48 protein-coding genes, 1 tRNA gene and 1 pseudogene are annotated in these 57,503 nt (G+C 68.6%); 37 read left to right on the top strand and 13 right to left on the bottom strand.

The window, feature by feature from the left end:
- A partial coding sequence (locus E7Z54_RS03830; protein ID WP_206055988.1) for a hypothetical protein occupies positions 1–399 on the bottom strand: 399 nt, incomplete at its 3' end.
- A gap of 157 nt (positions 400–556) precedes the next feature.
- Positions 557–715, bottom strand: coding sequence for a DUF5679 domain-containing protein (locus tag E7Z54_RS22905; protein WP_240769510.1), 159 nt, complete (start codon positions 713–715; stop codon positions 557–559).
- Between the two features lie 137 nt (positions 716–852).
- Between E7Z54_RS22905 and E7Z54_RS03835 the strand changes: the two genes are divergently transcribed.
- The 3 genes from E7Z54_RS03835 to E7Z54_RS03845 all read left to right on the top strand — a co-directional run bounded on the left by E7Z54_RS03835 (position 853) and on the right by E7Z54_RS03845 (position 3,702).
- Positions 853–1,683, top strand: coding sequence for an enoyl-CoA hydratase/isomerase family protein (locus E7Z54_RS03835; protein ID WP_136431682.1), 831 nt, complete (start codon positions 853–855; stop codon positions 1,681–1,683).
- Positions 1,684–2,050: 367 nt separating this feature from the next.
- Positions 2,051–3,088 carry a PHP domain-containing protein gene (locus tag E7Z54_RS03840; RefSeq protein WP_136431683.1) on the top strand — a complete coding sequence of 346 codons (1,038 nt, stop codon included), beginning with the start codon at positions 2,051–2,053 and terminating at the stop codon, positions 3,086–3,088.
- Between the two features lie 47 nt (positions 3,089–3,135).
- The gene (locus E7Z54_RS03845) at positions 3,136–3,702 is read left to right on the top strand and encodes a M48 metallopeptidase family protein (protein ID WP_136431684.1); all 567 of its coding nucleotides are present in this window, start codon (positions 3,136–3,138) and stop codon (positions 3,700–3,702) included.
- Between the two features lie 60 nt (positions 3,703–3,762).
- Here E7Z54_RS03845 and E7Z54_RS03850 read toward each other — a convergent pair whose 3' ends face one another.
- Positions 3,763–4,305, bottom strand: a complete 543-nt coding sequence (locus E7Z54_RS03850; RefSeq protein ID WP_136431685.1) for an NUDIX hydrolase — start codon at positions 4,303–4,305, stop codon at positions 3,763–3,765.
- On the bottom strand, positions 4,302–5,618 hold the full coding sequence (locus E7Z54_RS03855) for a zinc-dependent metalloprotease (RefSeq protein ID WP_136431686.1): 1,317 nt from the start codon (positions 5,616–5,618) through the stop codon (positions 4,302–4,304). Before E7Z54_RS03855 ends, E7Z54_RS03850 begins: the two co-directional genes overlap by 4 nt.
- 86 nt (positions 5,619–5,704) lie before the next feature.
- Here E7Z54_RS03855 and E7Z54_RS03860 point away from each other — a divergent pair, with 86 nt between their 5' ends.
- The 14 genes and pseudogenes from E7Z54_RS03860 to E7Z54_RS24320 all read left to right on the top strand — a co-directional run.
- Positions 5,705–6,133 carry a molybdenum cofactor biosynthesis protein MoaE gene (locus E7Z54_RS03860; protein ID WP_136431687.1) on the top strand — a complete coding sequence of 143 codons (429 nt, stop codon included), beginning with the start codon at positions 5,705–5,707 and terminating at the stop codon, positions 6,131–6,133.
- Between the two features lie 45 nt (positions 6,134–6,178).
- Complete coding sequence (locus E7Z54_RS03865; protein WP_136431689.1) at positions 6,179–6,493, top strand: hypothetical protein; 315 nt, start codon at positions 6,179–6,181, stop codon at positions 6,491–6,493.
- A 31-nt stretch (positions 6,494–6,524) separates the two neighbouring features.
- The gene (locus E7Z54_RS03870; RefSeq protein WP_136431691.1) at positions 6,525–7,562 is read left to right on the top strand and encodes a YlbL family protein; all 1,038 of its coding nucleotides are present in this window, start codon (positions 6,525–6,527) and stop codon (positions 7,560–7,562) included.
- 32 nt (positions 7,563–7,594) lie between these two features.
- A complete protein-coding gene (locus E7Z54_RS03875) occupies positions 7,595–8,152 on the top strand; it encodes a PPA1309 family protein (RefSeq protein ID WP_136431693.1) in 558 nt (185 codons plus the stop codon).
- The gene (locus tag E7Z54_RS03880; RefSeq protein WP_136431694.1) at positions 8,149–11,106 is read left to right on the top strand and encodes a UPF0182 family membrane protein; all 2,958 of its coding nucleotides are present in this window, start codon (positions 8,149–8,151) and stop codon (positions 11,104–11,106) included. The genes E7Z54_RS03875 and E7Z54_RS03880 overlap by 4 nt, the downstream gene beginning before the upstream one ends.
- 4 nt (positions 11,107–11,110) lie before the next feature.
- Entirely contained in the window at positions 11,111–11,527 is a 417-nt protein-coding gene (locus tag E7Z54_RS03885) for a limonene-1,2-epoxide hydrolase family protein (protein ID WP_136431696.1), read from the top strand.
- 9 nt (positions 11,528–11,536) lie between these two features.
- Complete coding sequence (locus E7Z54_RS03890; protein WP_136431698.1) at positions 11,537–12,157, top strand: trimeric intracellular cation channel family protein; 621 nt, start codon at positions 11,537–11,539, stop codon at positions 12,155–12,157.
- Between the two features lie 49 nt (positions 12,158–12,206).
- A tRNA-Met gene (locus tag E7Z54_RS03895) sits at positions 12,207–12,280 on the top strand.
- Positions 12,281–13,880: 1,600 nt separating this feature from the next.
- Positions 13,881–14,183 carry a DUF4235 domain-containing protein gene (locus E7Z54_RS03900; RefSeq protein WP_136431699.1) on the top strand — a complete coding sequence of 101 codons (303 nt, stop codon included), beginning with the start codon at positions 13,881–13,883 and terminating at the stop codon, positions 14,181–14,183.
- A 74-nt stretch (positions 14,184–14,257) separates the two neighbouring features.
- Positions 14,258–15,880 (top strand): helix-turn-helix transcriptional regulator, encoded by a 1,623-nt coding sequence (locus E7Z54_RS03905; RefSeq protein WP_136431700.1) that lies wholly within the window; start codon positions 14,258–14,260, stop codon positions 15,878–15,880.
- 124 nt (positions 15,881–16,004) lie between these two features.
- A complete protein-coding gene (locus E7Z54_RS03910; protein WP_206055989.1) occupies positions 16,005–17,402 on the top strand; it encodes an FAD-binding oxidoreductase in 1,398 nt (465 codons plus the stop codon).
- Between the two features lie 230 nt (positions 17,403–17,632).
- The gene (locus tag E7Z54_RS03915; protein ID WP_136431701.1) at positions 17,633–18,106 is read left to right on the top strand and encodes a nucleotidyltransferase domain-containing protein; all 474 of its coding nucleotides are present in this window, start codon (positions 17,633–17,635) and stop codon (positions 18,104–18,106) included.
- Positions 18,106–18,465: a HepT-like ribonuclease domain-containing protein gene (locus tag E7Z54_RS03920; RefSeq protein ID WP_136431702.1), complete on the top strand. Its 360-nt coding sequence runs from the start codon at positions 18,106–18,108 to the stop codon at positions 18,463–18,465. Before E7Z54_RS03915 ends, E7Z54_RS03920 begins: the two co-directional genes overlap by 1 nt.
- A gap of 411 nt (positions 18,466–18,876) precedes the next feature.
- A pseudogene (locus E7Z54_RS24320) lies at positions 18,877–19,263 on the top strand (hypothetical protein); the annotation flags it as partial.
- Between the two features lie 197 nt (positions 19,264–19,460).
- Here the strand turns inward: E7Z54_RS24320 and E7Z54_RS03930 are convergent.
- Positions 19,461–19,901 (bottom strand): RidA family protein, encoded by a 441-nt coding sequence (locus E7Z54_RS03930; protein ID WP_136431703.1) that lies wholly within the window; start codon positions 19,899–19,901, stop codon positions 19,461–19,463.
- A gap of 57 nt (positions 19,902–19,958) precedes the next feature.
- Here E7Z54_RS03930 and E7Z54_RS03935 point away from each other — a divergent pair, with 57 nt between their 5' ends.
- The 6 genes from E7Z54_RS03935 to E7Z54_RS03960 are packed head-to-tail and all read left to right on the top strand — an operon-like array spanning position 19,959 to position 25,814.
- Positions 19,959–20,759: a fumarylacetoacetate hydrolase family protein gene (locus E7Z54_RS03935; protein WP_136431704.1), complete on the top strand. Its 801-nt coding sequence runs from the start codon at positions 19,959–19,961 to the stop codon at positions 20,757–20,759.
- A 23-nt stretch (positions 20,760–20,782) separates the two neighbouring features.
- A complete protein-coding gene (locus E7Z54_RS03940; protein WP_136431706.1) occupies positions 20,783–21,268 on the top strand; it encodes a cupin domain-containing protein in 486 nt (161 codons plus the stop codon).
- Entirely contained in the window at positions 21,265–22,173 is a 909-nt protein-coding gene (locus tag E7Z54_RS03945) for an acyl-CoA thioesterase (RefSeq protein WP_136431708.1), read from the top strand. Before E7Z54_RS03940 ends, E7Z54_RS03945 begins: the two co-directional genes overlap by 4 nt.
- Positions 22,170–24,548, top strand: a complete 2,379-nt coding sequence (locus E7Z54_RS03950) for a bifunctional salicylyl-CoA 5-hydroxylase/oxidoreductase (protein ID WP_136431709.1) — start codon at positions 22,170–22,172, stop codon at positions 24,546–24,548. Before E7Z54_RS03945 ends, E7Z54_RS03950 begins: the two co-directional genes overlap by 4 nt.
- Positions 24,549–24,561: 13 nt before the next feature.
- Positions 24,562–25,005, top strand: coding sequence for an acyl-CoA thioesterase (locus E7Z54_RS03955; RefSeq protein WP_206055990.1), 444 nt, complete (start codon positions 24,562–24,564; stop codon positions 25,003–25,005).
- Entirely contained in the window at positions 25,002–25,814 is an 813-nt protein-coding gene (locus tag E7Z54_RS03960; RefSeq protein WP_240769505.1) for a PaaX family transcriptional regulator, read from the top strand. Before E7Z54_RS03955 ends, E7Z54_RS03960 begins: the two co-directional genes overlap by 4 nt.
- A 27-nt stretch (positions 25,815–25,841) precedes the next feature.
- Here the strand turns inward: E7Z54_RS03960 and E7Z54_RS03965 are convergent, their stop codons facing one another.
- Positions 25,842–26,942 (bottom strand): LLM class flavin-dependent oxidoreductase, encoded by a 1,101-nt coding sequence (locus E7Z54_RS03965; RefSeq protein WP_136431712.1) that lies wholly within the window; start codon positions 26,940–26,942, stop codon positions 25,842–25,844.
- Between the two features lie 26 nt (positions 26,943–26,968).
- Positions 26,969–27,445, bottom strand: coding sequence for a flavin reductase family protein (locus tag E7Z54_RS03970; protein WP_136431713.1), 477 nt, complete (start codon positions 27,443–27,445; stop codon positions 26,969–26,971).
- 171 nt (positions 27,446–27,616) lie between these two features.
- Here E7Z54_RS03970 and E7Z54_RS03975 point away from each other — a divergent pair, with 171 nt between their 5' ends.
- The 4 genes from E7Z54_RS03975 (at position 27,617) to E7Z54_RS03990 (ending at position 33,366) form a co-directional block, all read left to right on the top strand.
- Complete coding sequence (locus E7Z54_RS03975) at positions 27,617–28,585, top strand: AraC family transcriptional regulator (protein ID WP_136431714.1); 969 nt, start codon at positions 27,617–27,619, stop codon at positions 28,583–28,585.
- 155 nt (positions 28,586–28,740) lie between these two features.
- Entirely contained in the window at positions 28,741–29,511 is a 771-nt protein-coding gene (locus E7Z54_RS03980) for a cyclase family protein (RefSeq protein WP_136431715.1), read from the top strand.
- A gap of 25 nt (positions 29,512–29,536) precedes the next feature.
- Entirely contained in the window at positions 29,537–31,711 is a 2,175-nt protein-coding gene (locus E7Z54_RS03985; RefSeq protein ID WP_136431717.1) for an indolepyruvate ferredoxin oxidoreductase subunit alpha, read from the top strand.
- On the top strand, positions 31,711–33,366 hold the full coding sequence (locus tag E7Z54_RS03990) for an indolepyruvate oxidoreductase subunit beta family protein (protein WP_136431718.1): 1,656 nt from the start codon (positions 31,711–31,713) through the stop codon (positions 33,364–33,366). The genes E7Z54_RS03985 and E7Z54_RS03990 overlap by 1 nt, the downstream gene beginning before the upstream one ends.
- A 15-nt stretch (positions 33,367–33,381) precedes the next feature.
- Here the strand turns inward: E7Z54_RS03990 and E7Z54_RS03995 are convergent, their stop codons facing one another.
- Positions 33,382–34,344: an AraC family transcriptional regulator gene (locus E7Z54_RS03995; protein ID WP_136431719.1), complete on the bottom strand. Its 963-nt coding sequence runs from the start codon at positions 34,342–34,344 to the stop codon at positions 33,382–33,384.
- A 212-nt stretch (positions 34,345–34,556) separates the two neighbouring features.
- On the opposite strand from E7Z54_RS03995, the gene E7Z54_RS04000 reads away from it, so the two are divergent.
- From E7Z54_RS04000 to E7Z54_RS04010, 3 genes are read left to right on the top strand one after another with little or no spacing between them, the layout of a single operon-like run.
- Positions 34,557–35,342, top strand: a complete 786-nt coding sequence (locus tag E7Z54_RS04000) for an SDR family oxidoreductase (protein ID WP_136431720.1) — start codon at positions 34,557–34,559, stop codon at positions 35,340–35,342.
- Between the two features lie 37 nt (positions 35,343–35,379).
- Positions 35,380–36,849, top strand: a complete 1,470-nt coding sequence (locus tag E7Z54_RS04005) for a flavin-containing monooxygenase (protein WP_136431721.1) — start codon at positions 35,380–35,382, stop codon at positions 36,847–36,849.
- Positions 36,849–38,465: a phytoene desaturase family protein gene (locus E7Z54_RS04010; protein WP_136431722.1), complete on the top strand. Its 1,617-nt coding sequence runs from the start codon at positions 36,849–36,851 to the stop codon at positions 38,463–38,465. The genes E7Z54_RS04005 and E7Z54_RS04010 overlap by 1 nt, the downstream gene beginning before the upstream one ends.
- Before the next feature lie 395 nt (positions 38,466–38,860).
- Here E7Z54_RS04010 and E7Z54_RS04015 read toward each other — a convergent pair whose 3' ends face one another.
- On the bottom strand, positions 38,861–39,469 hold the full coding sequence (locus tag E7Z54_RS04015) for a DUF4041 domain-containing protein (RefSeq protein ID WP_168798151.1): 609 nt from the start codon (positions 39,467–39,469) through the stop codon (positions 38,861–38,863).
- A 16-nt stretch (positions 39,470–39,485) separates the two neighbouring features.
- Between E7Z54_RS04015 and E7Z54_RS22910 the strand changes: the two genes are divergently transcribed.
- The gene (locus E7Z54_RS22910) at positions 39,486–39,674 is read left to right on the top strand and encodes a hypothetical protein (RefSeq protein ID WP_168798152.1); all 189 of its coding nucleotides are present in this window, start codon (positions 39,486–39,488) and stop codon (positions 39,672–39,674) included.
- 641 nt (positions 39,675–40,315) lie between these two features.
- On the opposite strand, the gene E7Z54_RS04020 is transcribed toward E7Z54_RS22910, so the two are convergent.
- Complete coding sequence (locus E7Z54_RS04020; protein ID WP_240769506.1) at positions 40,316–41,290, bottom strand: MCE family protein; 975 nt, start codon at positions 41,288–41,290, stop codon at positions 40,316–40,318.
- Between the two features lie 145 nt (positions 41,291–41,435).
- On the opposite strand from E7Z54_RS04020, the gene E7Z54_RS04025 reads away from it, so the two are divergent.
- The 6 genes from E7Z54_RS04025 (at position 41,436) to E7Z54_RS04050 (ending at position 49,279) form a co-directional block, all read left to right on the top strand.
- Positions 41,436–42,566, top strand: coding sequence for a VOC family protein (locus E7Z54_RS04025; protein ID WP_136431724.1), 1,131 nt, complete (start codon positions 41,436–41,438; stop codon positions 42,564–42,566).
- Positions 42,563–43,504, top strand: coding sequence for a fumarylacetoacetate hydrolase family protein (locus E7Z54_RS04030; protein WP_136431725.1), 942 nt, complete (start codon positions 42,563–42,565; stop codon positions 43,502–43,504). Before E7Z54_RS04025 ends, E7Z54_RS04030 begins: the two co-directional genes overlap by 4 nt.
- Positions 43,501–45,393, top strand: a complete 1,893-nt coding sequence (locus E7Z54_RS04035; protein ID WP_136431726.1) for an acyl-CoA synthetase — start codon at positions 43,501–43,503, stop codon at positions 45,391–45,393. Before E7Z54_RS04030 ends, E7Z54_RS04035 begins: the two co-directional genes overlap by 4 nt.
- Positions 45,390–46,955: a bifunctional 3-(3-hydroxy-phenyl)propionate/3-hydroxycinnamic acid hydroxylase gene (locus E7Z54_RS04040; RefSeq protein ID WP_206055991.1), complete on the top strand. Its 1,566-nt coding sequence runs from the start codon at positions 45,390–45,392 to the stop codon at positions 46,953–46,955. Before E7Z54_RS04035 ends, E7Z54_RS04040 begins: the two co-directional genes overlap by 4 nt.
- Before the next feature lie 40 nt (positions 46,956–46,995).
- On the top strand, positions 46,996–47,655 hold the full coding sequence (locus E7Z54_RS04045; protein ID WP_136431727.1) for a TetR/AcrR family transcriptional regulator: 660 nt from the start codon (positions 46,996–46,998) through the stop codon (positions 47,653–47,655).
- Between the two features lie 538 nt (positions 47,656–48,193).
- Positions 48,194–49,279, top strand: a complete 1,086-nt coding sequence (locus E7Z54_RS04050; protein WP_136431728.1) for an MBL fold metallo-hydrolase — start codon at positions 48,194–48,196, stop codon at positions 49,277–49,279.
- A 240-nt stretch (positions 49,280–49,519) separates the two neighbouring features.
- Here the strand turns inward: E7Z54_RS04050 and E7Z54_RS04055 are convergent, their stop codons facing one another.
- Genes E7Z54_RS04055 through E7Z54_RS04065 form a run of 3 tightly spaced genes read right to left on the bottom strand, consistent with a single transcriptional unit; the run spans position 49,520 to position 57,397 of the window.
- Positions 49,520–51,073: a hypothetical protein gene (locus tag E7Z54_RS04055; protein WP_136431729.1), complete on the bottom strand. Its 1,554-nt coding sequence runs from the start codon at positions 51,071–51,073 to the stop codon at positions 49,520–49,522.
- Positions 51,070–55,332, bottom strand: a complete 4,263-nt coding sequence (locus E7Z54_RS04060) for a peptidoglycan-binding protein (protein ID WP_136431730.1) — start codon at positions 55,330–55,332, stop codon at positions 51,070–51,072. Before E7Z54_RS04060 ends, E7Z54_RS04055 begins: the two co-directional genes overlap by 4 nt.
- A 40-nt stretch (positions 55,333–55,372) precedes the next feature.
- Positions 55,373–57,397 carry a hypothetical protein gene (locus tag E7Z54_RS04065; protein ID WP_136431731.1) on the bottom strand — a complete coding sequence of 675 codons (2,025 nt, stop codon included), beginning with the start codon at positions 57,395–57,397 and terminating at the stop codon, positions 55,373–55,375.
- Between the last annotated feature and the right edge of the window lie 106 nt (positions 57,398–57,503).

Genomic DNA, 57,503 nt, shown 5'->3' on the forward strand with positions numbered 1-57,503 from the left:
CGCCAGGAGCGGATCGAGGATCGACCGGGTCGCCGGGTCCGCCCGGACGGCGATCGCTGTCGCGTCGCGGGCTGCCCGGCGTCGTACGGCATCGGGGCCGAACTGGGCGCGGAGGGCGACCATCGAGGGATCGGCCCCATGCTCGGTCGACGGGACGGGGACGACCAGCCCGGCGTCGTACAGCGTGGTGAGGGCGGCCGCAGCCGGTGGAGGGAGCTGGTCGGGCTCGGCGGGTACGCCGCCAGGGCGACCGAGTGCTCGCAGCAGTCGCGTGACGGACGGGTCGTCGGGTACGCGAGCCGTTGGCTCGTCGAGGCCGACCTGGAGGATCCCGGGAGAGCGGGCCATGACGGGAGCGCCGGGGCGCAGGGTCAGGTGGTGGCTCCCGAGGGACGACATGTCCAGCAGGGTGGCACCTTCGGGGCCCGGCCGCCGAGGTCATCCACAGGGTCTCCAGCCTCGCTGGCCTCCCGCCCGGTCGACTGGCGCAACGCAGCAGCGGGCGGCACCACCCGGAGGTGGTGCCGCCCGCGACGTCGGACAGAGGGCCTGTGGATCAGGCCTTGCCGAGGATCCGGTTGAGGTTCGTGCTGCACACGGGGCAGACGGCCTTCGCCATCCGGGTCCCCTTCTCGTTGACCTTGACTTCGCCTTCGGCCTCACGCTTGGCCTTGCACTTGACGCAGTAGAACTCGCCGCTCCAGGTCTCCGCCATGACGGCCTCCTTGCTCATGTTGTTCGTTCGGTCGTCGCGACGGGGACACAGGTGGAAACCCGCCGGGGCCCGGAGCGAACTCCGGACCTCCCTGACCCTACGGCACGCGGGGCCCGAGGCGCAGTACCGTGCCCCGCATGTCTGAGTCGGACCGGAATTCGTCCTCGCGCTCCCACAAGCTCGTGTTGACCCACCTGCGGCTGGAGCGGCCGTCCCCGGGGGTCGCCCTGCTGGTGCTGCACCAGCCCGAGACGCGCAACGCGATGAGCGAGGAGATGACCCGGTCCTGGGTCGCCGCGATCGACCACCTCGCTGCCGACCCGAGCGTACGAGTCGTCGTGGTGACGGGGGAGGGCGACGGGTTCAGCTCGGGCGGGAACCTGTCGTGGCTGGTCTCGGAGCCCGATGCCACCGTCGACCAGCTGCGGTCGAGGATGCTGCCGTTCTACCGAGCCTGGCTTTCGATCCGACGTCTGGAAGTGCCGACGATCGCGGCCATCAATGGTCCGGCGATCGGCGCCGGCCTGTGCCTGGCGCTCGCATGCGACATCCGCTACGCCGCGCGAGGGGCGAGGATGGGTGTCCCCTTCACCAAGCTGGGAATCCACCCCGGCATGGCAGGGACCTACCTGCTGCCCGACGTGGTCGGCGCGGCGGCCGCGCGTGACCTCTTCCTCACCGGCCGTCTGCTCGACGCCGACGAGGCGCTGGGCTTGGGCCTGGTGTCACGCGTGATCGAGGCCGACGGCTTCCGCGCGGAGGTGCTGGCGGTGGCGGCGCAGGTCGCCGGGGCGGCGCCGATCGCGACCCGACTCACCAAGACGGCACTGCAGCGCGGTCACGCGAGTGTCGAGGCCTGCCTTGACTGGGAGGCGCTCGCCCAGCCGGTGACGTTGGCGACCGCCGACCTGCTCGAAGGGGTCCGCGCCGCGCAGGAGCGGCGGACGCCGCAGTTCGAGGGACGCTGAGAACGAAGGCAAGACCCCCGGTTGTGCGTGCTCCTCGCTTGCCTTCCCCTTGCGAGCGAGGAGTCGCGGCCCCGGGGGCCTCGTCTGGGTACGACGCTAGGCAGCCGCTGGTTCTACGGTCAATCCGTGCGCGTGTCGGCCTGTGGACAACGCTGTGGAAAAAGCTGTGGAGGATGGGCGGGTCCCGTGGATGGCGGGTGTGGAACGGTGGGCTGGCTGTGGACGAGCCGCCGCGCGCGGCGTGCGGTAGGGCGTCGTACGGTCGGGTGACCAGCGAGAATGGACCCCACAGGCTCTTCCACCGCCTGTGGACAAAACATTTCCCGGAGCGGACCTGCTGTGGAAGTCCGAGGAGGACGGAGCACGCGTGAGCTACGACGGAACACCGGTCGCGGCGCTGCGGCGGATCGCGTTCCTGCTGGAGCGGGGGCGTGCGGACAGCTACAAGGTCAAGGCCTACCGAGGGGCGGCGTCGGCGATCCTGCCGCTGCCGGCCGAGGAGATCGCCGAACGAGCCCGGTGCGGGACCCTCACGGAGATCCCCGGCGTCGGCGCGAGCACCGCGAAGGTGATCGCACAGGCGATCCAGGGACGGATGCCCGACAAGCTGGCCGAGGCCGAGAAGGAGTACGGCGCCGCGCTGACCGCCGACAGCGCCGGCATGGCACTGCGGACCCGACTGCGCGGTGACCTGCACTCGCACTCGGACTGGTCCGACGGCGGCTCGCCGATCGAGGAGATGGCGATGACGGCGATCGAGATCGGGCACGAGTACCTCGTGCTGACCGACCACTCGCCACGCCTGAAGGTGGCGCGCGGCCTCTCCTCCGAGCGGCTGGCCCGGCAGATCGACGTGGTCGCGGCGGTCAACGAGCACCTGGCGGGCGCCGGGTTCCGGCTGCTGCGCGGCATCGAGGTGGACATCCTCGAGGACGGCGGGCTGGACCAGACCGAGGACATGCTGGCGCGGCTGGAGGTGCGAGTCGCGAGCGTGCACTCGAAGCTGAGGATGGACCCCGAGCCGATGACCAGGCGGATGGTCGCGGCCGTCCGGAACCCGTTCACGAACGTGCTCGGCCACTGCACCGGCCGGCTGGTCACCGGCAACCGGGGGGTCAGGCCAGAGTCGCAGTTCGACGCGCGAGCGGTCTTCGAGGCCTGCGCGGAGGAGGGCGTCGCGGTCGAGATCAACTCCCGGCCCGAGCGCCGCGACCCGCCCACGCGGCTGCTCGAGCTGGCCCGCGACATCGGCTGCCTGTTCTCGATCGACAGTGACGCCCACGCGCCCGGCCAGCTGGACTACCCCCTTCTCGGCTGCGAGCGCGCGGAGGCTGCCGGGATCGACGCCGACCGGATCGTCAACACCTGGCCGCTCGAGCGGCTGCTGGACTGGGCCCGACCCTGACCTCGGAGGTCCCGCAGTCCGGACGCCGGGAGTCGTAGGGTCACGTCATGGGCGCGCGGAGCAAGCCGCGGGTGGAGGTACGACGGTCGGAGCGCCGGCGTCGTACGGTCTCCGCCTATCGGGACGGGGACAAGATCGTGGTGCTGGTGCCTGCGAGCCTGACGGTTGCCGAGGAGCGGGCCTGGGTGACCAAGATGGTCGCCCGGATCCAGCGCAAGGAGCAGCGGCAGCTGGCCCCGCGCAAGTGGTCGCCGTCCGACCTGAAGAATCGGGCGCAGTCGCTCAGCGACGCCTACCTCGGTGGGATCGCCGTGCCGGAGTCGGTGCAGTGGGTGGGCAACCAGCGCTCCCGCTGGGGGTCATGCACGCCCAGCGACCGCACCATCCGGCTCTCCGAGCGACTCCAGCGGATGCCCGAGTGGGTGATCGACTACGTGATCGTGCACGAGCTCGCTCATCTGATCGAGCCCCACCACAACGACAAGTTCTGGGCCTGGGTGGCGCACTACCCGGACGCCGAGAAGGCGAAGGGGTACCTCGCCGGTTGGTCCGACGCGGCGCGGCTGCCGCGCCCGCCGTCAGAGGAGGTCGGGACGGGCGAAGAGGTCGACTGAAGTCCCAACTCGACGCTCAGGAGCTTCCAACTCGTGGCCGGCGAGGTCCCATTTCGCAGGTCAGCAGAGCAGGGTGCGCGCCCTGCCGATCAGGTCGACCATGCTCGGCTCCAGATCGGGCAGCGCGTCCACCGGCCACCACCGCACGTCGAGCGACTCCTCGCTGACCAGCTCTCGCGAGCCAGGCTTGGCAAGCGCCGCGTAGCGCACGTCCAGGTGGCTCACGCCGCCGCGCGGGTCGCAGAACGGCACCACGTGCAGGTCGAGCTGCAGCGGCTCCGGATGGAGGTCGAGATCGGCGATGCCGCTCTCCTCGCGCGCCTCGCGCAGCGCCACCCCGGCCAGGGTCGCGTCGTCGTCCTCGGCGTGCCCGCCGAACGCGAACCAGCGGCCGGCCTTGCGATGCAGGTTGAGCAGCACCCGCTCGCCGGTGTGGTGGAGCACGATCGTCCCGGCGGTCAGGTGCTCGGGGTACGACGACCGCCACATCCCGTCGGGAGTCGACTCCAGATGGGTGAGGAACCGGCGGCGCAGGCTCTCCTGCTCGCGGCTCGGTCCGGCCCACGCCCGCAGGGTGGCGAGCGCATCGGCGTGGAGGCTCACTCCTCTGGGGTGTCGCCGGGGGAGTCGTCGCCCGAGAGCAGCTTGCGCAGCTCGGCGTCGAACTCGTCCTCCGACAGGTCCTCGGGAGCCGTCGCGTCGGCCCGGAACGAGAGCGGGTCGTCGAGGTCCGATGCGGTCGGCAGCAGGTCGGGGTGCATCCACACCCCGTCGCGGGCCTCGGCACCGGAGCGGGCGCGAAGACCGCCCCACAGCGTGGAGGCGTCACGGAGCCGTCGCGGCCGGAGCTCCAGGCCGACCAGCGCCGCGAACGTCTGCTCGGCGGGACCGCCGGCGGCCCGCCGCCGTCGTACCGCCTCACGGAGCTTGGCGGCTGCCGGCATCCGCTCCTCGGTGGCCTGGCCGACGACCTCGTCGACCCAGCCCTCGACGAGCGCGAGCGCGATCTCGAGGCGGGAGAGCGCGGCGGTCTGCGCGGCGGTCTGTGGGGGGTCGAACAGGCCGCCCTCGAGCAGGCCCTGCATCGACTCGAGGTTGGTCGGGTCGATGCCCTGCAACTGCTCCTGGACACGGTCCTGGATCTGCTGGGCGTTGATCTCCAGGCCGCGGGCGTAGTCGGTCACCGCGCCGATCAGGTGCTCGCGCAGCCACGGCACGTGGGCGAAGAGCCGCTGGTGGGCGGTCTCGCGCAGCGCGAGGTACAGCACGACGTCGTCCTCGCTGATGTCGAGGCCCTCGGCGAAGGCCCGGACATTGCTCATCACCAGGGCCGCCTTGCCGCGGGCGCCGAGCGGGAGGCCGATGTCGGAGGCGGTCAGCACCTCGCCGGCGAGCGCGCCGAGGCCTTGGCCCACCTGCGTGGCGAGCATCGCTCCGACTGCCTGGCCGATGATCCCGATCAGGGGCCCGGCGGCGGCCTTCATCTCCTCCGGCAGGCCGCTGCCCAGGCTAGTCACCGAGCGGGCCGCGACCGGCTCGATCAGCACCTTCCACACCGGCTGGGTCTCGAGCAGCCACTGCTCGCGGCTCCACGCGGCAGTGGTGGACAGACCGGACGGGAAGCCGGTCGCCGTGTCGAGCCAGTGGTCGGCGAGGCGCGCGGCGTCGGCGACCTGATCCTGGTCGCGCGGCGTGGGGGCGGGGTCCGGCTCCTGGCTGATCGCCTGGCGGGCCAGGTCGTTCGCGACCTTCCAGTTCAACGGGCCGTCGTAGGGCTCCATCAGCGACTGGATCTGCTGGAAGAACGCCATCCCGCCACCGGGACCGGGGAACGCGCCGCCGAGTGCGCCGAAGATCTGCTCGAACGGCGTGCCCTTGAACGGGTTGGGCTGATCGTCGCCCGGTTCGTTGGTCATGCCTCGAATTTACGCCTGTCCGCCAACCGTCGGCGCTGGGGAACACCCTGGCCGGCCGTGACGTACGTGCCTCTAGAGTGCCTTCCATGAGCCACCCCGCCGTGCGCCTCGTCGCGATCTCCGAGGACCCGCTGTCGGTGGCCGCGGTTTTGGACAGCCTGGACGACCCGGCTTCCGGCGGACTGGTGCTGTTCGTCGGGAGGGTTCGCGACCACGACCACGGGCGGGGCGTCACCGGGCTGTCCTACTCTGCGCATCCCCATGCGATCGACCGCCTGCGAGCGGTCTGCGCCCGCGTCGCCGAGGAGTACGACGTCAGCGGCCTCTCCGCCGTCCACCGGGTCGGTGACCTCGCGATCGGGGACCTGGCCGTCGTCGTCGCCACCACGGCCGGGCATCGAGGTTCCTCGTTCGAGGCGAGCCGGGCGCTCATCGACACGCTCAAGGCCGAGGTCCCGATCTGGAAGCACCAGCGGTTCGTCGACGGAACCGAGGAGTGGGTGGGCGCGCCGTAGGCGTGTCTGTCTGATCAGGCCCGCGCCCCGACCTACCCTCATCAGGTGGAGATCCTGTTCTGGCTGGTGCCGGCCGCCGTGGTCACCCTCACCGCCATGGTGTGGGTCGGCTGGTGGGGGCGCGAGGGCCGGGGCGCGGTCGACCGCGAGACCGCGGCGCGAAAGCTGGGGGAGGCGCTGACCCGCGAGCAGCGCCGCCGGCCCGGGTACGCCGCGCCGCGTCGTACTCCCGAACGGTCGACCGGTGTCGCGCTGCGACCCTCGAAGACCCGCCCCGTGGTCATCCCGGGGGAGGCGGGTGCGCCCGCCGAGGACGCAGGGCCGTCCGAGCGGTCCGGACGCGACCGACGCGCTTCCTGACCAGTTGTCCCAGTCTGAGAAGGTAGGCGCCATGAGCCAGCGCCTGATCGCCGTGTGCATCGCGGGGCCGCTGGTGCTGATTCTCGGCGGCATCGTGCTCGCGGTGCCGCTGCCGTACGCCTCCTACAGCCCGGGGCCCACCTTCGACATCCTGGGCAAGGACGCCGACGAGGCCGAGCTCGTCCAGGTCGACGGGCACAAGGCCTACTACGACGAGGGCCAGCTCCGGTTCACGACGGTGGTCGCATCCGCGCACGGCGACAAGCTCTCGCTGGGCGACGCGCTCGCGCGCTGGGTCGACGAGGACCGAGCGGTCGTGCCGTACGACGTCGTGCATCCCCCCGACCAGAGCGCTGAGGACGAGGAGGCTGAGGGCGCGGTCCAGATGACGACGTCGCAGGACGTGGCCAAGGCGGTCGCCCTCGAGGAGCTCGGGTACGACATCCCGTCCGCCGTGCAGGTGGCTCTGGTCGCCCCCGACGGACCGGCCAAGGGCAAGCTGCTCGTGCGCGACATCTTCGAGAAGGTCGACGGGAAGACCGTCAAGACCGCTGACGACGTGGTCAAGGCGGTCCGCGAGCACAAAGACGGCAGTGCTGTCGTCTTCACGATCATGCGCGAGAAGCGCGAGCTGACGGTGCGGATCAAGCCCGAGATCGAGGACGGCACGCCACGGGTCGGCGTCCACCTGGGCCTGGGCTACGAGTTCCCGTTCACCATCAATCTGCGGGTCGACCCGACCGTCGGCGGACCGAGCGCGGGGCTGATGTTCGCGCTCGCCATCTACGACACCCTGACGCCGGGCTCCCTGACCGGTGGCCAGACGGTGGCCGGCACCGGTGAGCTGCTGCCCGACGGCAGCGTCGGGGCGATCGGCGGCATCGAGCAGAAGATCGCGGGCGCGGAGGAGGCCGGAGCAGAGCTGTTCCTCGTGCCCGAGGAGAACTGCGCCGACGTGAGGGACATCGACACGGACCTGCGGCTGGTCAAGGCGAGCACCATGCATGACGCCCGTGTGGCCATCCAGAGGTGGGCACGCGACCACGACGCCAAGCTCCCGACCTGCTGAACCCACCACGAGACGAGCGGACGAAGCCAGCCATGGACTACGACCTGGATGTCGACCCGGCCCTGGCGGCCGCTGTGCTGGAGATCGAGGGCCATCACGCGCGCACGGGCTGGGACCAGCCGGCCCGGCTCTACGCGCTGGTCGACACCGGTGACCTCGTGGAGCAGGAGCCCGAGCTGGCTGCCCAGCTCGGCCTGGACTCACCTGCGGAGCGCGGCTCGCTGACGCCGATCGAGCAGGAGCCTCTGCCGGCAGACCAGCAGTTGGAGCAGGTGCTGCCGGGCATCGTGTGGCCCGAGGTGGTCATCGGCTGCGCGGCCGTTGTGGAGCGGCTGGTGCTGCCGCCGGCCGCCGACGGTCAGGTGCCCGAGGACCCCGCAGAGGCCGAGGAGTTCGCACGCGAGCACCCCGACCGCGAGGAGGTGCGCATCGTCGCCGGGGTGACTCGACACGGCGCGTCATACTGTGCATTGCGCCTGCGCAGCGAGGACGACAACAGCGCGGTGATGGGGGGCGCCGACCTGGTGCCGGCCCTGCTCGAGCTGTTGCGCAGCACGTTGGAGGACGAGCCCATGAATGGGGACAAATGAGTGAGCTGTTCGACGAAGAGCCGGAGCGCCCGGGGCCTGAGAGCCCCGGTCGCCGAGCGCGGGCGCTGGTCATCACCGGTGTCGTGCTCGTCGTCGGCTTCTTCCTGCTGACCGCGTTCGCGTCGATCTACACCGACCGTCTCTGGTACAAGGAGGTCGGTTACAGCCAGGTGTTCAGCACGATGCTGTGGACCAGGATCGGGCTCTTCTTGGTGTTCGGCACGGTGATGGCGGCGACGGTCGCGGTCAACATGCACCTGGCCTACCGGTACCGCCCCCTGTTCCGGCCCGTCGGCGGCGACGGCAGCGTCGACCGCTACCGCGATGCGGTCACGCCGATCCGCGGGTGGCTCCTGGGTGGCGTCGCGCTCGTCGTCGGCATCTTCGCGGGCACGTCCGCCGTGGGCCAGTGGCGCTCCTACATGCTCTGGCGCAACGGCGAGACGTTCGGCGAGCGGGACGCCTATTTCAACAGGGACCTGGGGTTCTACATCTTCGAGCTGCCGTGGTGGCACTTCGTCGTGGACTTCGTGCTGGCTGCGACGATCGTCGCGCTCATCGCGACGGCCGTCGTCCACTACCTGTTCGGCGGCATCCGTCTCCAGGCCACCCACGACCGCCTCTCGGGCGCGGCGCAGGTGCAGCTCTCGGTGCTGCTCGGCGTCTTCGTGATGGCGAAGGCGGTCGACTACTTCCTCGACCGCTTCGACCTCGTCACCGAGGACCACCGGATCTTCACCGGCATGAACTTCACCGCCGAGAACGCCGTGCTGGCGGCCCGCAACATCCTCGTCGGTGTCGCGCTGATCTGCGCCGTGCTGTTCTTCCTCAACGTCTGGCGGCGCACGTGGCAGCTGCCCTCGGTGGGTCTCGCGCTGCTCGTGCTCTCGGCGATCCTGCTCGGCATGATCTGGCCGGCCATCGTGCAGAACTTCCAGGTGAAGCCGTCGGAGGCGGACAAGGAGAACCCCTACATCCAGGCCAACATCGACGCCACGCGCGAGGCGTACGGACTCAGCGACATCCAGAGCGAGACCGCCTACCAGGGGATCCCCTCGGGCAGCACCAGCAAGGCGCAGGGGAACACCGTGCTCCGCCAGCTCACCACCACCCCCGTCGTCGACCCGCTCCAGGTACGGGAGACGTTCCAGCAGAGGCAGCGGATCCGTGCCTACTACTCCGTGCCCGCGGTCCTCGACGTCGACCGTTACACGATCGACGGCCAGGAGGTCCCGCTCGTCCTGGGCGTGCGGGAGCTGGACCAGTCCGGGATCCAGGCCTCGGACCAGAACTGGTCGAACCTGCACACCGAGTACACCCACGGCGAGGGGCTGATCGCGGCCTACGCCAACCGGATCGACATCGACGACCAGGCCAACGGCCGGATCGTGTGGGCCGAGGGGATCCGAGGCGAGGGCACCGAGGGCGGGACCGACCTCACCGACGCGGAGAAGTTCGAGAGCCGGGTCTACTACGGCGAGCAGAGCCCGTCGTACTCGATCGTCGGCAAGGCCAGCGCAGGCGGCAGGGATCTCGAGCTCGGACTCCCGAGCACGGGGGAGGGAACGGACGACGAGCGCGTCACGACCACCTACGACGGCAAGGGCGGCGTACCCGTCGGCAGCACCTTCAACCAGCTGATGTACGCCATCAAGTTCGGTGAGCCGAACTTCCTGCTCTCGGGCCGTGTCAACGGCAACTCGAAGGTGCTCTACAACCGCACGCCCCTCGAGCGGGTCGAGCGGGCCGCGCCGTGGCTGACCGTGGACGGCGACCCGTACCCCGCGGTCGTGAACGGCCGGATCCAGTGGATCATCGACGGCTACACGACGACCGACCGCTACCCGAACTCCCAGCGGGAGTCGTTCGACGCGATGATCGACGACTCGTTGCAGCAGGAGACAGGGCTGCAGACGATCCCGACCGACGAGATCAACTACATGCGTTCGGCGGTCAAGGCGACCGTCGACGCCTACGACGGAACCGTCACCCTCTACCAGTGGGACGAGGACGACCCCATCCTCAAGACCTGGATGAAGGTCTTCCCGGGGGCGGTGAAGCCGAAGGACGACATCTCCGACGAGCTGATGGAGCACCTGCGCTACCCCGAGGACCTGTTCAAGGTGCAGCGCTACCAGCTGGCCCGGTACCACGTCGCCGACGCCGGTGAGTTCTACTCGGGCAACGACCGGTGGGAGGTGCCGGAGGATCCGAATGCCACTCGGGAGGTCTTCCAACCGCCGTACCGACTCTTCTCGACCGGGGTCGAGGACACCGACGACTGGTCGCTGACCTCGGTCTTCAAGCCGCGCGGCGCCCAGAACACGCTGACCTCCTACCTGCAGGTGAACTCGGACGCGAAGTCTGACAGCTTCGGCAAGCTGCGCCTTCTGGAGATGGCCGATGAGAACACCCCCGGACCGGGCCAGGTCGCCAACGAGATGCAGGGCAACGACGCGGTCGCGCAGAAGCTCCAGCAGTACCGGGTCCAGGGCGCCACGCCACCGCGGTTCGGCAACCTGCTCACGCTGCCCGTGGAGGGCGGGCTGATCTACATCCAGCCTGTCTACGCGGCTCGGAGCGCGACGTCGGCGTTCCCGATCCTGCAGTACGTCATCGTCAAGTACGGCGACGGGGTCGGCATCGACCGCAACCTGCCGCGGGCGCTCGCCGATGCTCTCGACGTCGACCTCGATGCCAACGGTGACTCCGAGGAGGATCCGCCCGCCGAGGAGGATCCGCCGGTTGGTGAGGAGCCGCCGGCCGAGGAGGACCCCGACTTGTCGATCGAGGAGCGGATCGCCGCTGCGCTGCGCGACGCCGATGCCGCGTTCCAGGCCGCCGAGGAGGCCCAGACCGACGGCGACACCGTGGAGTGGGCGCGCCAGCTGGAACTCGCCCAGGCCGCGGTGGACCGTGCGGTCCGGTTGGCGAACCAGCGGGCCAGCGAGTAGGCCGATGACCGAGATCGACGTGGTCGAGGCGTTCCTCTCCAGGCTGGAGGCTCTCGACGTCGAGGGCGCCCTGAACCTGTGCTCGGAGGACGTCTACTACCAGAACGTGCCGCTTCCGGGGGCTCGCGGGAAGGAGGCCGTCGGCAAGCAGTTGGGAACGCTGGCGCGGTTCGGCGGCGGACTCCGCGTGGAGACACGCAACATCGCTGCTAACGGGCCGATCGTGTTGACCGAGCGCGTCGACACCTTGACCCGCGGCTCGTTCGCCATGGACTTCTGGGTGTGCGGAACCTTCGAGGTGCGCGACGGCAAGATCGTGCTCTGGCGTGACTACTTCGACTGGGCGAACTTCGTCACTGCCGGCGCGAAAGGCGCCGGGCGCGCGGTGGTAGGGGCGGTCTCGCGACGACTCGGCCGCTGAGCCGACGTCATGCTCCTCCTCACCCTGGACCTGCTGGGCATCTTCGTGTTCGCGGTCTCCGGGGGCCTGCTCGCGGTGCGCAAGCGGCTGGACATCGTCGGTGTGGTGGTGCTTGCGATGGTGACCGGCCTCGGCGGCGGCCTGATCCGCGATGTGCTGATCGGCGCGCTGCCACCGCCGGCGCTCGAGGACTGGCGTTACCTGGTGACGCCGATCCTCGCCGGCCTCGTCACCTTCCTCTGGCACCCCGCAGTGGGCCGCCTCGAAGGCGTGATCAACGTGTTCGACGCCGCTGGGCTCGGGATGTTCGCCGTCGCAGGTGCCCTGAAGGCGCACGAGTACGGCCTCGGGCCGGTGCCCGCCGCGATGCTCGGGATGCTGACCGGCATCGGCGGGGGAGCGATCCGCGACCTGCTGGCCGGGCAGGTCCCAGTCGTCCTGCGCGACGGAGAGTTCTATGCGATCCCGGCTCTGATCGGCTCGGCCGTGGCCGTGACGGGAGTGCACCTCGGCCTGCCGTTGCCGGTGGTGGCAGTGCCGGCCGCGGCGATGACGACCGGCTGGCGGCTGATCGCCCTGCGCCGGGGCTGGACCGCGCCCCTGCCGCGTGACGTGCCGCCTCCGACCTAGACCCCGATTTGGAGCCGTTCCAGCCATGGCCTAGTGTTGGACTCACCGACGCGGGGTGGAGCAGCTCGGTAGCTCGCTGGGCTCATAACCCAGAGGTCGCAGGTTCAAATCCTGCCCCCGCTACAAGAAGGTGGCCCGTGACCTGCGGAAACGCAGGTCACGGGCCACTTGTCATTTTGAGCCATTCCGGCTTGTGTCGCGCTTTGTGACCCAGAAACCCCTCTGGGTGCTTGGCGTGAGGAGCTTCCGCATGCGCAGCGGTGGGCGATCCGGCGCGAGGTCAGCCGCGTGGTTTCATGTGATTTCGGGCGACTTCTAGGCGGCTGGTCGAGGTGCCCAGGCGGGGGAGTGTCGCCACCTGGGAGGCGCCTGGATCGAGGGTCGCGCGCACCTAAGCGGCGAAATGACGCGACTCGCAGCAATCGTCCATGGGAACGTGGCCCCGCGTCGCTTCAGTCAGTCGGTCGGCTGAAGCCACTCAGCCGGCGCGAATTCGCGACCGAAGTCAGGACAGGCCTCGTTCTCGCATCTACCTTGCGTCTCGAACGTGATTCCAGCGTTTCCCGATGCGGCAAGAAGGGCAGCGTTCTGGCGTGACAGATGCCCGCCGTGTCGAAGCGGCTGTCCACACGAAGGACATTGTGGATCAAGGAGATCCAGAGCCTCGCTCATACGATCCACGGTAGACGTTGCAAAGAGGCGTGACCATGCCCTCTGACCCGAGACAGTCAAGTTCAGCCAGGGTCCGCTGGCGGCGGAGTCGTCGCAACTCCCGCCGGCCGCGCGGTTGATACAGACTGGTTCGATGGATTCGACACGCGAGGGTCTCGCAGCCGTCGGTTTCGGGGTTCGGGCCCCGTTCGCCGATGCGCCGGGCGCTCAAGGGGAAGGACCCGTCCGTCGATCGACCTTCCTTACAAGACGCGTGGGTTCGGTGTTCGCGGGTGCTCTATATCGGAAAGGCGTCAGGCGGAGCCTCAGGCCGCCGTGGGTTTGCCAAGCGGCTTGACGAGTTCCGGCGCCATGGAGCCGGAGAGCCAGTCGGTCATTGGGGTGGCCGCTACCCCTGGCAACTCATGGACAGTGACGAGTTGCTGGTCGCTTGGCAGCGGCAGTTGAGGCAGCAGCGACCCCCGGGCGATTCCGGCGAGGCCGCTTCCCTGCCAGGGCGGCCCCTCGTTTCCACCGCGCGATCACCGTGTAGCGGTGAAGCCCGTGGCCGAGTTGTTCTCGACCCGCACCTCGCCGTCGCTGACGAGCGTGACCGCCGAGGGGGTCCACCAGTTAGCCGGTGCGCGCCGCCACACCCGGCGCATGCACCACCGGCACGCCCCACAGCCGCGCGGCGGCGTGCACAGGCCCGGCATGCCGGGACGCGACGTACTCACCGGAGTCCAGGCTGAGGTCTCGATGGCCTCCGAGTCGGCCAGGCCGAAGACGAAAACGGTTGGCCGTTCTCGTTGATTCGCGCGCAGGGGCCATCAGCGCGCTGATGGCCGACATCGGGATGCGGATCGGGTCGATGTTGAACGCTGCACAACGGTGTGGCTGGTATGGCGAAGCCGGTCAGGTGCACACCCCGGTGCCGTCGCCGTTGACGATCTGGTCCTCCAGCGTCTCCGCGACGCCGTAGCGCAGCTCGGCTTCGGCCCTAGTCCGATTGCAGGATCATTGCAAGTGGAGGGAGAGTGGGGCGTGTCGATCCGATGAGGGTGAGGCAGCAATGGCAGGTGCCGGCTCGAAGCTCGACTGGAACGTGTTCGGCAGCCTTGGCGGGGTCACCTTCGCCGTGGCGGCGCCGCAAGGCGTTCGACGCTACCTGGCAGACCGGGAGGAGCCCACCGACCCACCAGGAGAACCGGACACCACGTGGGGCGAGCCGATCGGCTGGGTGGTGCTGTCCGGTTCTGCGGGCGCCGTGGCCCGGCTGCTCGGGACACGCACGGCGACCACCTACTGGCGCAGCCCGGCAGGGGCGTTGCCCCCCGGCATGAAGCAGTTCGTCGCTCCGGGTGCTCTGGAATGACCGGCTTGCGAACGGCGTCGATTGGGACGGGCGCCTGTGCTGGCCCCCGAGCGACGACCCAGGGGATCCCGTAGATGGCCACGGCACTCGAGCGAGCCAGGGATGCCGCGTGGCGGGCCTCGTGGACCGAGGCGTTCGACCTGTTCGGGCGCCTCGATCTTGCAGAGCTCGAGCCGCGCGATCTTGAGGCGATGGCTGATGCCGCCTGGTGGACCTGCCGCCTCGATGAATCGATCGGTATTCGACAACAGGCATACGCTAGGTACCTGGCGGCCGGCGAGCAGCGCGGGGCGGCCTATGCAGCCTGGCTCCTCTCAGTCGACTACGGAATAAGGGATGAGTCATCGGCCGCGTCGGGTTGGCTCAGGCGCGCACAGCGCCACGTGACAGCTCACCCAGAGTGCATAGAGCGCGGATTCGTGGCTTTGACCGAATCCGACCTCGCACGCACGAGGGGCGATTTCGACCTTGCACGCACACGTGCTCAGCTCGCTATGGAGCTGGGAGAACGATTCGGTTCCCTCGATCTGCATGCGATGGGCATCCAGACGTTGGGGCGTGTGTTGATCGCGTGCGGGGAAGCTCGCGAGGGAGTGGCGCTGCTCGACGAAGCCATGACGCTGGTGGTCGGACAACGCTTGAGTCCACTGTTCACCGGCTTCATCTACTGCAACGTCCTCGCCACCTGCGTGGAGCGCGCCGACTTCGGTCGGGCGGGCGAGTGGGCCGAGGCAGCGATGGCGTGGTGCGACTCGGTTTCTTCCCTCACGCCTTATCACGGCATCTGCCGCTTACATCGCGTCGGGATCACAGCTTTGCACGGCGATTGGCAGCAGGCTGAGTCGGAGGCGTTGCGAACCACGGAGGAGATGCAAGGTCTGGAGCAGCACGTCGTCGCTGAGGCCTTGTACGAGATCGGGGAGATTCAGCTGAACCGCGGTGACCTGACTGCGGCCGAGAACTGGTTCGTTCGTGCCCGCAAGCTGGGACGTGATCCTCAGCCGGGGCTCGCAGCTGTTCGGCTGGCTCAGGGCAATCTCGATGCCGCAGCCGCGGGGCTCCGTCTATCGCTGGCCTCGACGGCCGAGCCCGCGGTCCAGCATGCACGCCTGCTTGCGACTCAGGTCGACGTCGCGATCGCCCTGAAGGATCTGCGCGCGGCTCGGGAAACTGTCGAGGCGCTGGAGAGCGTTGCCTTCCGGACAGCCACCGCGATGCTCGAAGCGACCGCGGCGGCGGCGCGAGCATCGCTTCACCTGGCCGAGGGAGAGGTCGAGCAGACCTTGGTGCACGCGCGGCGTGCGTGGTGGCTGTGGGAATCGCTGAAGTCGCCCTACTTTGCGGCCAAGGCGCGGATGCTCATCGGCCTGGCCAGCGAGCGCGGCGGGGACAGGGAACGCGCATATACGGAGTTCGAGGCGGCCCAGGCGTCATTCGAGCGGCTCGGCGCAAGCCTGGATGCGCGCGCGGCTGCTGAGCGTGCCCGTGGCGCGAAGGAACATCCGCAGGGACTCTCCCGGCGCGAGCTCGAGGTCCTTCGCCTGGTTTCGACCGGCAAGACCAACCGCGAGATTGCAGTGGCAATGGGCATCAGCGAGCACACTGTCTCCCGGCACCTCGAGAACATGTTCCGCAAACTCGCGGTCTCTTCACGGGCCGAGGCCACCGCCTTCGCGTTCCAGCACGGTCTCGTCTGAACCAGCGATGGTGCGAACACACCACCGCCTTGTCCGCGAGATGGCAGGTTCACCCGATGTGCGCCTGAGACGCGTAGTCCTAGCGTCCACACAAGGTGAGAACTAGTCCCCGGAGGGCGGCACCATGGCGCACGTAACGATCAGCACCCCTACGGGTGAAATGACCGTCGTCGACGAAGCGGAGGTCCGGGCGTTGAGCTCCCGTCTGGGTGGCGAGCTCCTGCTCCCCGGTCATGACGGCTACGAGGAGGTTCGCCGGGTCTGGAATCGCATGATCGACAAGCGACCGGCGCTGATCGTCCGCTGTGCCGGACCAGGTGATGTTTGCGAAGCCGTCAGGTTCGGCCAGGAGAACGATCTCCTGGTTTCCGTGCGCGGCGGCGGTCACAACATCGCCGGCAAGGCGACGTGCGACGGGGGCCTCATGATCGACCTATCCGGGATGAGGAGGGTTCATGTCGATCCCGTCGAGCGAATGGCCCGCGTCGAGGGTGGGGCGCTACTGGGTGATCTCGACCGTGAGGCGCAGGTGTTCGGTCTTGCCACCACGGCAGGCGTCGTCACGCATACCGGCGTGGGAGGACTAACACTCGGCGGCGGGGTTGGCCGCCTGGCTCGCAAGTACGGCCTCGCCTGCGACAACCTGCTCGCAGTCGAAGTCGTCACGGCATCTGGCGAAGTCGTCAGGGCGAGTGCCAGAGAGAACGAAGACCTGTTCTGGGGGGTACGGGGCGGCGGAGGAAATTTCGGCGTCGCCACCGCCTTCGAGTTTCGGCTCCATCCGGTTGGCCCGGATGTGCTGGGCGGCGTCGTGGTACATCGGCTGAAGGAAGCCAGAGCTGCCCTCGAGTTCTATCACGAGTACTCGCGCACGGCTCCCGACGAGCTGTCAGCCGACGGCATCTTCCTCACATCCCCGGACGGTGAGCCGGCGTTCGTGATCTCGGTCTGTTACGTCGGGCCCATTGATGAGGGGGAACGTGTCCTACAGCCGCTTTCGCGATTCGGTGCGCCACTGTCCCACGAGATCGGGCACCTTGCCTATACAGACGTGCAGGCCGCTGCCGACGCGTTCTTCCCTATCGGCCCATGCTTCTACTGGAAGTCGCACTTCCTGAAAGACATCAGCGACGACGCGCTCGAGTTGACCGTCGACCATTTCGCCAAAGTTCCCTCACCTCGTTCTCTGCTGATCTTCCAGCAGTTCGGCGGCGCCGTCGGCCGCGTGACGCGATCGGATACAGCCTTCTGGCACCGCGACGTCCAGTGGGACAACTTCGCGGTGTCGGTGTGGACCGATCCCGGTGAGTCCGAGGCGCAGAAGGGATGGGTCCGCGAGTGGTGGGACCTGATGACGCCGTTCTCGATGGGCGGGGAGTATGTCAACAACCTAGGGGAGGAAGGCGAGGACCGAGTTGTGGCTTCGTATGGTGGCAACTACGAGCGGCTGGTCACCTTGAAGAACAAGTACGACCCAACCAACTTTTTCCGACTCAACGCGAACATCGCGCCGAGCATGTAACACATCGGGAACGCGAGGGTAGCGACGCGCTAGGTACTCCACCGGTCCTACTGCGTGAGGTGCCCACCGAATTTGAACGCCTTGCCGACCGCCGCGAATCGATGGTGAGGACTTTTCGCCGTCGTCGAGTTCAGAATCTGCGGTGAACGTGCGTCTTAGTGGGCGGTGTGACGCTGTTGGGCCCGGCGATCTGGAAGCGCTCGCTGCAGCTACGGTGATAAGGTTGGCTTATGGAACTGCTGGCCGACTACCTTGGCGCGCGACATGACGAGGATGTTGCGCGGCTTCGGCGCGTGCTCGCGCTTCGGGCCATGGTGGCAACTGGGATGAGCCAGCGGGAGATCGCGACGGCGCTCGGCATTAGTCAGCCTGCGGTGAGTCAGCAGTTGCGGACGGCTTCGGATCTGTCGAGTGTTCATCCGGAGAAGCTGATTGAGGCGGCTGCGCCGGTGCTCCGGCGTCTCGCCGAGGATGCCGGATACGGCAGGCTTGCGGTCTTCGGCTCTGTGGCTCGTCGGCAGGCAGGTCAGGAGTCCGATATCGATCTGCTGGTCGAGGCGCCGGAGGGTACGTCGTCATTCGAGTTCATCCGGTTCAAGCAGCTGCTCGAGCGGGTGCTCGGCCGGCAGATCGACCTGGTCGAGTCCGGCGGCCTGAAGCCGAGGCTGGATGACGACATTCGTCGCGAAGCAGTGCTGCTCTGATGGAACTCAAGGCGGCCAAGGAGCTCCTCCACATCCAGGCCTGGCTGAGCCGCGTCGACGAGATCGGGCAGCGCGGCAAGGCGGCGTACCTCGCCGACGACCTGCTCCAAGAGGCGGGGGACTCGCTCATGATGAAGCTCGGTGAGGCAGCGAACCGGTTGTCCCGGCTCGACGTGTTGGCGCCGGACGGCGTCGAGTGGGCACTCGCCGTCGCGAACCGCAACTTCATCATTCATCAGTACGACGAGATCAATCGCGAGCTGACGTGGTTGACGCTCTCCAGAGATCTGCCGAGTTGGAAGGTGTCGCTACGGGGCCTCTTCGACGACGCAGAGGTCGCGCTCGACGAAGCAGAGTGAGACCGCGGGGGACGAGGGTCGAGATTCGAGTCGTGTCGCGTTTAGGCACCGAAAATGGCAGCAAGGGTCGCCTTGTCAGGTCACACCGCGGCAAGAAGTGCGGGGTTCGCGCCACTGTCGCACCTAGCGTCCTCGCAGGTCAGCGCACGAATGCTCACATGCCAGCAAGATTTGGCGAGGTCGCGTTGGGTCACGTACGCGCACTTCAGCACCCATTCCGTCGCGCAGTGCGTAGAAGACGTACTCCATCTGCAGCCTGGCTGCGGCGACCTCGCCGATGTTGGTGCCGCGGCGGTCCGCGACCCGGTCCCGTAGGGCGCCGATCCCGGGTGCGGCGGTGCCCTGACAGCCATCCTCTGAAGTTCGCGTCGCGGCGACGAGTCGACTGACTAGGTCGGGGCTGGGCTCACACCGAAGCACCACGAGTCCGACACCCACGTGCACCGCGGCCGGATCACGAAGCAGGGCTCCCGGCTTGTCCGCTGGGCCGCGGTTGAGTCGGTCCAACTGGTCGGCCCCCGCAGATCCCACGCCGGGCGGCGGTCCTCACCCGCGGTTCGGCGTCCTGGCGCCGCTCAGGAGGCGATCAACGCGCCTCGGGCCGCCGCTTCGATGTGCGCCACGCCGTCGCGGAGGGCTGCGGCCGCTAGCTGGTGGCCGAGGACGGACGCCGGCACAGGGGTCCAGTACGGCGTTCGGGCACTTTCTGTCGCACCCAACTCCTCCTCGTGTCGGGCGAGGCGGATCAGTTCGCGACAAAGCAGTGTGGCCAGCTCTGAGGGCTGTGAGAAGGACTGACTCTCGGACATCGTGCTCTCCCGTGGATCAAGGGGACGATTCACACGCTCGCACTGAACGCCGTACGCCGCGATCCGCAGAGCGCGGACACTATCCAAATCGCGTGGCGTTCTGACGATTCGTGCGGGGCCGGTGAGCCGTGCGGGCAGGCTGCGAGCGCCCACTCCACGTCGTCTGATACATCATTCGGAGAGACCTCACGCGCCCCCGGCGTCAGGACGAACGAGTCGATCGTCCGGGATCACGGCGACGCCCAGGATCTCGATCATTGCTTCGGGCTGCCACAAGGCAGTCGTGCCGATGCCGGCCATGGCGGGGTAGACCGGGCCGGCCAGCTCGCGCCACGCGGCTCCGATCTCGCGGCTGTGGGCCTGGTAGTCGGGGATGTCGGTGAGGTAGATCGTGATTGACACGAGGTCTTCGGGGACCCCGCCGGCCTCGCGGAGCGTGGTCAGCACGTTGCCGAACGCCTGGCGGAACTGTTCGACGATCCCGCCAGGAACGATCCGCATGTTGGCGTCGAGCGCCGTCTGGCCACCCAGGTAGAGCGTGTTGCCGCTCAGGGTGCCGTGCGAGTAGCCACTGGGTGCGGGGAGCGCAGCCGGGTTGACCGGACGGGGCGTGAGGTCGGTGCTCATGGACCCACCGTAGATCATCGATTGACAAGAGATCAACGTTCGTGCAGAAAATGTCATATGCAACTTGCGACTGTCCGATTCGCCGCCGGCACCGCCGCCGCTGCCCGGATAGATGACAGCTGGCACGAGCTGGGGGCACCTGACCTGTCCGCTCTGCTGGCGTCCGGCGCCGACTGTCGGCCCGGAGCGCCCATCGACGGTGCCGTACCCGTGTTGCCGCTGCCGCGCCCGGAAAAGGTTGTCTGCTGCGGCCTCAACTACGGCGACCACATCTCCGAGACAGGTCGGGCGGAGCCGTCGCATCCGACGCTGTTCGCCAAGTACGCCGACACGCTGATTGGCCCCGGCTCCGACATCACCGTGCCCGCCGGCCTGCAGGTGGACTGGGAGGCAGAGCTCGCCGTCGTCGTCGGCCGCGAACTGCGCAACGCGACGGTCCTGGAGGCCGAGGACGGGATCGCCGGTTACACCGTCGCCAACGACATCTCGATCAGGGACTGGCAGTGCCGGACACCCCAGTGGTTCCAGGGCAAGGCCTGGGACGCGACGACTCCGCTCGGCCCGGTCGTGGTCACGCCCGAGGAGCTCGACCCGGTCGCCGGGATCGAGGTGATCTGTCGGGTCAACGGCCTCGAGCGGCAGCACGGCAACACCAAGACCCTCGTGTTCGACTGCGCCACGCTGCTCTCCTACATCTCCACCTTCACGGTGCTCCGTCCGGGCGACGTCGTGCTGACCGGGACCCCTGGCGGCGTCGGCATGGCGATGGACCCGCCGACGTACCTCGACGACGGCGACGTCGTCGAGACCGAGATCCCGGGCATCGGCACGCTCACGAACACCGTCCGCTTCCGCTGAATCCGCACTAGACAAGGACCGCCATGGACCCCGACAACAGCAACTATGTGTTCGCGGGCGACGCCTCGCCGTACCTCCACGAGTCCGGACTGCTGATGCCTGTCGTCACCCGCGCCGGCCACGAGCCCGACCTCACCGGCCAGAGCGAGGGTGCCACGCGGATCAGCGGCGTCAGCATCCAGCACACCCCCGCCACGAAGCTGTGGTTCGGGAAGGTGCACAACCTCGCTGGCTACCGGTCGGTCCCCCACCACCACGGTGAGGCCGAGACCGGCGGCTACGTGCTCTCGGGTCGAGCCCGGATCTACTTCGGAGCGAGGTTCGAGGACTACGTCGACATGTCCGAGGGCGACTGGGTCTTCGTGCCACCGTTCATGCCGCACGTGGAATGCAACCTCGATCGCAACAACCCGCTGACCTGGATGACCACCCGGACCCCGGAGAACATCGTCGTGAACCTGCAGCAGGTCGACGACGCCGACCTGAAGGACTGGGTGAGCCGGCCGTGAGCACGCCGACCTCAGCGATCTTCACCGACGCCGTCACCCTCAAGCCGACGCAGGCCGAGGTCTTCGACGTCGCCTTCACCGCGACCACCCAGCCCTGCCCGTGGCCCAAGGCGTACGGCGGCGACATGGTCGCCCAAGCTGTCGTGGCCGCCGCCCGGACGGTGACCGACGGCAAGTCGATGCACTCGATGCACTCCTACTTCATGCGGCCCGTCGAGATCGGGGCCGAGGTCCGCTACGAGATCGAGGTCCTGCGCGACGGCCGGGGATACAGCACCCGGCACGTGCGGGGGTTCCAGAACGGCAAGCCCGTCTACGTCTGCATGGCGAGCTACGCGGCGGGAGAGCCGAGCGGGAGCTTTCAGGCCACGATGCCCGCAGGGCTTCCCGCGCCCGAGTCGCTGCCGACCTCCGGCGACTACCTTGCCGAGCGCTCCGGTGGCACCATGACCGAGCGCTCGAAGGCCTACTGGTCGGGTGGCCGCAGCTTCGACATGCGGCACATGCCTGGACCGCTGTACCTCACCGTCGAGGGTGAGCCGGCGGCCCACCAGGCCATCTGGGTCAAGCCGTACGACGCCCTGCGGGACGTCGAGGGCCTCACCTCCGAGCAGCGGGACACCGCGGCGCTGGCCTACGTCTGCGACTACACGATCCTGGAGCCGGCACTGCGCGTGCTCGGGCTGGCGTGGGCGGACGAGGGTCTCGTCACGGCGAGCCTTGACCACGCGATGTGGTTCCACCGGCCGGTCCGCATGGACGACTGGCTGCTCTACGCCCAGGAGGCGTACTCGGTGGAGGACGGGCGCGGCACGGCAGTCGGCCGCTTCTTCACCACCGACGGCGTGCTCGTCGCGACCGTCGTCCAGGAAGGCATGATCCGAGCGGAAGGCACAGCGTCATGAAGATCGCGATCGCCGGTGGCGGCCCAGGAGGGCTCTACTTCGCCACGTTGATGAAGACCCTCGACCCGAGCCACGAGATCACGGTCTGGGAGCGCAACGCGCCGGACGACACGTTCGGGTTCGGCGTGGTGTTCTCCGACGAGACGCTCGGCAGCATCGAGGGAGCCGACCAGGTCGTCCACGACAGGATGGAGACCCGCTTCGCGCGGTGGACCGACATCGACGTCGAGTTCAACGGTCAGCCGTTCACGGTCGGCGGCCAGGGCTTCGCCGCCATGTCCCGCAAGGAGCTCCTCCAAATCATGCAGGAGCGGGTCGCCGAGCTCGGCGTGACTGTCCACTACCGGACCGAGGCCCCGGATCCCGACGAGCTGCGAGCGTCGTACGACCTGGTGCTCGCGGCCGACGGTCTCAACTCGATCTTCCGCACGAAGTACGCCGATGTCTTCCGGCCCACGCTCGACCGGCGCGCCAACAAGTACATCTGGCTCGGCACCGACCTGGTCTTCGAGGCGTTCCAGTTCTTCGTCAAGCAGACGGAGTGGGGCACGATGCAGATCCACGGCTACCCCTACTCCGACGAGGGCTCGACGTTCATCGTCGAGATGCACGAGGACGTCTGGCGCCGCGCCGGGCTGGACCGCACCGAGGGCGAGGTCTTCCCGCCGGGTGTGTCCGACGAGTACGCGGTCGCGCGCGTCAAGGAGATCTTCGCCGACGAGCTGCGGGGCCACGCGATCCTCACCAACAACTCGAAGTGGCTCAACTTCCACACGGTCCGCAACGAGCGGTGGTACGACGACAACGTCGTCCTGCTCGGCGACGCGGCCCACACCGCGCACTTCTCGATCGGGTCCGGCACCAAGCTGGCCATGGAGGACGCGCTCGCGCTCGCAGCCTGTCTCCACGAGCACCCCACCGTCCCTGCCGCGTTGGAGGCCTACGAGACCGAGCGCAAGCCGGTCGTGGAGTCGACGCAGCGCGCCGCGCAGGCGTCGCTGGAGTGGTTCGAAAACATCGGCATGTACGCCGAGCAGGATCCGGCGCAGTTCGTCTTCAACCTGCTCACTCGATCGCGCCGGATCACCTTCGAAAACCTCAAGGACCGCGACGGCGACTTCGCAGCCCGGATGGAGGCGGAGTTCGCCCGCCACCAAGGGGTGTCCGAGGTCGCACCGGCAATGTTCCAGCCGGTCCGGATCGGCGACCTAGAGCTCAAGAACCGGGTCATGCTGTCGCCGATGGACATGTACTCCGCGACCGCCGGCGTGCCGAACGAGTTCCACCTCGTCCACCTCGGCTCGAAGGCGCTCGGCGGTGCCGGCCTGGTGATGACCGAGATGACCTGCGTCTCGCCCGAGGGCCGGATCACGCCCGGTTGCCCCGGCCTGTGGACCGACGAGCAGGCTGCGGCGTGGACCCGAGTGACCGAATTCGTCCACGACCGCTCGACGGCCAAGATCGGCGTCCAGCTCGGCCACTCCGGCCGCAAGGGCTCGACGAAGCTGATGTGGCAGGGCATGGACGAACCGCTCGACGACGGCAACTGGGAGGTCGTCGGACCCTCCGCTCTGCCGTACGGCGCAGGCTGCCACATCCCGCGCGAGGCGACCCGCGCCGACCTGGACCAGGTGGTCGCCGACTTCGAGGCGGCGGCACGACGGGCCGTCGACGCGGGCTTCGACCTGGTGGAGGTGCACGCCGCCCACGGCTACCTGCTCAGCTCCTTCCTCTCTCCGGTCGCCAACCACCGCACCGACGAGTACGGCGGCCCGCTGGAGAGCAGATTGCGCTTTCCTCTGGAGGTCTTCGCGGCCGTGCGGGCCGCGGTGCCTGCACAGGTCCCGGTCACCGTGCGGATCTCGGCGACCGACTGGATGCCGGACGGCAACACCGAGGACGACGCCGTGGAGATCGCGCGCGCCTTCATCGATGCTGGTGCCGCGGCGATCGACGTCTCCTCGGGCCAGGTGTGCAAGGACGAGAAGCCGGCGTTTGGCAGGTCCTACCAGACGCCGTTCGCCGACAAGATCCGCCACCATGTCGCCGCGCCCGCCGGGGTGAAGGTGATCGCGGTCGGCGCGATCTCGTCGTACGACGACGTCAACTCGATCCTGCTCGCGGGCCGTGCCGACATCTGCGCGCTGGGCCGCACCCACCTCTACGACCCGAGCTGGACGCTGCACGCGGCGGCGGAGCAGGACTACCGCGGCGTGGCCGCCGAGTGGCCGGTGCAGTGGGCGGCGGGTCGCCGCAAGCCGCCGACGTCGCGCACCGACAAGATCCCACCTCGCCTCCAACTGCTGCGGGAGGGCGAGAACGACGGGGTCCACCTGCGGTGGACCCCGCCTGACCGCGCGCTCGCCGGTGTCTGACAGCCTGCTGGCCGTGACGGACGAGCAGCGACCGACAGGCACCTTCCGGACGCGGGTGGAGTGGGTCGACACGGACGCCTCCGGGATCTACCACAACAGCACGGTGACGCGGTTCGTCGAGGCCGCTGAGGCCGCGCTCATGCGTGAGCGCGGCCTCGACGGCTACTTCCCGAACGCCCCCCGGGTGCGCTATGAGGCTGATTTCCTCGCACCGTTGCGCTTCGGGCAGGAGGCCACCGCAACGGTGCGACTGGCTCGCGTGGGTACGGCGTCGATGACATGGGAGTTCGAGGTGTGGGGCGAAACGTTCGCGGGGCAACCGCGTGTGCTCGCCGCCCGCGGCAGCTACGTCACCGTGCACACCGGTGCGGGCGTGGCCCGCGGCGATGAAGCACGTGGGGCGACGCCGTGGCCTGCTGAATGGGTCACGGCTCTCGGTGCAGAATGCCGCATGTGAGCAAGCAGGGCCCCCAGTCGCGGACGACGCTCGTCACCTTCCTCGGCGCCGTGGTGCGACCGCTCGGCGGGTGGGTGCCGATCGCGTCGGCCGTCGACCTGCTCGCCGAGGTGGGTATCGACGCACCGAGCGTGCGCACGGCAGTCTTCCGGCTGAAGAAGAACGGGTGGTTGGAGTCGGAGTCGCGGGACGGTGTCCGCGGTTACCTGCTGACCGAGGTGGCCGACGCGACGCTGGCGGCCGGTGACGAGGTCATCTGGCACGCCCGAAAGCCGGCCGACCTGGGCGATGGCTGGTGCGTGGTCCACTTCGGTGTGCCGGAGTCGCTGCGCGCGAAGCGGCACCAGCTGCGGTCCCACCTCGCCAGCCTCGGGTTCGGCAATGTCGGCACCGCCCTTTGGATCGCACCTGCGCGGATGCGGGAAGCAGCTGAGCACGCCGTCGCCGAGCTCGATCTGGGCGACTACGCCGCGATCTTCGTCGGCGAATACCACGGCCCGCAGGATCTCGCGACGATGCTCTACGGTGCCTGGGACCTGACGTCGATCGACCAGAGCTACCGCGACTTCATCGACGCGTACCGGCCGGCGGCGAAGAAGCTGGCGCGCCTGCGCGACGGCGACGCGTTCGCGGCGTATCTCTCGATGCTCGATCGCTGGCGCAAGCTGCCGTTCCGGGACCCGGGCCTGCCACCGGAGGTGCTGGCCGACGACTGGAGCGCCGGCAACGCCGTCGCGTTGTTCGAGGAGCTGGTCGCCGCCCTCGAGAAGCCCGCGCTCGACCATGCCCGGGCCCACTGGGGGAGCTGACCCGGGCACAGCCTCCTGCACGGCGGATCAGAGCGTGTCAGGGCGCAGGCCCTTCTTGGCCAGCCGGGGCATGACCTCCTGGGCGAAGTACTCCAGCTCGCCGACGTAGTCGACGAACGCCATGGTGATGCCCCCGAAGCCAGCCTTCGCGAAGCGCTCGATCTCGTCGGCGACGTCGTCGGGCGACCCGATGAGCGGACAGGTGCCGTGGCCGGCAGCGAAGCGGCTGCGGAAGTTCTGCAGCAGTTCACGGCTGAAGGACTGGGCGTGCAGCCCCTGGAGGCGCATCAGGTTGTCGACGGCATCCCAGTCGGCGTTCTCCTCCGCGTAGTAGTGGAGGTATTCCTCGGCCTCCTTGCGCGTCGGGCGGCAGACGACGTGGGTCGGGGTGAGCACGCCGGCCTGGCGGCCGAGCGCTGCAGAGTTGGCCTGGAGCTCCTTCACCACTGCGGCGCCGTCCTCGGGACCGCCGACGATGGTGAAGACGAAGTCCGCGTTCCGGGCGGCATATGCCTTGCCCTGGGCCGACGACCCGGCATTGAGGATGGGGAGCCTGCGGTTCGCGGGCTTCGGCACGGACTCGATGCCCTCCAGGTTCCAAAATCGGCCACTGATGTCATAGCGGCCGTCTTCCGACCACAGGCGGTTGATGACATCGATCCACTCCTGGGCGCGCTCGTAGCGCGAGTCGTGGTCCTGCGGCAGGTCGACGCCCATGGCGACGTACTCGGGCTGGTTCCAGCCCGCGACCACGTTGACTCCGACGCGCCCGGGCGCCATCTGGTCGATGGTGGCCAGCTGCTTCGCAGTCACCGCCGGGTGGTTGAAGGCCGTGTGGATGGTCGCGAACGCGCTGAGTCGCTGGGTGTTGGACAGGATCGCGGTCGCCCACGGGACGGGCTCGAGCACGCCCTCGTGGAAGTTGGTGTGGCCGCCGTACCCGATCCACCGGGCGATCGGCAGCATGAAGTCGATGCCGGTTGCGTCGGCCACCTGGGCCAGGCGCATGTTGTCCTCCCACGACGCCGACCACCGCTCGGGGATCGTGGTGACTGCGAGACCGCCCGAGCAGTTCGACGAGAAGAGGCCGAGGCGGAAGTGCTCGGCTTCGAGGATCGGGATGTTCATCTGTGTTGCCTCCTGGTTCTGTGTGCTCAGCGCTGGAGCGTCATAGGGATGGACTCGGCGGCGGTCATCGTGACGACTTCGCCGATCAGGTACGTGTGATCACCGACGGGAAGCCGGTCGACAACTCGGCACTCGAGCCGCAGCGGCACCTCGATGGCGAGGACCGGCATGCCATCCAGGCCGGCGCCGACCTCCACGCCTGCGAACCGGTCGCTGGCGGACGTCGCGAATTGGATGACGAGATCCATCTGGTCGCCGGCCATCACGTGGACGACGTAGCCTTCGGCAGCCAGCCACTCGTCGAGCTGGCTGGACTTGTGGTCGATGCACCACCCGACCAGCGCTGGCTCCAGCGACGTGGGGTGGAAGCTGTTGACAGTCTTTCCGATCGGGCGGTCGTCCCCGAGGGCGGTCACGACGGCGACGCCGGTGGGCCACCGTGCCAGCTGGCTGCGGAGCGTGGAGGGCGTCACGTCGAATGTGCTGGGTGTCACACAGGTCATGACGGCGATGGTGCGCCCGCCTAGGCGGCGTCGCTATCCGCCGTGTGCCGCGGCCTATCCGCGATGCGTTGATATTTCATTTCATCGACGTTCGTTGGACAATCAGCAGAACAGAACGATCGCGGTGTTGCCTCGTCCGGGTCTAGGATCACAGCATCAGGAGGAGAACCGATGGGACGGGTGACGACACCGCTCGGCTCCCACGGCCTGCTCCGGACCACGAACGTCGACGACGCCCGCGCTTCCATCGCCGCCTCGCTCGCGCCGCACCGGCTGCAACTGCTGGGCGGGCCGGGTTTCCGCGCCCTCCACAACGCCGCGAACCTAGACCGGCTGAGCTTCCACTACATCGACTACGGCACCGAGGTCGAAGTGTCTGCGGACAGCCTCGACTTCCACCTGATCCAGATCCCACTCGGCGGCCTCAGCACAATCCGCGTCGGCAACCGCGCGATCACTGCGACCCCGCGCAGCGCCGCGGTCACGACGCCGGGTGAGCCGGTCCGGATGCGCTACTCGACCGGAAACCCGCGGCTGATGGTTCGGATCATCCCGGAGCTGCTCAGCGAGCGGCTGGCGGTCGCGGCAAGCGGGGGAATCATGGTCCCGAAGCAGCCTGGCGCCAGCTTCGACGTCACGCGCGGGCCGGGCCGCAGTTGGCGCAGCCTCATCGAGATGATCATGTCCGACCTCGAGCGGGACAGTGCACTGGCGGCATCCCCCCTTGCGGCGGACTCGCTGCAGATCGCCGTGGTCGACGGCCTGATCGTGTCCCTCGCAGAGCCACCGGAGCGCTCTGCGCTCGAGCGGCCCGGGCCCGAACGGATCATCAAGCGGGCCGCGCGGATCATCGAGGAGCACTGTGCCGAGCCGCTCAGCACGCCTGACATCGCCGAGGCGGTCGGGCTCTCGGTGCGTGCACTGCAAGCAGGGTTCAAGACCCACCTCGACACGACGCCGATGGGCTACGTGCGCTACGCCCGCTTGCTCCGCGTGCGTGAGTTGCTCTCCGACGGCACTGCTCAGTCGGTCACGGAGGCCGCACTCAGGTGCGGCGTCACCCACCTCGGCCGGCTCTCGGGCGACTATCGGGAAGCGTTCGGAGAGAGTCCGAGCGAGACACTGCAGCGCGCTCGCTGACCCGCCCGCTGCCCTCCCGCTGGCCGCCTACAAGGGCCAGCGCATTACGGCTGAGGATCACGCTTTCCGGATAGAGAGGTGGCCCCGGCTCGCCTAGCGTCCACTGTCAGTCCGGTTGTGACCGGGCTCACGACATCGCCAAAGGGAGGCACTACATGCCCGTCACCGACTCGCTGCTCGCCGCGCTGGCCTCGGCAGAGGCCGAGATCATCGACCTGACCGCACCGCTGTCGCCCGAGACCCCGATCCTGCAGCTGCCCGAGCCGTTCGCGAACACCATCCCGCTGTCGCTCGAGACGGTCAGCGACTTCGATGACGCCGGGCCGGCGTGGGGGTGGAACAACATCCACACCGGCGAGCACACCGGCACCCACCTCGACGCCCCGGTGCACTGGGCCACGGGTCGCGACGGGCACTCCGTCGACACCATCCCGCCAGCGCGGCTGATCGGTCCCGCCGTCGTGCTCGACTTCACCGCGGAGGTCGCCGAGGACCCCGACTTCCTGCTCGAGCCGGAGCACTTCGAGAAGCACGTCGCCAACCACGGCCCGCTGCCCGACGGTGCCTGGCTGGTCTTCCGTACCGGCTGGAGCCGGTTCAACACGGACGCTGCTGCCTTCGTCAACGCCGACGAGCACGGCCCCCACACGCCGGGTGTCTCGGCGGCGGGTGCGCAGTGGCTGGCGGCGTCGGGCATCACCGGCTTCGCCGTCGAGACTGTCGGCATCGACGCCGGGCAGGCAGGTGGGATGGAGCCCCCGTTCCCGGTCCACCACTTTCTCCTCGGCGCCGACAAGTACGGCCTCACCCAGCTGCAGAACCTCGACCGCCTGCCTCGAACCGGAGCGGTGATCATCGCGGCGCCGCTGCCGATCGTCGGCGGTACCGGCTCGCCCGCTCGCGTGCTCGCGATCGTCCCTGCCTGACCTCGACCGCAAAGGAAGTAGTCCTATGGCCGAGCGGTCCTTCGCGCACGAGGTCCAGAAGCTCCGCATGGAGGGCGGCAGCACCTTCTCGGGCGAGGGCATCCTCGCGGTGACGAAGGCCCTGCTGCAGTCCGGCGTCGCCTACGTCGGCGGCTACCAGGGCGCCCCGATCTCCCATCTCATGGACGTCCTGGGAGACGCCCACGAGATCCTGGAGGGGCTCGGCGTCTACTTCGAGAACAGCGCGTCGGAGGCGACCGCAGCAGCGATGCTCGCGGCATCGGTGAACTACCCGTTGCGCGGCGCCATCACGTTCAAGTCGACGGTCGGCACCAACGTCGCCTCCGACGCGCTGGCCAACCTCGCCAGCGGCGGGGTCCGGGGCGGCGCCCTGATCATCGTCGGCGAGGACTACGGCGAAGGCTCGAGCATCATGCAGGAGCGTTCGCACGCGTTCGCGATGAAGTCGCAGATGTGGCTGCTGGACCCGAGGCCCAACATCGAGGCGATCGTGAGGTCGGTCGAGGCAGGGTTCGAGCTCTCCGAGGCGAGCAACACGCCGGTGATGCTGCAGCTGCGGCTGCGCTCGTGCCACCTGCACGGGTCGTTCACCGCCAAGGACAACGTCCGGCCGCCGATGACGGTCAAGGACGCTGTCGAGAACCCGAGCAGACAGCTCGACCGGATCGTGCTCCCGCCGGCGAGCTTCCTGCACGAGAAGGAGAAGATTCGGGACCGCTGGCCGGCCGCCGTCGAGTACATCACCTCGCGCGGCCTCAACGAGGTGCTCGGCGCCGGTACGGCGGACGTGGGCATCATCGTCCAGGGCGGTGTCTACAACACCCTGAACCGGGCGATGGAGCTGCTCGGGTGCTCCGACGTGTTCGGCAACACCCAGGTTCCCGTCTACGTCATGAACGTGACCTACCCGGTCGTGGACGCGGAGATCCTCGACTTCTGTGCCGGCAAGCGAGCCGTGCTTCTCGTCGAGGAGGGGCAACCGGACTACATCGAGCAGAACCTCAACGCGATCCTGCGACGGGCCGGCTCGCCGGTCGCACTGCACGGCAAGGACCTCCTCCCCACGGGCGGTGAGTACACCGCGGCGGCGTTGACGAAGGGCGTCCACGCGTTCCTCAGCAAGTACCGCCCGGACGTCGTCGAAGGGCAGCCGACCCTGCTCCTGCCGGAGTCCGACCCGAGGAGCCCGTTCGCGACGCGGGTCGACGCGGCCGCCGTACGGACCAGGCCGCCGGGCCTGTGCACCGGATGCCCGGAGCGGCCGATCTTCTCGGCGCTGAAGCTCGCGGAGAAGGAGACCGGCAAGAAGCACCATGTCAGTGCCGACATCGGCTGCCACCTGTTCGCGATCAACGAGCCGTTCAACCTGGGCGCGACCACGATGGGCTACGGCCTCGGGTCCGCCGGGGCGGCCGCGCTCAGCTCCAAGGATGCCGATCGACGGACCATCGCCGTGATGGGCGACGGCGGTTTCTGGCACAACGGCCTCACCAGCGGCGTCGGGAACGCGGTCTTCAATAAGAGCGACCAACTGCTGCTCGTGGTCGACAACGCCTACAGCGCCGCGACCGGCGGCCAGGACGTGCTCAGCTCGAAGGCCGACAACGTGCTGCGCTCCACCCGGCACCCGATCGAGAAGGCCGTCCGCGGGATCGGCGTGACCTGGGCGAAGACGGTGTCGGACACCTACCAGATCGGCCGGCTCCGCGACCTCTTCGTCAAGGCCCTGACCACGAAGGAGCCCGGGCCCAAGGTCATCATCGCCCAGAGCGAGTGCATGCTGAACAAGCAGCGGCGCGACAAGCCGGCCCGCAACAAGGCGCTCAAGGAGGGCAAGCGAGTCGTCAAGGAGCGGTTCGGTGTTGACGCGGACACCTGCACCGGAGACCACGCCTGCATCCGGGTGTCGGGCTGCCCGTCGCTGAGCATCAAGCCCAATCCGGACCCGATGCGCACCGACCCCGTCGCCACGGTGCTCGACTCCTGCGTCGGGTGCGGGGTCTGCGGTGCGAACGCACACGCCGCCTCCCTGTGCCCGTCGTTCTACCGCAGCGACCTGGTCTTCAACCCGAGCTGGCGCGACAAGCTCCTCGCCCGGGTGCGCAAGGGCTGGATCGGCCTGCTGTCCTCCGGCGTCGAACGACGCGCGGCCCGTTACGAGATCGCAGAGGTGGCCTGATGTCGACCTGGACCACGGGCAAGCGCCCGATCACGATCGCGATCCTGGCCATGGGTGGCGAGGGCGGTGGCGTGCTCGCCGACTGGATCGTCGCCGTCGGCGAGGAGGCCGGCTACTACGCACAGAGCACCTCGGTCGCCGGCGTCGCCCAGCGCACCGGGGCAACGGTCTACTACGTCGAGCTGTACCCCGGCGAGGAGCCGGGCCCCGGCAGCGTCCGTCACGAGCCGGTGATGAGCCTGTTCCCCACCCCTGGTGAGGTGGACATCGTGATCGCCTCGGAGCTGATGGAGGCCGGCCGTGCCATCCAGCGCGGCTTTGCCACTCCTGACCGGACGACGCTCATCGCGTCCACCAACCGCGTGTACTCGATGGATGAGAAGCTCGCGCTCGGCGACGGCCGCATCGACAGCAACGCGCTGCTCGAGGCAGCCCACCGGGCCGCGCGGAAGCTCATCGCCGCCGACTTCATGCAGCTCGCGCTCGAGGCGGGCAGCGTCATCAGCGCCTCGCTGTTCGGCGCGTTGGCAGGGTCCGGCCAGCTGCCGTTCGCGCGCGAGGCGTTCGAGGACGCCATCCGGGCGAGCGGCAAGGGGGTCGACGCCTCGTTGCGTGCCTTCGCTGCAGGCTTCAACGCCGCCCAGCAGCCGGCGCCCCGGCCCACTCCCGCCCCCGTCGCGACCCCAGGCGTGGGCGGCGGTCCGGTGCCCGTCACCATCAGTCGACGCCGGCCGGTCGATCCCGCAGAGGAGGCGGCCGAGGCCGTCGAGAGACGCCGGCAGGAGCTTGCGGTCAGCGACCCCGCGTCGCTCGTCGGGCCGAGGCTGCAGCCGCACGCGAGCAGGATCACTGCCGAGTTCCCGGTGCCGGCCCGGTCGATGCTGCTCCACGGCGCGGTCCGCACGGCCGTCTACCAGGGCCCCGCCTACACGGACCGCTACCTCGACCGGGTCGCCCGCGTCGCCGTGCACGAACGCGAGGGCAGTGATGCCCGGCTGACCACCGAGGCGGCCCGGCACGTCGCGCTCTGGATGTGCTACCAGGACACGATCCAGGTCGCGCAGCAGAAGATCAGGCGACGCCGGCTTGACGGCGTACGCGCCGAGGCGAAGGCCGCACCGGGGCAGCTGATGAACGTCCGGGAGTACCTGCACCCGCAGGTCGAGGAGATCGCCGACACGCTGCCGACCCGACTCGGCCGCTGGGTGGCGGGCTCGGCGTGGTTCGGCAAGCTCGTCGGCAGGCTGACCCGCAACGGCATCGTCGTCAACACGACCGGCGCGATCGGCTACACGCTGCTGTGGGCGATGGCGATGTTCCGGCCTCTGCGACCGCGGTCGCTGCGGTTCGGCCGCGAGCAGGAGGCGATCGAGGCGTGGCTCGAGAAGGTCACCGCCGTCGCGCCCGCGGACTACGACCTGGCCTGCGAGATCCTCGAGTGCCAGCGCGTCCTGAAGGGGTACGGCGAGACGCACCACCATGGCCAGGAGAGCTTCGGCCTGCTGATGGCAGCCGTCGACGGCCTGGTCGGGCGACCCGACGCCGGGGCCACGCTGGCTTCGCTCCGTGCAGCTGCCCTGGCCGACGAGGACGGTTCCGCGCTGCGGTCCGATCTCGCCCGGGTGGCCGGCCCGGTGCTCGTCGAGGCCGGGTGACCGGACGACAGGCGATCAGCGACCGAGCGTCTGCGAGGGCAGCTCCTGGAAGGCAGCCCGGTAGACCTGCGAGAACCGCCCGAGGTGGAAGAACCCCCACCGGGACGCGATGTCGGTGACGGAGACGGTGGTGGGGTCGGCGTCGAGCAGGTCCTTGCGGACGCGGTCGAGGCGCACTCGGCGCACGTACTCCAAGGGCGTGACGTCGAGCTCGCGCTGGAACGCCTCCTGGAGAGTGCGCGCGGAGACCCTGGCGGCCTGCGCGAGGTCCGCCAACCGCCATGGTCGGTCGGGGGCGGCCTCGACGGCCGCCGTCACGACTCGCACGGCGCGCGACCCGAAGACGGCGGGTGCGACGGCAGCGCCCGCGCTGTTGGGTTGCGCGCTCAGCAGGCCCGCGATGACGGCCTGCTCGAAGCTGGACGCGGCCAGCGGCGACTGGAACAGCGAGCCCCCTGCGTCCAGGTCGTCGACCGCGAGGCGGACCAGTCGCAGCCAGGAGCGGACCGCGGGCGAGGCGAGGTCGAGCAGGGAGGAGAAGACGACCGGCTGGACGTTGTCGCCGGGCGCCGCGATCGCTTCAACCGCCTCCCTGCGGATGTGGACGAGCAGCTGCTCACAGTCCGCCGACCAGATCATGTCGACCGGCTCGGTCGGAGACCCGATCGTCGCGCGACTGCGGTCGGACGCCACCACCCGGTCGCCGACCTTGACGCGTGCCGTGCCGCTCAGGGGGATCTGGGCCAGGAAGAAGGTGTCGAAGGTCCCGGGCGTGATGCGCACCTCGTCGCCGTACCGCAGGTAGTTCAGGGTGACGTTCTCGCCGACAGCGGCCGCGTTGTGGACCATGTCGAGGTGGCTGCCACGTCGGGTGAGCGTCAGGAAGTGCGGACAGAAGGCCTGCGCGACCTCGTCGCGCGCCTCCTCGACCTCACGGGTGGCGATCCGCGGGTGTCGCGTCAGCAGGATCGTTGCCATGGGAACTCCTCGGTCCGAAGTCGAGCATACGGCAGTTGCACCCCCTGTGTCATTACAATTCCATGACGTTCGTGTTTCAAACGCAACGCACCGTTCTCTGGGCGGACGCGGATGGCGGCTGTCACCCGCGCATTCCGGATAGTGGCCTGCGTCACGGCTTCGTAGTGTCCGCTCCATCCCCGCCCGGGGCTGGAAATGGAGAGGACCTCGACATGCCCGACCTGACCGGACGCACCGCAATCGTCACCGGCGGTGCCACCCTGCTCGCTCACGGCGTCGTCACCGCACTCACCGACGCCGGCGCGAACGTCGTCATCGCCGACCTCGACCCCGAAGGCAAGGCCGTCGCCGACGCGTTCGGTGGCGAGGTGAGCTTCGTCCTCACGGACGTCACCGCGGACGAGTCGATCGCCGACCTCGTCCGTACGACGGTCGAGCGGCACGGCGGCATCGACATCGTCGTCAACCTGGCAGCGACGTACCTCGACGCCGGATTCGACACCCCGCGGGCGGACTGGCTCACCGCGCTCGACGTCAATGTGGTCAGCATGGTCGAGGTCGTCCGGCACGCGCACCCGTACCTGAAGGCCAGCGGGCACGGCGCCGTCGTCAACTTCACGTCGATCTCGAGCAAGGTCGCGCAGACCGGTCGCTGGGTCTATCCGGCCAGCAAGGCGGCGATCGCCCAGCTCACCCGTTCGATGGCGATGGACCTCGCCGGCGACGGCATCCGGGTCAACTCCCTCAGCCCCGGCTGGACCTGGTCGAAGATCATGGCCGACCTCTCCGGTGACGACCGCGAGAAGACCGACCGCGTCGCCGCGCCGTTCCACCTGACCGGCCGGGTCGGCGACGGGTGCGAGGTGGGGAGGGTCGTCGCCTTCCTCGCCTCCGACGACGCCTCCGTCGTCACCGGCGCGGACTGGGCCGCCGACGGCGGCTACTCCGCCATGGGGCCCGAGCAGGCCGTCCTGACGATCCCGCAGCTCAGCGCCTGAGCACGGAACCTCCCTGCTTCCTCCGAAGGAGACCATCATGAAGATCGGCATCGTCGGCGCAGGGTTCGCCGGCATCTCGTCAGCCAAGGTTCTCAAGCAGCTCGGCCACGACGTCACCGTCTACGAGAAAGCCCCGGACGTGGGTGGGGTCTGGAGCGAGATCCGTCGCTATCCGGGCCTGCGGACCCAGAACAACAAGGGCACCTACTGCCTGTCGGACATGAAGATGCCGCGGAGCTTCCCCGAGTGGCCGAGCGGTGAGCAGGTGCAGCAGTACCTGCAGACGTACGCCGAGCGGTTCGACCTGATGCGGCACATCCGACTGGGCAACGAGGTCTCGCGGGCCGAGCCAGCCGTCGGCGGCGGTTGGGATGTGACCGCCGCCGGCGAGACAATCCACTACGACCACCTCGTGCTGGCGAGCGGCATCTTCTCGCGCCCGTTCGTCCCGCCGTTCGAGGACATCGACGTCCTTGAGGAGGCGGGTGGGCAGATACTGCCGGCCGGTGATCTCCACAGCCTCGACGAGGTCAGGGACAAGCACGTCGTGGTCGTGGGCTACGGGAAGTCCGCGTGCGACATCACGGTCGAGATCGCCAAGGTGGCGGCATCCACGACCGTCGTCGCCCGCGAACTGCTCTGGAAGATGCCGCGCAAGGTCAATGGCGTCCTCAACTACAAGTACCTGATGCTCACGCGGATGGGCGAGGGCCTGTTCCGCTATCGCTCCGTGAACGGTCCGGAGAAGTTGCTGCACGCCGCCGACTCCAAGCTGGCCAACAACATGCTCGGCAGCGTCGAGAAGGTCACGACCAAGCAGCTCAGCCTCGATAGCCTCGGGCTCGTGCCGCAGGGCACATTCTCCGACATCGCGAAGTCGACGGTCTCGCTGGTGACCGAGGGCTTCTTCGAGGGAGTCGCCTCGGGCGCGATCGCGGTCCACCGCGACACCACCGTCGCCCGGTTCCTCGAGAAGGACGGCCAGCCGCACGCGGAGCTGGCCAACGGCGAGGTCGTCCGGGCGGACGTCGTGCTGGCCGCCACCGGATGGACGCAGGACATCCCCTTCCTGCCGAAGCATGTGACCGACCGGCTCCTCGACGAGAACGGCGACTTCCTGCTGTACCGCCAGATCCACCCGATCCACGTGTCCGACCTCAGCTTCGCGGGTTATAACTCCTCGTTCTTCTCGCCGTTGTCGGCCGAGATGTCGGCGGTCTGGATCGGCTCGTACCTCGATGGCCACCACCAACTGCCTTCGGAGGCCTCGATGCTCCTGGAGACGAAGGAGCGGCTGGCCTGGATGCGTGAGCGCACCGGCGGGATGCACGCCCGCGGCACCAACATCATCCCGTTCTCGATGCACAACGTGGACGAGGTGCTCTCCGACGTCGGTCTCGACGTGCCGCGGCGCACCAAGGCCAAGCAGTGGCTGTTGCCGGTCAAGCCGGCGGACTACCGCAAGATCACCCCGAGGCTCGTCCGCAAGCTGAAAGCGGGGCGCTGATGCCGACGTACGACGCCATCGTCGTCGGTGCCGGCATCAACGGTCTCGTTGCGGCGGCCGAGCTGTCGGGCGCGGGGTGGAAGGTCGCCCTGGTCGAGGAGCGTGACCGGCTGGGCGGCTTCATCGCCTCGGACGAGCTCACCCTGCCCGGGTTCGTGCACGACACCTTCTCCTCCTGGCACTCGCTGTTCATGGCCGGCGCCGCGTACGCCAACCTCGGGGCCGACCTCCACCGGCACGGGCTGGAGTACTGCAACACCGACGGTGCCGTGACGGCGTCGGTCTCCGACAGGGGAGTGGTGCTCGCCCAGCGTGACGTTGGGGCGACGGCGGAGTCGCTCGAGCACCCGGCCGACCGGGACGCCTATGTACGGATGCTCGCCGACATGGAGCGGTGGGCGCCTCACGTGTTCGGAGCGTTGAGTTCCGAGATGACCGGCCGGACTCTGGCCCGGCTCGGCGTCGCCGCGCTCCGTGGCCTGCGCGGGAGCGGTCTCGACGAGCTGCTCCGCGCCTCCGTCCAGAGCGGCCGTGCCTACTGTCGCGAGCGCTTCGCCGACTGGGAGGTCGACCAGCTCTGGGCGCCCTGGCTGCTTCATGCCGGGCTCGCGCCCGACCACGCCTCCGGTGGGTTGATGCTCCCGGTGATGGCGTTCTCGATGCACGGGCTCGGCCTGCCGGTCGTGAAGGGCGGCGCGGGGAACTTCGTCGCCGCCTTCGAGCGGCTGCTCGCCGAACGCGGCGTCGACGTACACCCCGGCGCGGCCGTGACCCGGATCGAGGTCCGCGACGGCCGGACCACCGGCGTCGTTGCCGGCGGTCGTCACCTGGCCGCGCGGCGGGCCGTCCTCGCCTCGACCTCGACCACCGCGCTCTACGACCAGCTGCTGTCTCCCGACGCGGTCGGCGCCGCCGAACGAACCGCGGTGGTCCGGCACCGTCCGGGCCGTGCGGCGATGCAGATCCACGTAGCGCTCGATGCTCCCATCTCGTGGACCGACAGCCGGCTCGACGAGGTGCCCCTGGTCCACATCAGCGATGGCTCGGGTACGACAGGCGTAGCCTGCGCGCAGGCGGAGGCCGGCCTCCTGCCGGCAGAGCCCACGGTCGTCGTCGGGCAGCAGTGCCGGCTCGACCCAACCCGCGCGCCCGCAGGGAAGGCGACGCTGTGGATCCAGCTGCAGGAGGTGCCGTTCGCGCCCGTCGGCGACGCGGCCGGGGCCATCGACGCCGACGGCTGGTGGTCGGACGGCGTCCTGAAGGCCTACACGGACCGGGTCCTTGACCGGGTCGCCGCCCACGCTCCCGGGTTGCTTTCCTCGGTCCTGGAGGTCAAGACGCTGCCCCCGACCGCGTTGCAGGCTGCCAACCGCAACGCCGTCGCCGGCGACCCCTACGGCGGTGCCGCGGAGCTCGACCAGAGCCTGCTCTGGCGACCCGGCACGCGAACCGGCCACGCGACTGGCGCCGGGGGCCTACACCACATCGGCGCCTTCACCCATCCTGGCCCCGGGCTCGGCGGTGGATCCGGCCACCTCGTCGCCCAACAACTCCTCAAGCACTCCCGGTCCGCGCGGATCGTGGGAACGCCACTAAGACGCCTTGGTCGCGGCTGACAACGCGGCCGCAGTGGGACTACACCTGCTGCCGATGGAGCTCGAGGTCGCCGCCAAGGAAGCTCCGGCGCGTGAAGGGCTCATATTCGAACCGTGCCACGCTTACGCCCCGAAAACCACAGCACAAGCCGCCCCATGAGGTCACGATCGAGCAAGAAGTGCGGGCCATGCGGCCACGGCATGCCACATCTTCGCGCAGGTCAGCGCACGAATGCTCACAGGCCAGCAAGGCTGGACATCTCGCGTCCGCTCGCGCTGGATGTCCAGAGGTCGCAGGTTCAAATCCTGCCCCCGCTACTGAAAAGTGGCTCGTGACCTGCGGAAACGCAGAGCACGGGCCACTTGTCATTTGAGCCATTCCTGCTTATGTCGCGGTTTGTGGACCCAGAAACCTCTCAAGGTGCTCGTCGAGAGGAGCCTCCGGCGGCGCATCGGCGGGCGACGCGGCGCGAGGTCAGCCGCGTAGTTTCATCTGATTTCGGGCGACTTCTAGGCGGCTGGCCGAGGTGCCCAGGCGGGGGAGTGTCGCCACCTGGGAGGCGCCTGGATCGAGCGTCACGCGCTGTTGAGCGGCGGAAAAGACGCAGGTCATCAGGCGGCGCGGAAACCTTGGAATGATCGGGCGTGCCTCGTCGAAGAGGGGCGAGTGCAATTGTCGCCCGCGCACCGAACACTTCGGTCCGCGCCTGCGAGCAGTCCACCCCTGCATGCCGGGACCGCTCCAGCGCGTGCGTGATTTCACGCAACCCTCGCTCCGCAGAGCCGCCCGCGGTTGGCGCGCTCGATCTCCTTCTCTCCCCCACCTTCATCCGGTAGTCGGCGGTGAGGTCGATCTCATCGAGGCGCAGCTGGTGGTAGTCGGCACTGATGACGATATGGAGGGCAGCGCCGATCTTTGCGATCGATTCGCGTGCCTTGCTGAGCCGTTCCTTGGTCTTCGCCCGGTTGATCGGTCTGACCGTCTTCACGGCGAAGTCCGCCTCGACGTTGTAGGCGTGCAGCATCAGGCTCGACGCCGAGGTGAAGGTCGTCGACCACCGGGCCGCGAACCCCACACAACGGCGCCTGACCGTCCTCGGGAAGCCCGTCCGCCGCAAGAAGTACGGGCAGCCGCTATGGACGGTGCAGATCCGCGACCGCAAGGACACCGAACGTCTCGCCACAGCCGCCCGACAGACAGCCGCCGCACCCCGACTCGACATCCGCTGAATAGGGACTGCTGCACGATCTGGTGACAATATGACCCAGCGGAGAGCGTTTCCTGTCGCGGTCATCTCGACCAGCGATCGTGCACACCCCCTTTGCGATTTTGGCGGGCGCGATCTACAGACGCGGTTTGAGCGTTGAAGTGCACATTGCCCCTGCTGAAGCCGGTCGGGGCGCCTCACCTGTACAGAGCCAGTGGTCGCGAGCCTGCGGTCGCCATGGTTCACGGCCCATGCCGTGACGGGATGGTCAGCTCACGGGGCACGCGATCGCTGCGCAGGTGACAGCTCCGCTAGACGCGGGCCTCACGTGGCCCGGAACCTAAAGGTGATACCGACTGGCAGCACCGAGGACGGTCAGGGCCGGCGCGGCCCTCGGAGGCGGTCCACGCCTTGAGGTGGAATGCAATGGCTGCAGCATCAGGAGGAGGACGCCGGCACCGGCGAGCACTCCGATAACTGGCAACACGATGCCGACCAAGGGTCCAGCCGCGGCCGACAGCTCGGGAAGCCGATCGCATGGAACGCGCCGACACTCATCCCGACGTTGGCGGCGTTCTCGCGCATCGGCGTGAGCGCCAGTGTCTTGGGCGCCGCGAGCAGGAAGAGGCCGGCAGCCACAACATCAGCCCAGTACGTCCGACATCAGGGTGTCCCGGGAACTGGTGGCATGTTGTAGATGTAGCCGTCGAGCCATGGCCCGTTGCCGGTCACGGATGCGAACACCCTGGTGAAGGGCGCGAGCAGCCGGACCGTTGACTCCAGGTTGTCCTCGTTCTTCATCAAGACTTTCATCACGTAGTCCAACTGCTCTAGCGCCGGACCGAGGTCTACCCGGGACTTTCGGATCAGTTGGGTGAGCTCCTTGCTCAGGGCCGTGGTGGCGACGAGGATCCGGTGCACGACCTCCTTCCGCAGCAGAAGCGCATTGAACAGCGTGTCCGCGTCATCCATCAGGGTCACGATCTCCTCATCCCGGGCATCGAGGACGTGACTGACCCGGCCGAGGTTCCGCAGCAGACGGTTCACTTCCTTGTCCCGCGACGCCATCACCGTGGAGAGCCGTGACACGCCGTCGAGGGCTGCGCGGAACTCCTTGGGAGTGTTCCTTGTCAGATCGGCAAGGGCGGTCAGGGACGTAGCGAGCTGGTCGGCGTCGATCTGCTTGGACTTCTCGGCGAGCTGACTGAATGCCTCGACGATCTCGAAGGGCGCAGTCGTCCTGGCCAGAGGTATGACGCCTCCGTCCTCCATCGGCTTCGAGCCGGCGGGGAGGATGTCGAGGGACATCGCCCCGAGCAACGTGCGCACCCGGATCTCCGCCCGCGACCTGGTGCCGAACGAGAGGTCCGTGTCGAACCGGAACCCGACCCGCACCTTGGCGCCATCGAGTTCGATCGACGTCACTTTCCCGACCCTGACCCCGACGACATGGACCGGATCGTTCACCTTCAGGCCGCCGGCTTCCGCGAACTCGGCGTAGTAGGTGTCCCCGCGGCCGATGAGCGGGAGATCACCTGCGCGCAACCCGGCGACCAGCAGCAACGCCATCGTAGCCAGGGCGATCGCCCCGACCACGACGGGATTCCTGTCCTGGAAGCGCTCGATCTTGCGCACCACCGTCGGCCCAACTCCCTCTTCGCTGAATGACGAAAGCGTCAGTCATGAGTACTGCTCTCGTCAAGTAGTCCTGACGATTTCTTCACTTTGGGTTGACGCTGTCTTCCTCATGAGTGACGATTCCGTCAGAGTGTGAGGAGCGTTCATGGACAATCACGGCACGCATAGCGACCTGCATAGCGAGCAGGGAGCGCAACGGGGCGAGCACCCCGGCCGGTCGGCCAACCCGGTCATCAAGGTGCACGAACTGGCATGGCTGGAGTTCGACAAGCCTGACCTGGCGAGGACGGAGGTCTTCGCTCGCGCCTTCGGCTTCACGACGGTGTCCCGCACCCCGAGCGAGCTGGTGCTTCGTGGGACGGCGGCCGGCGCTCCGTGCCTGATTGTCCGGAATGGTCCCAGGTCGCGATACGTCGGAGCCGCCTTCAAGGCCTCCCAGGCCACCGATGTCGTGCGTCTTGCCGACTCTAGCGGCGTGGCCGTGCGACGCCTGCCGGAGCACATCGGCGGGGTGAGTGTCGACCTGATGGATCCCAGCGGGACCAGGGTACGAGTGGTTGCCGACCTCGAAGAGCTACCAGAGCTTCCAGCCCAACAGGCACACACCTTCAACTTCGGTCACAGACTGCAGCGGGTCAACGCCACGCAGCGGCCACCGCGCGAACCGAGCCGCATCCTGCGACTGGGCCACGTGGTCCAGCAGACCACCAGATACCTCCAGACGCTCGACTGGTACCTGGAGAACCTGGGCATGATCGTCAGTGACTTCAAGTACTTCGATGGTCAGCGGGAGCGGGGCCCGATGATGAGCTTCGTCCGTTGTGACCGTGGCTCCGAACCGGCCGATCACCACACGCTGGCGCTGACCCTGGGCCCGCGCAACAGGTACGTGCACTCCGCCTACGAGGTCGCCGACCTCGACGCGCTGGCCGCGGGCGGGGAGTACCTCAGCGACCAGGGGTACCGCCGGTCCTGGGGCATCGGCCGACACATCGAAGGAAGCCAGATATTCGACTACTGGCGCGATCCCGACGGGTTCCTCGTCGAGCACTTCAGCGACGGCGACATGTTCGACAACACCTTGGAACCGGGTTGGTCTCCTATGGCAGCTTCCGGGCTGGCCCAGTGGGGTCCACCGGTCACTGCAGACTTCCTCGGCCTGTCGCCCGGCCGGGAATCCCTTCGCGAGCTCGCGGCGATGGTCACCAGCCTCCGCGAGTCCAACGAGTTCGACCTCAACCGCCTTCACGGCCTATTGAAAGTAGCCCGCTCATGAGCACCGCCATCCTCCGGACCGCAGACGCCTGGTGGGTTCGCATCGGCGACCACGTCGCTCGGATCAAGACCGCTGCCACGACCACTCGCGAGTTGCTCGCGGACCGCAGTGCCATCGCCGCGGCCGCCAGCGCGGGAGCCGAGACGCCGATCGACTCGCTGCACCTGCTTTCCCCGGTCACCTCACCGTGCCGTGTGGTCGCACAGATGACGAACTTCGCCTCGCACGCCTCGGACGCAGGCGTCAAGCCCTCGACTGTGCCGCTGACGTTCTTCCGCAAGTCATCGGGGTCCATCAGTGGCCCTGGACAGGACATCATCAAGCCCAGCCACGTGAGCCTGCTCGACTACGAGGCCGAGGTTGGTGTGGTCTTCGGGAGGACTGTGCCCGTGGGCACGCAGATCGGCGCTGACAATCTCGCCGAGTACGTCGCCGGCCTGGTCATTACAAACGACGTCTCGGCCCGGGACGTTCAGCTCCCGAAGACCCAGTTCTTCGAGTCCAAGTCGTACCCCACGTTCACTCCCGTGGGGCCGGCCCTCGTGCTGCTCGATAGCGACGAACTGAAGCGGTTCGACGACCTGCGACTCCAGCTGTGGGTCGACGGCAAACTGCGCCAGAACACCCGAATCGGTGACGACATCATCTATCGACCCCTAGACGCACTCAAGTCCCTGACCAGGTTCCAGCATCTCGACGCGGGAGACTTGCTTCTCACCGGCACGCCCGTCGGCACCGCGCTCAGCGCACCCCCGGCCATCGTCCAGAAGGTCGCGGGTCTCCTTCCCGAGAAGCGGAAGTGGCAGATCTTCCTCGCCAAACAGGCGAAGAACCCGCGTTACCTCCAGGACGGCGACCTCGTCGAAATCTCAGTCGCCTCGGAGGACGGCACCATCGACCTGGGCACGCAGCACACCACGGTGAGGTATGCCCGGTGAACGAGGACCTGCTCTGGCCCGCCTACCGCACGCCAACGGACCTGGCATCGGTCGAAGCGACCGCCCTCGAGGAACGTGGGCTCCCCGCATCGACGTACGAGCTCCTGGTCAGGGCCGCCCGCCTCTGGCCCGAGAAGACCGCCGTCACCGTGCTGCCCGATGCCGCGCGCTGGCGCCAGCCGATCCACTGCAGCTTCTCCGAGCTGCTCGCCCAGGTCCACCGCACCGCCAACCTGCTGCACGGCCTCGGCGTCCGTCGCCACGACGCCGTCGCGTTGATGGCACCCAACTGCCACGGGCTCCTCGTGGCGACGCTCGCGGCCCAGCTCGCGGGGGTCGCCGCCCCGATCAACAGCGCCCTGTCACCTGAACACATCGGGGAGCTGCTGGACCGATCAGGCGCGCGAATCCTGATCGCCTCAGGACCGGAGTTGGATGAGAGCACATGGGAGAACACGCAGAAGCTCGCTGCGTCCGGAGCCGTGGACGGCCTCCTGGTCCTGCGGCCGACCGACGCACCGACCCCGGCGCCCACGCTACCCGACCTGCCGGGCGTCAAGGTCGCCTACGCCAGCGGGACTGCGGACGCAGATGACGGTGCTGTGTTCGTGGGGGTGCCGCCGGCTTCCGACGACCTGGCTGCGCTGTTCCACACCGGCGGAACGACCGGCACTCCCAAGCTGGCGGCACACACCCACGGCAACGAGGTCGCCAACGCCTGGATGATCGCAGCCAACGAGCTGCTCAGCGAGGACTCCGTGGTTTTCGCCGGTCTGCCCCTCTTTCACGTCAACGCCCTTCTCGTGACGCTGCTGGCTCCGTTGTTCAAGGGTCAGACGGTCGTGTGGACCGGCCCCCAGGGGTACCGCGAGCCAGCGCTCTACGGAGCATTCTGGGAGATCGTCGAGCACTACAAGGTGTCCGCGATGAGCGCGGTGCCCACGGTGTACGCCGTCCTCTCCGGTTGCCCAGTCAACGCCGACCTCTCCAGTCTGCAGTTCGCCATGGTGGGCGCCTCCCCGCTTCCCACTGCGGTCCGGGAGAACTTCCAGGCCCACACGGGAGTGCCACTCGTCGAGGGATACGGACTCACCGAGGCGACCTGCGCTACGGCGCGCAGCTTCCCGGATCACCCACGACCCGGTGAGGTCGGACAGCGAATGCCGTACCAGCAGGTCAAGGTCGTTCGTATCGGTCCCGATGGCTGCTGGCAGGACCTGCCCCCGGGCCAGGTCGGTGTCCTCGCGATCTCCGGGCCGAGCGTGTTCCCCGGCTACGTGGTCGGGCGGACCGACGGAGGCCACGCGCTCGACGGGCTCGGAAAGCTGGTCGACGGCTGGCTGGACACCGGGGACCTGGCCCGAGTCGACGCCGACGGGTTCATCCACCTCGTCGGACGGGGAAAGGACCTGATCATCCGCGGCGGACACAACATCGATCCCGCTGTGATCGAGGACGCCCTGCTGAGCCATCCGGATGTCGCTGCTGCATCAGCAGTCGGGCGACCTGATCGCCACGCCGGCGAGGTACCTGTCGCTTACGTCGCCCTCCACCCGTGCGCGTCCGCGACGGAGGACCAGTTGCTGGCGTGGTCCGCTGACGAGATTACCGAGCGGGCGGCTGTGCCCAAGGCCGTGGTCGTTCGCGACACGCTGCCGGTCACCGACGTGGGCAAGCCCTACAAGCTGGCACTCCGCGCGGAGGCAGCCCGTGACGTCGTCCTCGGCGAGCTGCACGGCTTGGCCGGCATCCGATCTGTCGACACCGTCGTCGAGGACGGTTCCGTCACCATCCTCGTCGGAGTCACCGACCCGGGCGTCGAGGCCGCCGTCGGGGCGCTGCTCGGCCAGTACACGCTCACGTGGCGCGTCGTTAGGAGGAAGGAATGAGCAGCATCCCCCGGGTCGTCATCGTCGGAGCTGGGCCCACCGGTGTAACGGCCGCCACGCTGCTCGCGCAGTACGGCGTGCAGTGTCTGGTGCTCGACCGCTGGCACGAGGTCTTCCCACAGCCCCGGGCGGTCCACCTCGACGATGAGGTCTACCGCATCCTCGGCACCCTGGGTATCGCCGACGCGTTCCGACGGATCTCGCGGCCGTCGTACGGCTTGCGGCTGTTGGACCGTGACCATCGAGTGCTGGCGGAGTTCAGCCGGGACGGCGTGGCACCGCACAGCGGCTACCCGCGCGCCAACATGTTCGACCAGCCGAAGCTGGAGGAGCTGTTGCGCGAGAACCTCCTCCGCCAGTCGGGCGTCACGTTCCGCGGGGGCGTCGAGGTCAAGGAGGTTCGCGCAGCGTCGTCAGGGAGCGTTGAGGTCACATTCGAAGACCTCGAGACGAAGAGCACAGAGGTGGCCCGGGCGCGCTTCGTCCTCGGCTGCGACGGAGCCAACAGCACCGTCCGCACGGCGATCGGCTCGACCATGGAAGACCTCGGGTTCGAGCAGCGTTGGCTGGTGGTCGATGTGGAGACGCCGGCCGATCTGCATAAATGGGACGGCGTCCACCAGGTCTGCGACGCCCGACGCGCGGCGACCTACATGCGCATCGGAGCCACTCGCTACCGCTGGGAGTTCCGCCTCGTCGACGGCGAGACGGCCGCGGACTACGAGACCGTCGACAGCCTGTTCCCCCTCCTAGCTCCGTGGACGGAGGACCTTCATTCCGACGACCTAGACCTCGTCCGCGTCGGCGAGTACACGTTCCACGCTAAGGTGGCCGACCGCTGGCGCTGCGGCAACGTGTTCCTCCTCGGTGACGCCGCCCACCTGACGCCACCGTTCATTGGACAGGGCATGGGAGCCGGCATGCGGGACGCTGCGAATCTCGCGTGGAAGATCCACGGCGTCCTCACCGGTGCCCTGGACCATTCGGTCCTGGAGAGCTACGAGAACGAACGCAAGCCTCACGCGACCGCAATCGTCCGCCTCGCCAAGCTCACGGGGACCCTGATGACCGCCGGCGGCCGTTTCGGTGACCTCCTGCGGGCAATCTGCGCCCCACGACTGTCCCTGGTGCCGGGACTGCGGGCGCGCGTCGTCTCCAGCGAGACATCGAGGCTTCACGGAGCACCGTGGATCACCGCAGGTCGACGCGACAAGCTGGCCGGCCGCCTGTGCCCTAACCCAGTCATGCCCGACGGCCGTCGACTCGACGAGCATCGAGCACGTCGCTTCGCCCTCGTCACACCTGCGCCCCTCTCGGCCTCGGACCTCGCGACTCTCGCAGGACGGCAGTGCCTGGTCGTCGACAGCAGCACGACCCCAGACCTCCAGTCGTGGCTGATCAGCGCGAACGCCACCGCCGCCGTCGTACGACCAGACGGAACGGTGATGCAGAGCGGCAACAACCCGTCGATGCTGTGCGCCGCGGTTGCCGTGATGGTGCGGCGCGGCTCGGGTCTGCGTAGCGCGTCGAATGCTGATCTATCCTTCAGTCCTGACGACTAGGTGAACAGCCACTTCGGACCCACGAGAGGACCACGGCCGCATGCCGGACCCGATAAAGGTTACGACCCGGACCGATCGCCGGAAGGCCCGAACACGTGCGGCACTGATCAAGGCCGCCCAGCGCTTTCTCGCCGAAGGCCGGGTGAATGTCGCGGTCTTGGAGATCACCCAGACTGCGGACATCGGGCTCGGCTCGTTCTACAACCACTTCGAGACTAAAGAGGAGCTGTTCCGCGCCGCCATCGACGATGCGCTCGAGGCGCATGCTGATCTCCTCGAAGAGCTCACCGCCGACATCGATGACCCCGCTGTCGTCTTCGCACACAGCTTCCGGCTGACCGGGAGGCTGCACCGCGCCCAACCTGAGCTCAGCAGGGTCGTGCTGAGCAGCGGCCCCGCTCTGTTGACGTCGAACGTGGGACTCGCTCCGCGGGCCCGCCGGGACATCGAGGCCGCTGTCCGCCGTGGCCGGTTCAAGGTTGCCGACATCGATCTGGCGATGGTCGTCGTCGCCGGGGCCGCCATTGCGCTCGGCCAGCTTCTCCATGCGCGGCCGGAGCGCGACGATGCGGCAGCGACGGACCAGGTCACGCAGGACGTCCTGCGCATGCTGGGCCTGACGTCTTCCCAGGCCCGGAAGATCTGCGCGATGCCCCTTCCCCAGCTCATCCTGGTTGACAGAGAACAACAACCGGGTTGATTGCGTGCCGGTCATCGAACAACCACTATGACCGACGGGGCGCTAAGAGCGATAACGCTACCTGCTTGTCGCCTCAAGAGAGTCGGAACATGGCACTGTGCTCGCGGACTAGAAGTTCGCTTGCGGCGCACCGCCGTCACGGCGCAGCAGGGACCGCTGCTCTCGACCCCGGGCGAAACAACGGAGCCGGCGAACATCTTTGCCAATCACGCCCGCTCACCGTCTCCGGTGTCGGACAGAAGAGAGTGCTGCTCGGTGGCGACGGTACCCACCATCCGACGCACGGTGATCGCCGTCGTTTGGATGGGTGCCGGGTAGCTCATCGAGCTGTGATGACACAGGCGACGGGTGCTGGGACCGCAGATCTGATGATTCCGTCAGTTCAATCTCGCGAAGCCCTTGCGCCCGCATCTGTCATGTGTCACGGTAAGTGACGAATCCGTCAGTTAAGGGCTGAAGCCGATGCCCGGTGTCCCTACATCGATTCCCATTCGGGCTTCGCGCAGCACCTGGCTCCTCGCCACCAGGAGGCAACCCGATGAAGACCACTCGCCGTCGCCTACTCAGCTCCGCGGTGACGCTGTCTGGCGTGGCCGCGGCGGCGCCGCTGGTCGGGTTGAGCGCTCGCGCTGCCGCGCGGGAGTTGCCTGTCCCCAGTGTGGGGACGCACTTGGTGCTGCTCGGCACGGCCGCGGGACCGGTTCCGATGGCCGGGCGGAGGGGCATCTGCACGGCGCTTGTCGTCGATGGGCGTACGTACTTGATCGACGTGGGCAGGGGCGCCGTCGACCAGTTTGAGACCGCAGGCCTGTCCATGGGCACCCTCGGCGGCATCTTCGTCACTCACCTGCACTCAGACCATCTTGCAGACCTCTACACGCTGCTGTGGTTGCGCTTCGGCGGGTACAACTCGATGACTCATCCGGTCGACATCTATGGCCCAGGGCCCGCTGGCGCGCTGCCTGCGCCGTCGTCGGACCGTGACGTTGACACGATCAACCGGAAGAACTCCACGCCTGGGCTTGCCGATTTTCTCGCGAAGTCGATGGAGGCCACGGCCTACGACCTGAACATCAGGATGCGTGACGAGGCCTGGCCAGATATCAGGACAATGGTGCGCTCGCACGAAATCCCGCTGCCTGATGTCGACGCCGGGCCGCTCGGAAACATGGCGCCTGCGATGAAGCCATTCAAGGTCATGGCCGACGATCGCGTGCGGGTCAGCGCGATCTTGGTCCAGCACCCGCCGGTCTTCCCGTCGTTTGCATTCCGGTTCGACACCGACCATGGGTCCGTTGTGTTCAGCGGCGACACCACTGTCACGCCGAACATGGTCACTTTGGCGCAGGGAGCCGACGTCCTCGTCCACGAGGTCATCGACCTGCAAGCCGTCGAGCAGTTCGGCAACCTGACCCCGGAGCAGTTGGAGCACCACCGCAGGAGCCACACAGATGTCACGAAGGTCGGGCCTATCGCGCGGGAAGCCGGTGTCGCGACGCTCGTTCTCAACCACCTGGCGCCCAGCACACCGGCCTGGTCGGACGCGATCTGGCTGGCCAAGGCGCAGCAGGGCTTCACTGGCAAGGTCATCGTCGGCAACGACCTTATGCGGGTCCCGCTATGACCGCGGCGACGATCGGGGCTGCCGTACGATCCGGTGACAGCACGACCCAGCGGAGTGCAATCTTGGTGGGCGCTGTCTACAGACGCGGTTTGAGCGTGAAGCTGCACATTGCCCCTGTTGGTGTTCCGCACCCGTCGACACAGACCAGATGTCAGCGGTCCGTGCATCAGACCCGTTGTCGCGGTCTTTGGTTCTGCTAGGCGGGGTTAGGTCACGATTCCGCGAGAGCGCGCGGCGCGCTCAGCCGAACAGCTCCTGCAAGGCGAGCCTCGTCTCCCGAAGCGGGTCCCGCTCGCTGCCCGGCGTCGTGTTGGTGGAGAAGTCCACAGACGCGTCCGGTCGGACCCGCGCCAGCACCCACCTGTCGTCAGGCCCGATCTCGGTCGACGACATGCTCTGGCGGTCACCGCGCAGCACCATCATCGACAGCTCGACTGACGCCGTCCCTGTCTCGGGCGATGTCGGCGGATCGGGCACGACGACCGCCGACATCTGCTGGTGTCGCCCCTCGAAGGAGGTGTGCAGAGTTCGCCCGAGCGGATCCGCCGGTCGGTAGCGCAAGCTCCCCGACACCACCTCGGCGCCGTCGGGGGTCACAGTGCGCCCGGCCGCATCGACCAGGACGGTCATCACGTCAATCGTGCGCGTCCACGTCGCCGGGGCGAGGATCGCCGACCAGCCACGGGCATCGCTGAGCACCCCACTGGTCGCGATTGTCGGCCACGCGGCCGAGGTGAACGCGACCTCGGCGCTCCATCGGATCTCCTCGACGGCGGTCTGAGTGGTGGCCAACGTCATGGTGACCTCGCCACCGTCGGGCCCGATCACCGCGGTCTCGACATCGTCACCGGCGTGCAACGTGATCGCAACCCGGTCGATGGTGGGGTGTCCCCGTACCAGCAGCCGGGCGGGGACGCCCACCTCCGCGCGCACCGTGCGATGGTCCACCGGCGCTCCCGACGCCACGTCCCCGAGCGCCCCAGAGACCGTGTGCTGCTGGGTGCGGAGCTCGCCGTCCAGTTCGGCGGCGTACGACACCTCGAACTGGACCGAGCCGACCAGGTCTTGCGGCTGTCCCTCGGTGAGAGCCTGCTCCCACGCCTGTGCGCCGCGGGCGGTCAGCTCGACGACGAAGACGCCGTCGGCGGTGTCGCTGCCCGCCGAGGACGTCGGGTCCCGTACGACGTGGTCCGCGGGGAGGGTCAGAGACGCCCTGACCGAGCGGAGGTTGAGCGGCTGGAACCGCCAGCCCTGGGCGGTGTGGCCGGCCGACCCCAGGGCCGCCACCCACGCGTCCCGGCGGGTCGCGACCTCCGCCGGTCCGAGCGCCGGCAGTACCGTGCACGAGACGGTGGCGTCACCGCCGGTGGTCCGCACCGTGCCGTCGACCTCCTCGGACCGCGTGGTTGCCGAGGTGCCGATCCCCACTGGGTTCGCGGCGAGGTACATCGCGTGGCCGTCACCGGGGAAGAGCATCACGTCGCCGACCAGCACCGGGTCCACCCGTCGCGGAGGCGGCACGTTGGCCACGACGCCGATCTGGAAGTGCGGGCGGTCCTTCAGGTACGACGCCAGCACCGGCTTCAGCGGGAGCCGGACGGCCGGAGCGGTGGCGATCCTGAGCTGCTTGACCGGGGAGGAGAGGTAGACCGCGTGGGCGACGGTCGGCGTCGCCGCCAGCGGCTGTCGGGCCATTGCGACCGTCGGTTGGCGGGCCTTGCGAGCGGTCTCCGCCTCGGTGGTCCGCTTCCGCTCGGGCGTCAGCGCCGCCCCGACACGGTCGACCCACCTCATGCCGGCACCTCGAACGGATCGACCACCGACCGCACCACGTTGCCGTCGAGACCGAACAGGTACTCGCCCCGGGTCAGGTCGACCTCGCCCAAGAGCTCCCGCAGCGGCACATCCTCCACCCGCAGCAGACGTCGGTCCGCCGTCGTTCGCACCAAAAACGCCATGACCCGGCCGGCTCGGTCGTACTGCACCTCGCGCACACGACCTCGCACCAGGTCCAGCGACTCTCGCTGGCGACCACGCTCGCGCCGGTGCTCACTTCGTGACAGCACCGAGACGATGTCCTCGTGCTGGGAGCGCTGGAACCGGTGACCCTCGGCCGTGGTGCCGCGCGACTCGACCACCACGTCGGTGACGCCGTGGCCCCGCGCCACCGGCAGCATGCCGCTGAGCGAGGGCGCCGCGGCGGCGGGCCCGCGGTCGTGCTCGCGGGCGGGCGCCGTCTCGCGGCGTCTTCCGATCCGGCGCACGGCCGGACGCAGATCCACCCTTCCAGCCGCGGACTCGCTCGACGAGACCGGCCGAATCCGGCTCTCCATCAATGAGCCGCTCGTGGCCGTCACGGTCACCATGCCCCTCGACGACGACGCGGACTCCGTGGTCGGAGCGGCGTCGGACGGATCGGGCCCTGTGACTTGCAGGATCGCCGGGCGTCGACCCGCCACCGTGGCCTCGAACGTCGGCGGCTCCGATCCCGTGACCTCGCTCTCGATCACCCACGTGCCGGCGATCGGCCGGACGCGACCGTCGAGTGTCAGCCGGACGGTGGTCCCGTCGATGCTCTCCAACCGGACTCCCTTGGCCCGCGAGCGAGCGGTCACTGTCGCCTTCTTGCCCTCGGGGTCGGTCAGCCGGAGGGTCGGGTCGGCGTTGCGGACGATGACCACCACGTGCCGGTCGAGCTCGGTCAGGTCGAGCCGGGCCGCGACAGCGGTGTGGTCGTCGTTGGTCCGCAGCGGGACGATCATGCGGTGGCGCCCGTGTGCCTCGGCCACGGCGTCCCGGGCCGCGCCTGCCAGCCCGCCGGCTACGGTGAGCCGGTAGTGGATCCCGCGGCCGACCTGCAGCCGCTGGGCCAGCCAGCTGAGCACCTCGCGGTCGTCACTGAGCAGGAACAGGGTGCCGAGGCGAGCCAGCCGGCGCAGCATCATCAGGTCGTCGCGGTTGAAGCGACTTCCCCGCCCGACCACGACGATCGCCGACCGGGCGCGCACGGTGCCGTTGTCGTCCGCAGGCGTGGCCCACGACTGCGACAGCGCGGCGAGACGTGTCCGCAGCGGGCCTACGACTGAAGCCGCTGTGCCCGAACCGGCCTCGAACTCGGCCGGAGGAGCCGCCCCGGGTTCCTCGGCGAGCGCCGTGACGAGCTCATGGGCTACCGGCGGTGGCTCGACCGGACGTGCGGAGGTCTCGCTCCGCCGGTGGGTCTCGTTCCACTCGTCCCAGTCATTCCAACCACCCCAGTCGTCACCGCCGCCATCACCGCCGGCGCGGGCGTCGGCGCGTTCCCCGAGTCGCGCCCAGGTCATCGAGCCGACCACACCATCGGCCGAGAGTCCCTCGTCACGCTGGAACTGCTTCACCGCGGCTAGGGTGCCGCCACCGAAGTCGCCGTCGATGCCGTTGGTGTCGTAGCCAAGGTCGTTGAGCAGCTGCTGCAGGTCGCGTACGTCGCCGCCCTGGTCGCCCCGTCGCAGCGTGGGCCGGTTCTGCACGTCGATCTGGCTGCCGCCGCTCGGCTCGGTGCCACCACTGGGCTCAGTTCCGCCACTGGGCTCAGTTCCGCCACTGCCGCCGGAGGAGCCGGACGTCGCACGCTCCAGTGCTTCCCAGGTCATCGCCCCGACGACGCCGTCCGCGCTGAGCCCCTGATCGCGCTGGAACTGCTTCACTGCCGCCAGGGTGCCACCTCCGAAGTCGCCGTCGATGCCGTTGGTGTCGTAGCCCAGTTCGCTGAGCATCACCTGGAGCTCACGGACGTCGCTGCCTTGGTCGCCGTGACGAAGCGTCGGACGGATGGTGCCGTCGCCCCAGGTGTCGTCGCCATCGTGGGTCCCGTCGTCGTCACCGTCCCAATGGTCGTCATCGCCGGGGTCCCCGCTGGCGTCGTCGACGATGACCGTCGTGTCCACCGGGGTCATCCCAGCGTCAAGATGCGCGTTGTGGACCACCAGCGCGAAGTCCTGCCGGGGGTCGGTCGGCTGGTTGGTCAGGCAGTTCATCGCGAGCTGGATGGCCTCCACGGTCACGGTGAAGCTGCCGGTGACCTCACCGCCGCGCAGGTGGACGTTCGCGGTGTTGTCGTTGCCCTCGTCGTCGGGCGGCGACCCAGCCCGCGACCAGCCGTTGCTGAAGTCGTTGCCGTAGAAGGTAGTGCCACCGTGTTCCACCTGGAGCCGGAGCCGGTTGACTATCGCGGGCCGGTCCGCGGTCCCGGATCCGACGCTGCCGGGCGGATCCGTCCAGGCGAGGGTCGTCTTCACAGGCTTGGTCGGGTCAGAGACCCGCAGGTTCCACCGCCGGCTGTCGCCCAGCGAGGTCAGGAGGACTGACTGGTCGACGTACAGCTTGTGGACCGACTCGTCGAATACCGCGCCGAGGTTGATCCGGCCCCACCCCTGCCGGTTGTTGGGGATCGGCCCCCCGAAGCCAGTATCGGTGGCGCCGTTGACCATCAGCGCCCGCAGCATCGCCGGGGACGGCGGGGTGCCGCCGATGTTGTCGGCCCACCAGTCCGCGGCCAGAGCGCACGCCCCGGCGGTCTTCGGGGACGCGCCGGAGGTGCCACCTCCCCAGGTCAGCTGGTCGCTGATGAACTCGATCGCATCCGAGGTGAGCCCGAAGTTGGCTGCCGCCGTCCACTCACCCGGTGCACTCACGTGGGGTCGGATCCGACCGTCGAGGCAGTTGCCGTGGCTCGAGGCACCGTGGCCGGTGAACATCTCGTCGGGGTTGTCCGCCTCCGCGGCCGCGGTCGGCTTGTCGGTGCGGAACTCCGGCCGGTAGCTCTCGGAGTTCCCAGTCACGATGACGTTCTTGGCCGCCTTCGGGCGGGTGAGACCGTCGCTGCCCTCGTTGCCGGCCGAGAAGCAGATCGTGAGGGGCGTGCGCGAGCCGTCGGCGTCGCGGACCAACCCGTCGTACGTCGCCTCGAGGGAGCCGTAGTCCATGCCCCCGGGGGAGGTGCCGGCACCCCATGAGTTGTTCTGCAGCGACCCGGAGGCGCCGCCCGAGGCACCGGCCGTGGTGACCGTACGCCGGCAGTTGGTCGCCGCAGAGTCCCCGCTGAACTGACTGACGATGTCGGCGCCCGGCGCCATGCCGACGCCGTAGATGAGCCCGTTCGCGTCGCGCTCGTCGCGGAAGTCGCCCGCGGCGTGGCCGGCGACGAACGTGCCGTGCCACTCCTTGCGGTTGCCGTCGTGGGACACGATCCGCCCCGTGAACGCGTCGTGGGACTCGTCCACGCCGTCGTCGACGATGCCGATCGTGACGCCGGACCCGTCGATCCCGTGGTCTTCCAGCCAGCGCAGGTAGTTCCCCACGGGCCGGCGCTGGGAGTCGAGCATTCCGGCGATGATCAGGTCGGCCACCTCGTCCTCCGGGAGCACCGGCTCGCGCTCCTCGACCGACGCCACGCCTGGGAGTGCGAGCGCACCGTCCACGGCACCGCCGTCGGCGACGGCCGCGACCCTGCGGTAGGGGCCCGTGGGCGGCTCGGGGTCGTCGACCAGTGTCAGGTCGGCCACCCCGCGCAGCTGCGCCAGGGTCTCCTCGGCCGTCTGGGCGTGGAGCACGACCCAGACGTCGCGCGTCCCGGACTCGGGCATCATCGCCCGCGGCTTGCTGCCAGCGGAAGGCAGCGAGACCGACCGCACGACGGGGAGGTCGGCGACGGCCTCGAGGGCGGCGCGATCACCGCGAACCAGGTAGCCCGCGGGCGGCTCGAAGGTCACCAGGGTCACCCCGGTGGCCTCGAGGAGGTCGACGACCGAGCTCTCCGGAGGACCCGCGAGCACGACTCGCGCGAACGCCTTCTCGCGGGCCGAGAGCGACTCGATCCCGGGTCGCGCCGCCTCGGCCCGAGGGGTCGGCGGGGGTGCGGGCACCCGCCGCGCCTTCTCGGTCGCGGCAATTGTCTTCTCGGGGGCCTCGACGAGCCGGTCGCCGTTGGAGTAGGTGTGCAGGACCGTGACGTCTCTTTGGTTGCCCAGGTCGATGCCGGCCGGGATCACTGCCGTGGTCATCTCGCGTGCCATGGGATGTCCTTTCGCGAGCTTGGGTGGGTGGCGGGGCAGATCAGAGCTGGACGCGGATCCGGTCGGCGTAGTTCTGCCGGTCGAGGTCGACGATCACGCGCTTGCGGGTGTCGTCGAAGGTGTCCGCGAGATCTGTACTGCGCAGCGGGACGCGCTCGTGTCCGTGGCCGGTGTCGATCAGCAGGGCAGGCCCGGAGGGGGTGTACTCCACCGCGATGACCACGCCCTCGATCCGCCCCTCGCCCTTGGCGTTGCCGCTGGAGCTGCCCTCGGCGTACGACGGCCGCCGCGGACTCGACTCACTCGCCCGACCCGAAGCATGGTCCTGGACGCGTGGGCGCGCACCGTGGCGGCGCAGGTCGGAGAGGAACTTGTCGCTCTCGGGGAACACCGCGTCCTGGCTGACGAGCTGGATCGAGGTCGGCGAGGCGACGATGAAGACGCCCTCCTCGTCGAAGTTGATCTCCTGCTCGGTGGCCCGGATCATGCGGCCCCCGATGGCGCCGAACGCGCTGAACTTGGCCGTCCCCGCCGCACCCTCGGGGCTGAGCGGGTAGCTGAACGCGAGCGGCTCGAACGGGCTGATCTGGGCAGACTCGGTGATCGGCCGGGCCAGGTGCGCACCCTCGTAGCTGACATTCGCCACGAGCCGGGAGTTCGCCAGGAGGGGGGAGGTCGGGTCGAAGACGACATTGCCCGCCTCGTCGCGCACGAAGAGGTAGATCATGTGGCGCCCGATCCAGCTGGCCGGCTTGATGACCACCTGATTGCCGCCGTTCCCGACCGTCGCTGTCCCCTGGGTCTCGACCACCGGCCACGAGGACGGGGCAAAGTTGACCTGCGCACGCCAGTTGATCTCGACGTCGTTCGGGTGGGCGGAGGTCACGGTGTAGCGGGCCACGCCGCCGTCCGAGGCGAACACCGGCGTCTCGGGCGACTTGCCCTCGCTCGCTGTCCAGCTGATCGCCGTCGTCTCCAGCTGCGGGTCGGCGTCGACGACGACCGTGGCGGGGAACGACATCTCGGTGTTGACCTCGGTCACGTAGGTTTCGTCGAGCTCGCTGAACAGCGTGGTCATGTCGGCGTCCATCGAAGCCTGCAGCCACGTCCAGCCCTCGAAGCTGACCGTCTGCTCGATGTCGATGATCTCCTCGACTCGCTTGAACTTGGCCGCGAACGTCGTTCCTCCGAACAAGCCCCCTCCTCCACCTCCGGAGCTGGCGTCGTCGACCTCGGGTGCCGGGGCGAACAAGGCGTCGAAGACCCGCTGCTGGACCTGGTCGATGAAGGTGTTCACCAGCTCCTGCCGGATCTCTTCCAACTCAGGTGCCAGACCGGTGCCGATGAACCGCACCTCAATGTCACCCTCGCGCTTCATCTGCTCCCACGCGGCGTCGATCTGCGCGCTGGAGCCGAAGAGGAAGCCGCCTCTCGTGCCGAGCGAGGCCGAGAAGTGCGTCCACATGCGCTCGGCGTGCACCTTCACCTCGGCGCCCACCGTGGGCAGCAGGCGGAGGTACTCGTACATCATCTTCACACCGGCCGGGACCGCCGTCTGCTCGCGGATCCCCTGCACCCACTCCTGTGCGCCGAGCGAGGTGAGTTCCACCAGGAAGGAGTTGGGGCCGCCGGGCGTGCCGATGTTGACGTCGTTGTGCGCCTGGTCCGGCGTGCCGGACATCGGGTTGATCAACACCTGGGCGGTGCCCTTCTGGGTGTTGAGCGGGATGAAGCGGGGATTGCTCGGCGGCCGGGGGCCGATGCCGGCCATTTCCGCCCGCCACTGCTCCTTCAGCGCCTCGAACCCCTGGGCGTCGTGCTGCAGCGCCGAGGTGATGGTGAACACCGCCGACCCGCCCGTGATCTTGTAGGTGTCGTCCTCCTGCTGCCGGAACTGGCTGACCGCCATCTGATAGCGCCCGTTCTGCCCCTTGGCCAGCTGCGGCTGCTTGGCGGTGAACAGGATGATGTCCGGCTCGGTGCTCTGCCAGAGCTTGTAGTTGCCGATGTCCCACTTAACGCCTGACATGGCGACGCCGAGTTCCTGCTGAAGAAAGGTGCCCATCGTTCGCTCCTGATGCCGACGGCACAGAGCCGCCTGTCCGGTGTTGTTGGCTTCGCGTACACCTGTAAGAGGCTGCTCATCCGTGCCTGATACCCGAACGAGCCGC

It is taken from the genome of Nocardioides sp. (genome assembly GCF_004803405.1).
GTDB classification, from domain to species: Bacteria; Actinomycetota; Actinomycetes; order Propionibacteriales; family Nocardioidaceae; genus Nocardioides; species Nocardioides vastitatis.

What these genes read in the sequence shown, in the direction of transcription:
- E7Z54_RS22905 (WP_240769510.1), bottom strand. Translation starts at nt 715, where the DNA reads ATGGCGGAGACCTGGAGCGGCGAGTTCTACTGCGTCAAGTGCAAGGCC.
- E7Z54_RS03835 (WP_136431682.1), top strand. Translation starts at nt 853, where the DNA reads ATGTCTGAGTCGGACCGGAATTCGTCCTCGCGCTCCCACAAGCTCGTG.
- E7Z54_RS03845 (WP_136431684.1), top strand. Translation starts at nt 3,136, where the DNA reads ATGGGCGCGCGGAGCAAGCCGCGGGTGGAGGTACGACGGTCGGAGCGC.
- E7Z54_RS03855 (WP_136431686.1), bottom strand. Translation starts at nt 5,618, where the DNA reads ATGACCAACGAACCGGGCGACGATCAGCCCAACCCGTTCAAGGGCACG.
- E7Z54_RS03860 (WP_136431687.1), top strand. Translation starts at nt 5,705, where the DNA reads ATGAGCCACCCCGCCGTGCGCCTCGTCGCGATCTCCGAGGACCCGCTG.
- E7Z54_RS03870 (WP_136431691.1), top strand. Translation starts at nt 6,525, where the DNA reads ATGAGCCAGCGCCTGATCGCCGTGTGCATCGCGGGGCCGCTGGTGCTG.
- E7Z54_RS03875 (WP_136431693.1), top strand. Translation starts at nt 7,595, where the DNA reads ATGGACTACGACCTGGATGTCGACCCGGCCCTGGCGGCCGCTGTGCTG.
- E7Z54_RS03880 (WP_136431694.1), top strand. Translation starts at nt 8,149, where the DNA reads ATGAGTGAGCTGTTCGACGAAGAGCCGGAGCGCCCGGGGCCTGAGAGC.
- E7Z54_RS03885 (WP_136431696.1), top strand. Translation starts at nt 11,111, where the DNA reads ATGACCGAGATCGACGTGGTCGAGGCGTTCCTCTCCAGGCTGGAGGCT.
- E7Z54_RS03890 (WP_136431698.1), top strand. Translation starts at nt 11,537, where the DNA reads ATGCTCCTCCTCACCCTGGACCTGCTGGGCATCTTCGTGTTCGCGGTC.
- E7Z54_RS03900 (WP_136431699.1), top strand. Translation starts at nt 13,881, where the DNA reads ATGGCAGGTGCCGGCTCGAAGCTCGACTGGAACGTGTTCGGCAGCCTT.
- E7Z54_RS03905 (WP_136431700.1), top strand. Translation starts at nt 14,258, where the DNA reads ATGGCCACGGCACTCGAGCGAGCCAGGGATGCCGCGTGGCGGGCCTCG.
- E7Z54_RS03910 (WP_206055989.1), top strand. Translation starts at nt 16,005, where the DNA reads ATGGCGCACGTAACGATCAGCACCCCTACGGGTGAAATGACCGTCGTC.
- E7Z54_RS03915 (WP_136431701.1), top strand. Translation starts at nt 17,633, where the DNA reads ATGGAACTGCTGGCCGACTACCTTGGCGCGCGACATGACGAGGATGTT.
- E7Z54_RS03920 (WP_136431702.1), top strand. Translation starts at nt 18,106, where the DNA reads ATGGAACTCAAGGCGGCCAAGGAGCTCCTCCACATCCAGGCCTGGCTG.
- E7Z54_RS03930 (WP_136431703.1), bottom strand. Translation starts at nt 19,901, where the DNA reads ATGAGCACCGACCTCACGCCCCGTCCGGTCAACCCGGCTGCGCTCCCC.
- E7Z54_RS03935 (WP_136431704.1), top strand. Translation starts at nt 19,959, where the DNA reads ATGCAACTTGCGACTGTCCGATTCGCCGCCGGCACCGCCGCCGCTGCC.
- E7Z54_RS03940 (WP_136431706.1), top strand. Translation starts at nt 20,783, where the DNA reads ATGGACCCCGACAACAGCAACTATGTGTTCGCGGGCGACGCCTCGCCG.
- E7Z54_RS03950 (WP_136431709.1), top strand. Translation starts at nt 22,170, where the DNA reads ATGAAGATCGCGATCGCCGGTGGCGGCCCAGGAGGGCTCTACTTCGCC.
- E7Z54_RS03965 (WP_136431712.1), bottom strand. Translation starts at nt 26,942, where the DNA reads ATGAACATCCCGATCCTCGAAGCCGAGCACTTCCGCCTCGGCCTCTTC.
- E7Z54_RS03970 (WP_136431713.1), bottom strand. Translation starts at nt 27,445, where the DNA reads ATGACCTGTGTGACACCCAGCACATTCGACGTGACGCCCTCCACGCTC.
- E7Z54_RS03975 (WP_136431714.1), top strand. Translation starts at nt 27,617, where the DNA reads ATGGGACGGGTGACGACACCGCTCGGCTCCCACGGCCTGCTCCGGACC.
- E7Z54_RS03980 (WP_136431715.1), top strand. Translation starts at nt 28,741, where the DNA reads ATGCCCGTCACCGACTCGCTGCTCGCCGCGCTGGCCTCGGCAGAGGCC.
- E7Z54_RS03985 (WP_136431717.1), top strand. Translation starts at nt 29,537, where the DNA reads ATGGCCGAGCGGTCCTTCGCGCACGAGGTCCAGAAGCTCCGCATGGAG.
- E7Z54_RS03990 (WP_136431718.1), top strand. Translation starts at nt 31,711, where the DNA reads ATGTCGACCTGGACCACGGGCAAGCGCCCGATCACGATCGCGATCCTG.
- E7Z54_RS03995 (WP_136431719.1), bottom strand. Translation starts at nt 34,344, where the DNA reads ATGGCAACGATCCTGCTGACGCGACACCCGCGGATCGCCACCCGTGAG.
- E7Z54_RS04000 (WP_136431720.1), top strand. Translation starts at nt 34,557, where the DNA reads ATGCCCGACCTGACCGGACGCACCGCAATCGTCACCGGCGGTGCCACC.
- E7Z54_RS04005 (WP_136431721.1), top strand. Translation starts at nt 35,380, where the DNA reads ATGAAGATCGGCATCGTCGGCGCAGGGTTCGCCGGCATCTCGTCAGCC.
- E7Z54_RS04010 (WP_136431722.1), top strand. Translation starts at nt 36,849, where the DNA reads ATGCCGACGTACGACGCCATCGTCGTCGGTGCCGGCATCAACGGTCTC.
- E7Z54_RS04015 (WP_168798151.1), bottom strand. Translation starts at nt 39,469, where the DNA reads ATGCTGCACGCCTACAACGTCGAGGCGGACTTCGCCGTGAAGACGGTC.
- E7Z54_RS04025 (WP_136431724.1), top strand. Translation starts at nt 41,436, where the DNA reads ATGGACAATCACGGCACGCATAGCGACCTGCATAGCGAGCAGGGAGCG.
- E7Z54_RS04030 (WP_136431725.1), top strand. Translation starts at nt 42,563, where the DNA reads ATGAGCACCGCCATCCTCCGGACCGCAGACGCCTGGTGGGTTCGCATC.
- E7Z54_RS04040 (WP_206055991.1), top strand. Translation starts at nt 45,390, where the DNA reads ATGAGCAGCATCCCCCGGGTCGTCATCGTCGGAGCTGGGCCCACCGGT.
- E7Z54_RS04045 (WP_136431727.1), top strand. Translation starts at nt 46,996, where the DNA reads ATGCCGGACCCGATAAAGGTTACGACCCGGACCGATCGCCGGAAGGCC.
- E7Z54_RS04050 (WP_136431728.1), top strand. Translation starts at nt 48,194, where the DNA reads ATGAAGACCACTCGCCGTCGCCTACTCAGCTCCGCGGTGACGCTGTCT.
- E7Z54_RS04055 (WP_136431729.1), bottom strand. Translation starts at nt 51,073, where the DNA reads ATGAGGTGGGTCGACCGTGTCGGGGCGGCGCTGACGCCCGAGCGGAAG.
- E7Z54_RS04060 (WP_136431730.1), bottom strand. Translation starts at nt 55,332, where the DNA reads ATGGCACGCGAGATGACCACGGCAGTGATCCCGGCCGGCATCGACCTG.
- E7Z54_RS04065 (WP_136431731.1), bottom strand. Translation starts at nt 57,397, where the DNA reads ATGGGCACCTTTCTTCAGCAGGAACTCGGCGTCGCCATGTCAGGCGTT.